Source organism: Lacinutrix himadriensis (assembly GCF_001418105.1).
In the GTDB taxonomy this organism is placed as follows: Bacteria; Bacteroidota; Bacteroidia; order Flavobacteriales; family Flavobacteriaceae; genus Oceanihabitans; species Oceanihabitans himadriense.
In genome coordinates this window covers 1-57,671 of the sequence record NZ_LIQI01000022.1, presented here as the reverse complement: position 1 = coordinate 57,671, position 57,671 = coordinate 1, and the positions used below count along the sequence as shown (strand labels likewise).

Here is a 57,671-nt window from a genome sequence, read left to right as displayed (position 1 = left end):
GTTATGACAATGACAAGATAAAATTGCCTTTTCAATGCCTTTTACGTTTTCCTTTAAATATTTGATTTTTGCGCCATATTCACTCGGTAAGCAATATCCTGTAGTATCTGGGATATTTAAAACAGTTGCTCCAGCGCTAATGGCAGCTTCGCAAACTCTTGCTAAATATTCGTTATCTGTTCTTCCTGCGTCTTCTGCGTAAAATTCTACATCTTCAACAAAGGACTTTGCATATTTTACAGCATCATAAGCACGTTCTATTATCGCTTCTTTATTCGACTTGAACTTATGTAGAATATGAGAGTCTGATGTGCCAATACCTGTATGTATTCTTGGTTTTTTAGCATATTTTAATGCCTCGGCAGCAACTTTTATGTCGTTTTCTACAGCTCTAGTTAAACCACAAACGGTAGCGTTTTTTACAATTTTCGCAATTTCTTGAACAGATTTAAAATCGCCTGGACTAGAGACGGGAAAACCTGCTTCAATGACATCTACTCCAAGTTCGTCTAGCTGTTCTGCAATTACAACTTTTTGTTCTGTGTTCAGTTTGCAACCAGGAACTTGTTCCCCATCACGCAGTGTTGTATCGAAGATTTGTATATTATTATTTGACATATATCAAAATATATTTTTAGTATTGTATTACGAATTTATATTTTGATTGGGTATTATTATTTGTTTTTGATTTACTTTTACGATGCTCAAAAGCACAAACCAAATTCAAAACACTGAAAATCAAATAGTTAAAAGAATATTCTATTGATAACTAAAGAACAAAAAGATAATTTATTTTTATTAGTTAAATCTTTAACTAAGTCTGAAAAGCGACAATTTAAGTTGTACGTGGGCAGACTTGGGGTGAATTCAGATTCTAAATTTTTAAAATTATTTAATTTATTGGATAAGGCTTCAGGATATGATGAAACGGCTATTATAAAAAGTGGTATTGTTAAAAAACAGCAGATTGCTAATGTAAAAGCACATTTGTACAAGCAAATTTTAATTAGCTTAAAACTAAATCCTTCGCACCAAAATATACGTTCTCAAATTAGAGAACAATTAGATTTTGCTTCTATTTTATATCATAAAGGATTATATAAGCAAAGTTTAAAAATACTCGATAAAGCAAAAGAATTAGCAATTATTAATGAAGAAAAGAATGCTGCTTTTGAGATTATTGAATTAGAAAAAATAATAGAATCCCAATACATAACACGAAGTATAAGTACGCGTGCAGATGAGCTTGCTATGCAAGCAAAAGAGATAAGTTCTTTAAATGTTATTGCTAGTAAGTTATCAAATTTATCCCTGCAACTGTACAGTATTATTTTAAAAACGGGTTATGTTAAAAACGAAGAAGAAAGCCTTTTAGTAACCGATTATTTCAATAAAAGACTACCTAAGTTTGATATAACTAAAGTAGGCTTTAGAGAGAAATTATGGTTTTATAAAGCACATTTATGGTATAGTTTTTTACTGCAAGATTTTTTAAATTGTTATAAATATGCTTCCAAATGGGTCGATTTATTTTATCAGAATCCAAGTATGATAAATCTAAATCCAGTATTCTTTTTAAAAGGAAATAATTACCTTTTAGAAGCCATCTTTTTTATTAGAAATAAGCCTAAGTTTATTGAAAAATTAACCGAGTTTCAAACTACAGCAAATGCAGATAATTTTCCTAAAGACGAAAATGTAGCAACCTTAGTTTTTCTTTACACTAATTTTCATAAAATAAATGCACACTTCATCGATGGTAGTTTTAATGAGGGTTTGTCGCTTATTCCACAAATTGAAAAGGAATTAATCCCATTCAAAACTAAAATTGATGCACATCATAAAATGGTTTTCTATTACAAGTTTGCAAGTATGCATTTTGGAGCAGGAAATAATAAAGAATGTATTAGATATTTAGATAAAATTATATCCAATAAAACACTTTCTATGCGAGAAGATTTACTCTGTTTTTCTAGAGTTTTAAATCTTGTAGCGCATTATGAAGCAGGTTTAGATTATCATTTAGAAACCTTGCTGAGAAGTACGTATAAGTTTTTAATTAAGATGAATGATTTGCATGAAGTGCAAAAAGAGATGATAAAATTCATTAGAGGTTTACAAGATATTTATCCGCAAGACCTTAAAAAAGAGTTCAAAAAACTGTTAGAAGTTTTAAAGCAATATGAAGATCATCCATATGAACGTCGTGCATTTTTATATTTAGATATTATTTCTTGGCTAGAAAGTAAAATTGAAAATAAGCCTGTAGGCCAGGTTATCAAAGACAAGTATCTTGAAAATTATGCATAGATATTTTACGGATTTCAAAAAAAAGAAATAAAAAAAGCTTAAAAAAATTTGGATATTAAACTTTTGTGATGCAATATTTGTGCTCACAAAGTTCAAACACTTACTGAAAAGGAAAAATTTTTAATCTCAAAGTTGCAGACACAAAATATTTTTAACACCACAGTTTACTTTTGTAAATGCGGATTTAAAAATATGGAAGTAACGAAAAAATTTGTATTAAAAAATTTCCGAAATGTTATCAAGAAAGGTGGAGAGATAGACTCGCTGAAGCCTTAGCAACCCTTAGATTTACTATGAAGGTGCTAAATTCTACTTAATGTTCGATTCATTAATCGAAATATTGGATAGATAACTCAAATCTAATTACTCATCTGTAATTAGTATTTTCTTTTTAACATTTTTCTATTAAGTACGCTTCTCACGAGGCTTATTGGCTTTTGGTTTAATTTATTTTAATTCAAAACTTAGAAAAATGAGTACACAAAAATTCGCAACCAAAGCGTTGCACGCAGGACACGACGTTAGTCAAACAGCAGGAACCAGAGCAGTCCCTATTTATCAAACATCCTCTTATGTTTTTGATGATTCGGATGATGCCGCAGGAAGATTTAATCTTTCGGTTCCAGGATTTATTTACACCCGATTAAATAATCCTACAAACGACATTTTAGAACAACGATTAGCAGCTCTTGAAGGAGGTATCGCAGCAGTAGCAACAGCCTCTGGAACTGCAGCTATTTCTACAACTTTACTAACCCTTTTAAAAGCGGGAGACCATATTGTTGCATCTAGCAGCTTGTACGGAGGAACATACAATTTGTTAAGCGTTACTTTGCCAAGACATGGTATTACGACTACTTTTGTAGATCCTTCCGACGCAGAAAATTTTAAAAAAGCAACCCAAGAAAATACAAGAGCATTTTTTGTAGAGTCTTTAGGAAACCCTAAACTAGATGTTCTGGATTTGGAAGCTATTTCTAAAGAAGCTAAAACTAGCAAAGTGCCTTTAATTGTAGATAATACCGTAGCTACACCTTCTTTATTAAATCCAATTGAATACGGTGCAAACATTGTAATTCACTCCTTAACAAAGTATATCACTGGTAACGGAACTTCCCTAGGAGGCGTAATTATTGACGCTGGAACTTTTGATTGGACCAACGGAAAATTCCCAGAATTCACAGAGCCTTCTGCTGGTTATCATGGTTTAGTCTATAGCGAAGCTATTGGTGCTGCAGCTTTTATTGCGAAAGTTAGAATTGAAGGATTAAGAGATTATGGTGCTGCATTGAGTCCTTTTAATGCATTTCAAATTATTCAAGGTTTAGAAACTTTAGAATTACGTATTAAAAAGCATAGTCAAAATGCACTAGAATTAGCAAAATGGTTACAAGAACAACCAGAAGTGAATTGGGTAAATTATCCAGGATTGGAAACTAGTAAATATAGAGATTTGGCTAGAAAATACTTGCCAAACGGACAAAGTGGTGTGGTGACTTTTGGAGTAGATGGCGGTTACGAATCTGCTAAAAAAATTGCAGATACTACCAAGCTTTTCTCTTTGCTGGCTAATATTGGAGATACAAAATCTTTAATTATTCATCCAGCAAGTACTACGCACCAACAATTAGATGAGCAGGCGCAAGCAGCTTCGGGAGTTACAAAAGATTTAATTCGTTTGTCTGTTGGAATTGAAAATATTGAAGATTTAAAAGCGGATTTAAAAGAAGCTTTTGAAGTTTTAAAGAAAACCGTTCTAGCTTAAAACAAATCAATTAGTGATCATAAATACATGCTACGCAATATCTCTTGCTTAGCATGTATTACTATTCCAAACGCAATAATGGCCGCATTAAAATATATAACAGTTTCTAGTTTTGAGCTTGCTTCTGGCGTATCTCAAAATATAGAATTATCCTATCAAATTTTTGGAAAGCCTTTGCACGAGGCACCAATTGTATTGGTAAATCATGCGCTTACCGGAAATAGTAATGTGTCTGGAAAAGACGGTTGGTGGAATGATGTTATTGGTCAGGATAAAGTCATTGATACCAATATATATACCGTTTTATCTTTTAATATTCCTGGAAATGGATACGATGGTTTTGTTATTGAAAACTACAAAGATTTTGTAGCTAGAGATATTGCAAAACTATTTTTAGTTGGTTTAGAAAAACTGGAAATAGCTTCTGTTTTTGCACTTATAGGAGGTTCTCTTGGTGGTGGAATAGCTTGGGAAATGGCTGTGCTTTCACCAAATCTAGCAGATCATTTAATTGCTGTAGCAACTGATTGGAAATCCACCGATTGGCTCATTGCCAATTGCCAGATACAAGAACAGTTTTTATTAAATTCTAGCAATCCTGTGCATGATGCAAGAATGCACGCGATGCTTTGCTATAGAACGCCAAAGTCTTTTAAAGAACGTTTTAAAAGAAGCAGAAATGCGGAGCTAGAAATTTTTAATGTGGAAAGCTGGTTGTTGCATCATGGAAAGAAATTGCAAGAGCGTTTTCAGTTGTCTGCTTATAAATTAATGAATCAATTACTACGAAGTATTGATGTCACTAAAGACAGAACAGATTACGATGCGGTTTTAAAAAATATTAAAGCAAATATTACTATTGTTGGAGTAGATTCGGATTTGTTTTTTACTGCGGAAGAAAACAGAGAAACACAAAAACAATTAGCATTATCACATCCAAATGTGACGTATAATGAGATTAATTCCGATCATGGACACGATGCTTTTTTAATAGAATTCGAACAATTAGAAAAAATAATTGAAACTATTTTCAGACCGAATTCCAAAAACAATAAAATGAAAGTACTAAAATTTGGTGGTAAATCTTTAGCAAATAACGAAGGTTTAAATAACGCTATTTCTATCATAAAAAATAAAGTCGAAAACCAAGAACGTATTACCGTTGTGGTTTCCGCTAGAGATAATGCGACTAACGAGTTAGAGGCGATTCTGAAAAAAGCATCCAAAAAAGAAGATTATAAAGATGCCTTTTTAGCATTTCAGGAATACCAAATAGCGCCTTTAAAAACCATTGATTTTTCCGAAGAATTTAAAGCATTGGAAACCATTTTTGAAGGTGTATCCTTATTAGGAGATTATAGCGAGAAAATTGAAAATCAAGTTTTGGCTTATGGCGAAATTTTATCCGCTAAATTAATCACAGCCCTACTTAAAAGACAAGATGTAAACGCGCATGCAACAGATGCCAGAACGTTAATTAAAACAGAAGGTCATTTTAATAATTCGCAACCAATTCACGCGATAACTAAAGAAAATGTTTTAGCACATTTTAAACAATATAATGGCACAACTGTAAATGTGGTCACTGGTTTTATTGGGTCTAATCTTAAAAATGAAACCACCACTTTAGGAAGAAACGGAAGTAATTATTCTGCTGCTTTATTGGCTAATTATCTAGATGCCGAAGAGCTTCAGAATTATACACACGTCAACGGAATTTATACGGCAGATCCAGTTTTAGTTCCCGATGCAAAAAAAATTAAAGAACTTTCTTTTACAGAAGCGAATGAGTTAGCCAATTTTGGCGCTACCATTTTACATGCAAAAACAATCATTCCGTTATTAGAAAAAAATATAAACCTGCGTATTTTAAACACTTTTAATTTAGAAGATGAAGGCACTTTAATAACCGCAAAAAAAGATAGTACACAAGCGACTTCATTATCGGTTTTAGATAATGTTGCTTTGATTAACCTAGAAGGTAGAGGTTTGTTGGGAAAAGTGGGTGTAGATGCTAGAGTTTTTAAAGCATTAAGTGCGCATGATATTAGTGTGAGTATTATTTCTCAAGGTTCATCCGAAAGAGGAATTGGGCTAATTATTGACGCAGATAAAGCTACCCAAGCGGTCATTGCTTTAGAGCGTGAATTCGAAAATGATTTTTATTCGCAAGACGTCAATAAAATTGATGTTGTAGATGATGTTGCTGTAATTTCTATTATTGGTATTGAACTAAGTGCTTTTCATAAACCCTTTAATGCACTTATAAAAAATCAAATTACACCATTGCTTTTTAACAATACGTTTACAGGAAAAAATGTAAGCTTAGTGGTTAAAAAAGAGCAATTATTAAAAGCGGCAAACGTTATTCATGGCGAAGTTTTTAGTAGTTCTAAAAAGGTAAATCTTGCTATTTTCGGACATGGTTTAGTTGGTGCTGCATTAATTAATCAAATTATTTCTTCGGCAAAAGAGATTGAAAAACGCAAAGGTGTAAAATTGAATATTTTTGCCATTTCTAATTCGAAGAAAGTAGCATTGTCTAAAAATGGTTTTACGCAAAATTGGCAAGAAGAAATCGAGGAACAAGGTATCCCGTATACCATGCAAGATGTCATCGCTTTCGCGGAAAAACACCATCTAGAGAATTTAATTGCGATAGATAACACAGCAAGTAAAACCTTTGTAGAGCATTATAACGATTTAGTTTCTAGCGGTTTTGATTTAGTGTCTTCTAATAAAATAGCAAATACCATAGGCTTAGATTTTTATAAGGAATTAAGAAAAAACTTAGATAAGCATCAGAAGAAATATTTATACGAAACCAATGTTGGTGCCGGTTTACCTTTAATTGATACTATAAAATTACTGCATCTTTCGGGTGAAAATATTACGCGAATTCGCGGTGTTTTTTCCGGTTCGCTAAGTTATTTGTTTAATAGTTTTTCTGTGGAAGACAAGTCGTTTTCCGAAGTCCTAAAAGACGCCATCGATAAAGGATTTACAGAGCCAGATCCAAGAGAAGATCTTTGCGGAAATGACGTTGCAAGAAAACTGCTTATTTTGGCTAGAGAGTTAGATTTAAATAATGAAATTGAAGATGTTGTTATTCAGAATTTAATTCCCGAAGCATTGCAAAGTGGTGATGTTTCTGTGTTTTTAAATTCTTTAGAACAAATGAATGAAACGTATTCAGATTTAAAAGATAATCAAGAAAAGAATTACGTATTACGATATATAGGCGATTTATCTGGAAATTTAGAAGATGAAAATGGTGCTACATTAGAAGTGAAATTAGTTTCTGTTCCGCAAAGTTCTCCATTGGGAGCTTTAAAAGGATCGGATTCTATTTTCGAAATTTACACCGAATCTTACGGAGAACAACCTTTAGTAATTCAAGGCGCTGGAGCGGGAGCACAGGTAACTGCAAGAGGTGTTTTTGGAGATATTTTAAGACTAGTAGAAAACAATAATTAAACCTTTAATAACCACTGTTATAATGAGTGAGCATTTTGAAACCGAAGCAATTAGAACCCAAATAGAACGTTCTCAATATTTAGAGCATTCTTCTCCTTTATATTTAACTTCTAGTTATGTTTTTGAAGATGCAGAAGATATGCGATCTTCTTTTGCAGAAGAAAAAGAGCGTAATATTTACAGTCGTTATTCTAATCCGAATACCTCCGAGTTTGTAGATAAGATTTGTAAAATGGAAGGAGCAGAATCTGGTTATGCATTCGCTTCCGGGATGTCTGCGATTTTCTCCACGTTTGCTGCATTGCTAAATGCTGGTGATCATATTATTTCTGCAAGAAGTATTTTTGGTTCTACCTATGGTTTGTTTTCTAATTATTTACCAAAATGGAATATCAGCACGAGCTACTTCGATATTAATAATTTAGATGCTATTGAAGATTTAATTCAGCCAAGTACTAAAATTCTATATGCCGAAAGTCCGACCAATCCAGCAGTCGATATTTTAGATTTAGAACGTTTAGGAGACATAGCAAAAAAACACAATATTTTACTAATCATAGATAATTGCTTTGCAACGCCATATTTACAAAACCCGATTAAGTTTGGAGCCGATTTAGTTATTCATTCTGCAACCAAATTAATAGATGGTCAAGGTCGCGTTTTAGGAGGAATCACTGTTGGAAGCAAAGAATTAATTAAAGAGATCTATTTATTTTCCAGAAATACAGGTCCTGCTTTATCGCCATTTAATGCATGGGTTTTATCTAAAAGTTTAGAAACACTTGCAGTTCGTGTGGATAGACATTGTGAGAATGCAGAAAAAGTAGCATTGTTTTTAGAGTCGCATACCAATGTGAATCTAGTGAAATACCCGTTTTTAAAATCGCATCCACAATATGAAATCGCCAAAAAGCAAATGAAAAAAGGTGGAAATATTGTCGCTTTTGAAGTCAAAGGAGGCATTGAAGCTGGAAGAAATTTTTTAAATAAAATTAAAATGGCATCTCTTTCTGCAAATTTAGGGGACACCAAAACCATTGTAACGCATCCCGCTTCCACAACGCACAGTAAATTAACCGAAGCAGATAGATTAGAAGTTGGTATTACCGACGGATTGGTTCGTGTTTCTGTAGGTTTAGAAAATGTAGAAGATATTATTAACGATTTAAAACAAGCGCTAAATTAGTCTGTAAAATAAGTATCTTTGTAGGATGCTTTCAAAGAAAACAAAATACGGAATTAAAGCGCTCACCTTTTTAGCTAAACAAGAAGGAAATACGCCTGTACCCATTGAAACGATTTCAAAAAGTGAAAATATTTCAAGAAAATTCCTGGAAAGTATATTACTAAGCTTACGTAAAAACGGTTTTTTAGGATCTAAAAAAGGGAAATCTGGGGGGTATTACCTGCTAAAAAAACCAAATGAAATTCAAATGGTGGATGTCATGCGAATTTTGGAAGGTCCCATCGCAATGGTTCCTTGTGTAAGTTTAAACTTCTACGAAAAATGTTCCGATTGTCCAGACGAAGCCTCTTGTGCTGTACATTTGTTAATGATTAAAGTCCGCGATAATACATTAGATATTTTCAGAAATACGTCACTTGCAGATTTAACTCGTTAACAGATTATTAAAAATCCTCCAATATTTTTATCATTTTATTAGTGCTTAAAAAATATTTAAATGATACATTTGTTTTATATTCCTAGTAAGTCGATAGGAGTTATAGATTAAAATGAAATAGAATGATAAAATTAGATATTGATACCTTAAATAAAGAGTTAAAAAATAAAACCCCAGATGAGATTATTCAATGGGCTTTAACTTTATCCAACAACAGAATAGTAACTACCAGTTTTGGTAAATATTCTGCAATATTATTAAGTACCATGTCTAAGCATGATAAAGATATTAAAGTGATTTGGTGTGATACTTTATATAATCAGCCAAGTACTTATGAGCATGCAGACAACCTTATTAAAGATTTTAATTTAAAGATTAATAAGTATCAGTCTTTAAAAACGAAAGAAGAAATAGATGCAACTATAGGTCTGCCAAATGTAGAAGATGATAATCATGCATTGTTTTCTGAAGTAGTAAAACTAGAGCCTTTCCGAAGAGCACTACAAGAGCATCAACCAGATTTATGGTTTACAAATATTAGAGTTCGTCAAACCGAATTACGTGATAAAAAAGACATTTTGAGTTATAGTAAAGATGGCATTTTAAAAATTAGCCCTTTTTATTATTGGACAGATTATGATTTAGATAATTATTTAGAAGTCCACAATTTGCCTAAAAACCATGGGTATTTTGATCCAATAAAAGCATTAGAGAATAGAGAGTGTGGAATACACTTACAATAAAGTAGAAAGAGTATGCAAAGTTTTAGAACCGAAATAGAAAACCCAGTAGTTGAGCAAGATATTATTGATTTAGCCAATAAAATTGAACTCTTTAAAGCAGGGGAAGTAGACGAAGAAAAATTTAGAAGTCTTCGTTTGGCAAGAGGAGTTTACGGCCAACGCCAACAAGGTGTGCAAATGATTCGAATTAAACTGCCTTATGGTAAAGTTTTAAGCAATCAGCTACATAGAATTGCAGATGTGTCTGATGCGTATTCTCGTGGAAGATTACACATTACTACGCGTCAAGATATTCAAATTCATTATGTAGATTTAGATCGTACACCACAACTTTGGGCAGAATTAGAAAGAGATGATGTGACCCTTCGTGAGGCCTGTGGTAACACGGTTAGAAATGTAACCGCAAGTGAGACTGCAGGAATAGATATTGACGAACCTTTTGATGTTTCCCCGTATGCGGATGCTATTTTTAAGTTCTTTTTACGTAATCCTATTTGTCAGGAAATGGGAAGGAAATTCAAGGTTTCTTTTTCTGCTTCCGATGAAGATACCGGATTATCATACATGCACGATTTAGGTTTTATTGCCAAAATACAAAATGGTGTAAGAGGTTTTAAAGTAATGCTTGGTGGCGGATTAGGTTCACAGCCAAGACATGCAGATTTGTTTTATGACTTTTTAGAATCCGATAGAATTATTCCTGTAATGGAAGGTGTTTTAAGAGTTTTTGATCGTTATGGCGAACGTAAAAGTCGTGCTAAAGCGAGAATGAAATTCTTAATAAAAGATATTGGATTAGAAGAATTTAAAAGACTTGTGGAAGAAGAGCAAGGTGCTATCGAATATAAAACGGTGGCGATAGATGCAGATGCATATCCGGTTTCTACTCCAGTAATTGTAGAAGCTCCAAAAGTAGAAATTAAGGACGAAGAAGCGTATAATCTTTGGAAGGAAACAAACGTTATTCCGCAAAAACAAGAAGGATATTTTGCTGTTGGGATTAAAGTCCTTTTAGGAGATTTTTATACAGACAAAGCAAGATTGTTAGCAGATTTAACAGCGAAGTATGCAGCAGGAGAGTTACGATTAAGCTTGCGTCAAAACATATTAATTCCATTTGTAAAAGCAGACTTATTACCATTTTTCTACCAAGAATTAGCCAAGCTAGGTTTTGTAGAAGCTGGTTATAATAAAGCGGTAGATATTACTGCATGTCCGGGTACAGATACTTGTAATTTAGGGATTGCAAGTAGTACCGGGATTGCAGATGAACTGGAGCGTGTTATAAAAGCAGAGTATCCGCAATATTTAAAAAATGAAGATTTAGTCATTAAAATTAGTGGTTGTATGAATGCTTGCGGACAACACAATGCCGCGAATATTGGTTTTCAAGGAATGTCAATTCGTACGCCAGATAAATTAGTTGCTCCAGCAGTACAAGTGCTTTTAGGTGGAGGAAATAGAGGAAACGGAAAAGGAGTTTTTGCAGATAAAGTAGTGAAAATGCCAAGTAGAAGAGGTCCAGATGCTTTACGTAGAATTTTAAACGATTTTGAAGCGAACGGAAACGGAAAACTGTTTGTCGATTATTACTTGCAACAAGGTGAAAAATATTTCTATGAAATGCTGAAAGACCTTTCGGATGCTACCAACTTAACACAAGACGATTTTATAGATTGGGGAACCAGCGAAGCGTATGTAAAAGCAATCGGAATTGGAGAATGTGCAGGAGTTGTTATCGATTTAATTGCAACGCTGTTTTTAGAAAGTGAAGAAAAAATAGAAACAGCAAAAGAAGCTTTTGGTAACAAAGTATATTCTAATGCGATCTACTTTGCATATAGTTCGATGGTGAATTCGGCGAAAGCAATTTTACTTTCCGAAAATATTTCAGTGAATACACAAGCTGGAATTATTAATACGTTTCAGGCCGAATTTGTAGAAAGCAATAAAATTAATTTAGGGGTTTCTTTTTCCGAATTAATTTATCAGATAAAAAACAATGCACCTACCGAAGCATTTGCTAAAAAATATATAGAAAATGCAACCGATTTCTTAAAAGCGGTTCGTGTGTTTAGAGAACAGGAAAAACAATTAGCAAGCTAAATTATTTGTAACATGAAAGAGAGAACAACACCAAAGTTAACCGTAGTAGGAGCAGGTCCTGGAGATCCAGATTTAATAACTTTAAAAGCAATTAAAGCCATTAAAGATGCAGATGTTATTTTATATGATGCACTTGTAAATGCAGATTTATTAGAATACGCATCGCCTAAAGCAGAACTTGTTTTTGTAGGTAAACGTCGCGGTTGTTATGCATACCAACAAGAACAAATTAATGATTTAATTGTTGCAAGAGCAAAGTCTCACGGACATGTAGTACGATTAAAAGGAGGAGATCCTTTTATATTTGGTCGTGGTGCCGAAGAGATTGATCATGTAAGACAGTTTGGTATAGAAACGTACATGGTTCCTGGTATTTCTTCTTCATTAGCAGTTCCTGCATACCAAGGAATTCCATTAACAAAAAGAGGAAGTTCTGAAAGTTTTTGGGTAATTACTGGAACCACAAAAGCACATACTATTTCTAGTGATGTAGCACTTGCAGCAAAATCTACAGCAACCGTTGTTATTTTAATGGGAATGGGGAAACTAGAAGAAATTGTATCTATTTTTTCTTCGGAAGGAAAACAGAAAACACCAATTGCAATCATTCAAAATGGTACTACAAAAGACGAAAAGTTTGGCGTAGGAACCATAGAAACTATTTGCAATGTGGTTAAAGAAAAACAACTAGCAAATCCGGCAATAATTGTAATAGGAGAAGTAGTTGAAAAACGCGTGCAATTGGATTCGATTTTTAAAGAAGTGAAGACGCAACCAGAATTAATTTCTGCATAAGATTATTTTAAGATGGAAGAGAGAAATAACTTATATCCAATATTTTTAAAAGTAGAACAACTTAACGTTCTTATTGTTGGAGGCGGAAACGTAGCATTAGAAAAATTAAGCTTTTTGCTAAAGTCTAGTCCGAATGCAAAAGTACAAATGGTCGCTCCTTTTTTTAGAGAAGAAACCATTGCGTTGGCTACAGAATTTGGCATTGAAATGATAAAAGGTATTTATAAGCATACACTTTTAAATAATAAACACATTGTTATTGCAACCACAGATAATATCGATGTAAATATTGAAGTTTACGAAGATTGTAAACAAAGAAATATTCTAGTAAATGTTGCCGATAATCCGCCGTATTGTGATTTTTATATGGGTGGTATTGTTACCAAAGGAAATGTGAAAATTGCCATTTCTACCAACGGGAAATCACCAACTACAGCAAAACGATTACGTCAGTTTTTTGAAGATGTCATTCCGGATAATATCGATGATATGGTTAAAAATTTAAACGTTTTTAGAAAAACAATAAAAGGCGATTTCGAAGAAAAAGTGGAAACGTTAAACGAGTTCACCAAAGGATTAATTAGTAAGAAAGAAGTACATCATGATTAAAACAGATATATTAATAATAGGAGCAGGTCCAACAGGTTTATTTACAGTTTTTGAGGCAGGATTGCTAAAATTAAAGTGCCATTTAATTGATGCATTGCCTCAGCCTGGCGGACAATGTTCTGAAATTTATCCTAAAAAACCTATTTATGATATTCCTGGATTTCCAGAGGTTTTAGCAGGAGATTTAACCACGAATTTATTAGAACAAGGAAAACAGTTTGAACCTGGTTTTACCATGGGAGAACGTGCCGAAACTATTGAAAAACAAGAAGACGGAAGTTTCATTGTAACGACTAATAAAGGTACGCAACACCAAGCGCCAATTGTTGCCATTGCTGGTGGTTTAGGTTCTTTTGAACCACGTAAACCGAAGATTGAAAATATTGCATATTATGAAGAGAAAGGTGTGGAGTATTTTATTAAAGATCCAGAAGTATACCGCGATAAAAAAGTGGTGATTTCTGGTGGTGGAGATTCTGCTTTAGATTGGAGTGTGTTTTTAGCAAATGTGGCTTCCGAAGTAACTTTAATTCATAGAAGAAATGAATTCCGTGGTGCTTTAGATTCCGTAGAAAAAGTGCAAGAATTAAAAAAGCTGGGTAAAATAAACTTAATCACTCCAGCCGAAGTTACGGCATTACATGGTAATAATAAACTGGAAGGAATTACAGTTACCAAAGATGGGGAGAAAATATTGTTGGAAACGGATCACTTTATTCCGCTATTCGGATTGTCTCCTAAATTAGGACCTATTGGCGATTGGGGATTAGAAATTGTTAAAAATGCCATAAAAGTAGATACATTAGATTACCAAACAAATATTCCCGGTATATTTGCAATTGGAGATGTAAACACATACGAAGGCAAACTTAAATTGATTTTGTGTGGTTTTCATGAAGCAACTTTAATGTGTCAATCGGCATATAAAATTATTAATCCTGGTAAAAAGTATGTTTTAAAATATACAACAGTTAGTGGAATTGATGGTTTTGATGGAACACGTAAAGAAGCGCCAAAAGCAGTAGTCCAATCCATTAATTAATTTGAATGATTTTTAACCTTCGTTTAAAAGAAGAAGTAGCAGTATTTACCAAAGATTTGTTTTATGCTTTATTCGAAAAAGAGGAAAAGCAAAAAGAAGAATTAAAGTACTTAAAAGCAGTTTTTTTGAATTTCTCAAAAGCACTTTCGGTGAAAGATAGTGAAGCTGTTTGGAATACTTTTTCTGATAAATTATCCTTAATTAAAAAGAATATTGAGTTAGACGCCAAAGCAGCAAAAGATAATGATCCTGCTTGTAAAAGTTTAGAGGAAGTGTATTTAGCATATCCAGGTTTTCATGCTATTGCTGTACATCGCTTAAGTCATGAGTTTTATAAATTGGATTTATATATTCTTTCTAGAATGATGTCGGAATATATTCATGGCATCACCGGAATAGATATTCATGCAGGAGCTACTATTGGGGATTCCTTTTTTATTGATCACGGAACCGGAGTGGTAATTGGAGAAACGGCAATTATTAAAAGCAAGGTTAAAATTTATCAAGGGGTAACTTTAGGTGGTATTCAGGTTAAGAAAAGCTTGGCGTCTACAAAGAGGCATCCAACCATAGAAGACAATGTTACTATTTATGCAAATGCTACTATTCTTGGTGGCGATATTGTGATTGGTGCAAATAGTATTATTGGTGCAAATGTTTGGATTACAGAATCTGTTCCAGCAAATTCGTTGGTAACGTATCAATCGGAAATTAAAATTAAGACTAGAAAATAATGATAGAAGGAAAATCGATAACAGACTTAATTGGTAATACGCCTTTAGTAGAAGCAACACATATTTTGAAAAAGGAAGGTGTGCGATTGTTTTTAAAATTAGAAGGTAAAAATCCTGGAGGAAGCGTTAAAGATAGAGCTGCTTTTAATATGATTACCGAAGCTTTAAAACGTGGAGATATTAAAAAAGGAGATACTTTAGTGGAAGCTACAAGTGGTAACACCGGAATTGCATTAGCATTTATTGCACAGCTTTTCGGATTAAATATGGTGCTTATAATGCCTGAGAATTCTACACAAGAACGTATTAAAACCATGCGTGCTTATGGCGCGGAATTAATATTAACTTCGGTGGAAGTCGGTATCGAAGGCGCAAGAGATTTAGCAATCCAACTTGAAAAAGAAAAAGGATATTTTATGCTGAATCAATTTGCAAATGATGATAATTGGAAAGCACATTATAAAACCACTGGACCAGAAATTTGGAAAGATACCAATGGTGAAATCACACATTTTGTTTCTGCAATGGGAACCACAGGAACCATTATGGGCGTTTCTACGTATTTGAAAGAGCAAAATAAAGACGTTGTAATTGTTGGAGCACAACCTAAAGATGGTGCGAAAATTCCTGGAATTCGTAAATGGCCAGAAGCATATTTGCCAAAAATATTTAATGCATCGAAAGTAGACCAAGTGGTAGATGTTAGTGAAGAAGATGCACGATTGGTTGCTAACCGACTAGCAAAAGAAGAAGGTGTTTTTGCCGGAATGAGTAGTGGTGGATCTGTTGCTTCGGCATTAGAAATTGCAGCACAAATAGAAAAAGGAATTATTGTTGCTATTATCTGTGATATTGGGGATCGCTATATTTCCTCAGATTTATACGAATAAAAATTGGTTATCCTGATTTTATTCCCTTAATTTACACTTTAATACTAGTTGTTAATTGAAATTATTACTGTAATTTCAATTGGTAAATGGTATTCGTTCTTAATCGTATTGAATGTTATCACGAAAGGCAGAGGGAATAGACCCATTGAAGCCTTGGCAACCCTTTATTAAAAAGAAGGTGCTAAATTCTACTTTTTTCTGAATGTATTTTCAGGAATTAGACAGATAACCACAAGTAATTCTCTTACTTACTTTCCTGATGACATTTATATAATTTAATATAACATGTCTGATATAAAAAACATTTTACAAAAACATATTTTAGTTCTCGATGGCGCGATGGGAACCATGCTTCAGCAATATAATTTTTCTGAAGAAGATTTTCGTGGCGAACGCTTTAAAGACTATCCTTCTTCTTTAAAAGGAAATAACGATTTGTTATCCCTCACACAACCAGAAGCAATAGCAACCATTCACGCGAAGTATTTTGAAGCTGGAGCAGATATTGTAGAAACCAATACCTTTTCTGGAACTACCATAGCTATGGCAGATTATGATATGGAAGATTTAGTGTACGAGCTAAACTATGAGTCCGCTAAAATTGCCAAAAAAGTTGCGGAAGAATTCACCAAGCAAAATCCCGATAAACCTCGATTTGTAGCTGGAAGTATTGGTCCTACCAATAAAACAGCAAGCTTATCTCCAGACGTCAATAGACCAGAATACAGAGCGATTACTTTCGATGAATTACGCGTTGCATACAAACAACAAGTAGAAGCTTTAATCGATGGCGGCGTAGATCTACTTTTAGTAGAAACTATTTTTGATACGCTAAATGCAAAAGCAGCTTTGTTTGCTATTGAAGAAGTGAAAGAAGATCGCGATATCGATATTCCAATAATGGTTTCCGGTACGATTACCGATGCTTCTGGTAGAACCTTATCTGGCCAAACGGTAGAAGCTTTTTTAGCTTCTGTTTCTCATATTCCTTTATTAAGTGTTGGGTTTAATTGTGCTTTAGGAGCAGAACAATTGAAACCTTATTTACAACGCTTATCTAATGAAACTGAATTTTATACTTCTGCGCATCCCAATGCCGGATTGCCAAATGCTTTTGGTGAGTATGAAGAATCGCCAAAACAGATGCAAGCATATATTGAAGAGTATTTACAAGACGATTTAATCAATATTATTGGTGGCTGTTGTGGCACAAGTCCGGCGCATATTAAAGCAATTGCTGCCGTTGCTAAAAAATATGCCCCAAGAAAATTACAAACACAAGCGTAATGATATTAGAAGTAGCAATTTTAAAGATAAAAGAAGGTGTTTCAGAAGAATTTGAAGAAACCTTTAAAAACGCAGAAGCAATAATTTCTTCAATGAAAGGATACATTTCTCATCAACTCAAAAAATGTATCGAAGAAGAAGATAAGTATTTGTTATTAGTGAACTGGGAAACCTTAGAAGATCATGAAATAGGATTTAGAAAGTCTGAAGAATATAAAGTGTGGAAAGACTTATTACATCATTTTTACGAACCATTTCCAACAGTAGAACATTATAGATAATGAAGAAACGAAACCTAAATATTTGACTTTATCTGGATTAGAACCTTTAGTGGTTACACCAGAAAGTAATTTTATAAATGTAGGAGAACGAACCAATGTTACTGGATCTAGAAAATTCTTACGTTTAATTAAAGAAGAAAAGTACGAGGAAGCATTAAGTGTTGCTAGAGATCAAGTAGAAGGAGGCGCACAAATTATTGATGTAAATATGGATGAAGGTATGCTGGACGGAAAGTATGCCATGGTGAAGTTTTTAAACCTGATTGCATCCGAACCAGATATTTCACGTGTTCCATTAATGATTGACAGTTCCAAATGGGAAATCATTGAAGCTGGTTTGCAAGTCGCACAAGGAAAATGTGTAGTAAATTCTATCAGTTTAAAAGAAGGCGAAGCAGAATTTATCCGACAAGCAAAACTGGTAAAACGTTATGGAGCTGCGGTAATTGTAATGGCGTTTGATGAAAATGGACAAGCAGATACCTATGAACGCAGAATTGAAATTTGCGAACGCTCTTATAAAATATTGGTGGACATTGTCCACTTTGCACCTCAAGATATTATTTTCGATCCTAATATATTTCCTGTCGCAACAGGAATGGACGAACATCGATTAAATGCTTTAGATTTCTTTAGAGCCACCAAATGGATTCGTGAAAACTTACCATACGCCAATGTTTCTGGAGGTGTGAGTAACGTGTCGTTTTCTTTTCGAGGAAATAATACCGTTCGTGAAGCTATTAACGCTGCCTTTTTATATCATGCCATTCAAAACGGAATGAATATGGGAATTGTAAATCCGACGATGTTAGAGGTTTATGATGAGATTGATAAAGATTTATTAAAGCATGTAGAAGATGTTTTATTTGATAGGAGTGACGATGCCACCGAACGTTTATTAGACTTTGCAGAAACTGTAAAAGGAAATGTAAAAGAAGATGTTACCAAGGTTTTAGAATGGCGAAGTAATCCGTTGCAAGAAAGGATTACACATGCACTTGTAAAAGGAATTGATGCTTTTATTATTGAAGATGTAGAGCAAGCACGACAAGAAGTTACCAGACCCATTGAAGTTATTGAAGGGCATTTAATGATTGGAATGAGTGTGGTTGGTGATCTCTTTGGAAGTGGGAAAATGTTCTTACCGCAAGTTGTGAAATCTGCACGTGTTATGAAGAAAGCGGTAGCCTATTTACAGCCTTTTATTGAAGCGGAGAAAGATGGTAAGCAAGAATTTGCTGGTAAAATATTAATGGCAACCGTAAAAGGAGATGTGCATGATATTGGTAAAAATATTGTGAGTGTGGTTCTAGGTTGTAATAATTACGAAATCATTGATTTGGGCGTTATGGTGCCGCCAGAAAAAATAGTAGAAACTGCCATTAAAGAGAATGTAGATATTATTGGTTTAAGCGGATTGATTACACCTTCGCTAGATGAAATGGTGTATGTTTCTAAATCTTTAGAAAAAAAGAACATTACTATCCCAATAATTATTGGTGGAGCAACAACATCTCGTGCGCATACCTCGGTTAAAATTGCGCCGAATTACAGCAATACTGTTGTGCATATTAACGATGCGTCTAGAGCAGTAACGGTTGTTGGTGAGTTATTAAACCGAAACAATAAAATTTATAAAGAGCAAATAAGAGAAGAATACGATAAGTTTAGAGAACAGTTTTTAAGCAGAACTAGAAAGAAAGAATTTCTAACTATTGAAGATGCACGAAAAAACAAGTTTGCTATCGATTGGAAGACTTCTCAAATTACAAAACCAAAGCAATTAGGAATTCAAGATTTTCAGGATTTTGATATTACTAAATTAGAAGATTTTATTGACTGGTCTCCATTTTTTAGAAGTTGGGATTTACATGGTAAATATCCGGATATTCTTACCGATGAAGTGGTAGGAGAACAAGCAACCGAATTATTTAAAGACGCACAAGAATTATTGCAACGTGTGTTTCAAGAAAAGCTTTTAAAAGCGAAGGCTGTTTTTGGGTTGTTTCCTGCAAATACAGTGAATGATGATGATATTGAAGTTGTTTTGTCACCTCGAGCGCAGTCGAGAGGTCTCAGCAATGAAGACACTTTAAACTTCTTAACGCTACGTCAGCAATCTAAAAAAGCAGTAGGGAAACCAAACCTTTCTATTTCCGATTTTATTGCTCCTAAAGAAAGTGGCATTCAAGATTATATGGGTGCATTTTGTGTGTCCACAGGATTTGGAACCGCCGAACTTGCAAAGCAATTTGAGGATGCACATGATGATTATAATTCCATTATGATAAAAGCATTAGCAGATCGATTAGCAGAAGCCTATGCCGAATATTTACATAAAGAAGTAAGAACGAAATATTGGAGTTATGCTGCAGACGAAAAACTAAGCAATCAAGATTTAATAAAAGAAAGCTATAAAGGTATTCGTCCGGCACCTGGCTATCCTGCTTGTCCAGATCATTTAGAAAAAAGAACAATATGGGAATTGTTAGATGTAGACAATAGAATAGGCGTAGCACTTACTGAAAGTTTAGCCATGTGGCCAGCAGCAAGTGTAAGTGGTTATTATTTTGCCAATCCGGAAGCGAAGTATTTTGGACTAGGGAAAATTAAAGAAGACCAATTAGCAGATTACGCAAAGCGAAGAGCTATAGGTTTAGAAGAAGCAGAGAAATGGTTGAGTCCGAATTTAGCGGATTAATAATTCCTGCGCAGGCAGGAATCTATTAGCAAATAGAAAGGATTCTTTGTTTAGAAATCAGACCGTAGCAAGTAGACGCGTTAAGGATAGAACGGTTTGTTTGAGCTCCTCGAAGAGAGCGAGTAGTGAAAGCCTGACGTTTTGCGATCCTGGCAGGTTTTAAAAACCTAGCAGGTATGCGTAAAAGGTAACGCCAAAATAAAAAATAGTTTAATTAAAGAGATTCCCATTTTCGTGGGAAGTAAGTATGAAAGTAACTGAACACATAAAAAACGCAAAAGGGGAAACGTTGTTTTCCTTTGAAATTATTCCGCCAAAAAAAGGAAAAAACATTCAGGATTTATATGATAATATTGATCCTTTAATGGAATTTAAACCTCCTTTTATAGATGTTACTACGTCTAGAGAAGAGTATATTTATATTGAGAAACAAGGACTTTTAGATCGAAAAATCACAAGAATGCGCCCTGGAACTGTTGGTATTTGTGCTGCTATTAAACATAAATATGATGTAGATACGGTGCCGCATGTGTTGTGTGGTGGTTTTAGTAAAGAGGAAACCGAGTATTTGTTGGTCGATTGTCATTATTTAGGAATCAATAATGTGATGGCTTTACGTGGCGATGCGATGAGTCATCAAAAATATTTTGAAGCACAAAAAGGCGGACATAAATATGCTACGGATTTGGTGGCTCAAATTCAGAACTTGAATTGCGGACAATATTTACACGATGTTTTGGAGGTGGATGATAAATCTGATTTTTGCATTGGTGTTGCTGGATACCCCGAGAAACATATTGAAGCACCTTCTTTACAAACCGATTTAAAACGATTGAAAGAAAAGGTAGATGCGGGAGCAGATTATGTGGTGACGCAAATGTTTTTTGATAATCAGAAATATTTTAAGTTTGTGGAAGCTGCTAAAAAAGCAGGGATTCATGTGCCTATTATTCCAGGAATAAAACCCATTGCCGTACAAAGACACTTGCAATTATTACCTCAGGTTTTTAAAATAGATTTACCACAAGATTTAATTCAAGCGGTAGAGAATTGTAAAGACAATAAGCAGGTGCGAGAAGTGGGAATTGAGTGGGCGATTAAGCAATCTAAAGAGTTGCAAGATGCTGGTGTTCCCGTGCTTCATTTTTATTCTATGGGGAAAAGTGATAATATAAAAACGATTGCTTCGGCTTTATTTTAAATTTTATACTTTTGCGCTCTAACTAAATTTAATGAAGCGTTTATTAACCTACATTCTTTGTCTTTTTTGTGCTTTTGTTTTTTCGCAAGAAAAGAAAAATACCAATGCTTATTTTGATGTAAATTATTTTACAGGAAATATAGCGTTACATAATAATGATATTTCGCATTTAATTAAAGGACATCCGGAAGGATTTATTTTAAGTTGGAATAAGAAAACCTTTGGAGAAGAAGCTTGGCAACAGCGCTACAACTATCCGGATTACGGATTTTCTCTTGCTTATCAAGATTTAAAAAATAGCGTGCTTGGTAATAATGTTTCTGTTTATGCACATTATAATTTTTACTTTTTAAAACGAAACCTCATGTTTCGAATTGGACAAGGGTTAGCCTATACTTCTAATCCGTATGATAAAGTAGATAACCATAAAAATGTCGCTTTTGGTTCTAGTCTTTTAAGTAGTACCTACGCGATGCTGAACTATAAAAAAGAACGCATTTTTGATCGGTTTGGTTTGCAGGCTGGAGTTTCGTTAATTCATTATTCTAATGCCAATGTAAAAGCGCCAAATGCGAGTGTAAATACCATTGCTTTTAATGTTGGTGTGACCTATAGTTTAGACGAAGAAGAAACGGAATACATCGATACCTTAACCAAAGAAAAATTTAAACAGCCTATAAAATATAATGTTGTTTTTAGAAGTGGTGTGAATGAAAGTGATGTTGTTGGTACTGGACAGTTTCCATTCTATATTCTTTCGGCTTATGCAGACAAACGTTTAAATCGTAAAAGTGCCATTCAATTAGGAACCGATGTTTTCTTCTCTACTTTTTTAAAGGAACACATAAAATATAGAGCAGCTGCTTTTCCGGAAGAAGGAGAAGATGGTACTGCAGACTACAAACGTGTTGGTGTTTTTGCTGGTCATGAGTTGTTTATCAACAAAATGTCTTTAGTAACACAGTTTGGTTACTATGTGTATTACCCTTATGATTTTGAAGGACAAACCTATTTAAGAATTGGTTTAAAACGTTATTTTGGCGAAAAATGGTTTGCTGCATTAACGTTGAAGTCACACGGAGCAAAAGCGGAAGCGGTAGAGCTTGGTGTTGGGATTAGATTGTAATAGGAAACATAAATATTCCATAATAGTATTAAAAATAGATGCTGCGTTGCAGGGCAGAAGGACGTTAAAAATGAAAAAATACATATACATACTTATTACATTATTGGTGTTTTCTTGTGATAGCGAGGATGCAAACGACTGTTTTCAAAAAGCAGGAAAAATAGTGCAAGAGGAAGTGATGCTTACTTCTTTTGAAAAAATATTAGTGAATAGAGATGTGGAGCTAATACTAAAACAAGGAATCGATTTTCAGGTGGTTATTGAAACTGGTGAAAATTTATTACAGGATGTGGAGGCAAAAGTGGTAGACAATGAATTACAACTTACCGATACTAATACTTGTAACTACGTTCGGGATTATGGGGTGACTAAAGTGTATGTAACGGCACCAAATATTACTGAAATTAGAAGCTCTACACAATATGATATTTCTAGTGATGGTGTTTTAAATTATACGGATTTAGAATTGTTTTCGGAAGATTTTAATGCTCCTGATAGTTTTACTGTTGGCGATTTTAAACTACAGGTAAATACGCAAAACTTACGTGTGGTAGGAAACAATATTTCTTCGTTTTATATTTCGGGTGCTACCCAAAAATTATACGTTGGTTTTTTCTCTGGAACCGGACGTTTTGAAGGTTCAGATTTAATTGCCCAAGAGGTACAGATTTACCATAGGGGAACGAATGACATTCTTGTTAATCCGCAAGCATCTATTACTGGTGAAATTAGAAGTACAGGAGATGTTATTGCTTTTAACCATCCAGCAATTGTAAGTGTAGAGGAATTTTATAACGGACGATTGATTTTTGAGTAATCGCATTCCTGCGGAGGCAGGAATCTATAATTGAAATTCGTGTAACAGGTGCTTCTTTTTTCTTTTGTTAGATAGCATTAGCCATACTGTTAATAATAGCAAGCAAACTACCATATACAATGCTACAAGGTGCATTTCATCTGTATTTACATTAATGGCAACTACAAAGGCGCCAATAGAAATAATTCCTGCAAAAATAGCGTATCCAATTTCGTCATAAAACCAAGCATAAGGAAAAAAATGCGCTCCGGTTATGATTACATAGGTCATTACAAAATACGTTGGGTTCTCTCTTAATATAAAGAACAAGAAAGGAAAGTAAAAGAGTTGTGCTAAATTAAGCCACATTCCTAAGGGTTGAAGCGGATTTGTTTTTGTTGTCCATTTCGTTTTAAGAATTTTGGATAAAAGAAGCGCCAAAGGAAGCATAGTAACTCCAACATAAAAGGTTAGAATACTTTTACTATATGGTTCTTTTGGTAAGGTCCATATATAAGCAATTGCACTCCAAACAATAGCGGCAGAAATAATAAAATCAATACCACTTTTCGCATTAATAGCTAATTCTAATTTCAAGTTTTTTAAATCTAGTGTATTCATGGTATTATTTAGTTGGTTTAGGGCTAAAATACATAGATAGAAGCTGTTTTAATAAAATAAATTCCTGAAGTGTAGATTTCCTTATCTGAGCTGTAAGATAAGGAGAGTGTTGCTTTAAGTAAGTGGCGTTTTTGAAAGGGAATTAGAGTTGGCAATGGATTAACTATAATGTTTTATATGGGTGTTACCCATAGTATTTTATTCCGTTTATAGTGCAATCGTAATTAATTCACCTTGTTCTATCATAGGATGATATTTTTCAATTGTTTCACAATCTTTTTTCACACTTGGAATTTGTTCAGGATATAAATGATAAATACCAAACATTTTTGCATCAATCTGAATTTCCATTTCCTTTGAATTACTTAAAATCCAATAAGGAACAAAAGCCCAGTCAATATTTTTAATTTTGCTTATTGTTTCTGGATTGGTTGTGTCTCCAGATAAATATATTTTTTTATTGTGCCAAGTTATTAAATATGAATAGTGTCTAAAAGGAATTCCAAAAAATGTATGTTTAGTTTTAAAAGCTTTAATGTCAAAATCTTCTATAGTTTCACCTAGTTTTTCTAAATCAGAGATATTAGAAACTCCGAATTTTTGTCCGTTCTTTTCTTTTAAAATTTTTTTTAAATGCTTTTTCGAATAATGGTCAGCGTGTTTATGGGTAAATATGAAAATAGAATTTTCTTTAATACTATCTAATTCCGTTTCATCAAATTTCATATAGTTATATGCCCCAGATTTATATGGAAAATCAATATAGAAATTTGTCGTTCCATCTGTCATATATAGTCCGCAGTTTCCCATAAATTCAATTTTGATTTCATTTGTTTGGGAAAACCCAAGAGTACCAACTAAAGATAAAGTTAGCGTAAAAAATATTTTCTTAAATGTTCTTTTCATTATCGTGGCCATACAAAGTGGGTAACGGTTTTATATTAAAAGAGTTGCGTTTTTGCGTGCGAGGATTTTCCGTAGGAAAATCAGATGTTGCAAAAGTGCACTGTTCTTTGTTTAAATACTAATCTACGCATTATTTTTATGCGATGTTGTGCAACGTTTTTTATTCATTTTCTTTAAATTCCACAGTTGTTTTAAAACGAAAAAGTTCGTTGTTTGCAATCATTTCGTGTTCAAATATAACCTCTATTTCTCCTTCTGTGTTATAAATGTTTTCACTAATTTTATTAAAAGTCAGTTTATTAATATCAAATGGATTGTGGGCACTTCCAACAGAAACAGAAGCATCATTGTCGGAATCTTTATCAGTTGTAATTACTAGCCCGTCTAGTTCGTTCGGGTTTGCTATATCCAATTTCAGAAACTCAATAACTAACCAAGTATCCAAAGGTTGTTGTTCGTAGTCAAGTCCAGAATCAAAGGGTTGTAATGGAATTATTATTCTATGGAATAATGTATTTTCTAATCCGATATGTTCATTTTCAAACCAATACTTTTCAACTGTTCCGTTTTCTGCTTGAGTTTTATTCTGAAGGTCAATGTTTACCTTTTTATAGGAAGGGATTTCAACTCCAATTTTATCAGAGATTTTTGTCTTTTTCTTCCAAAATTCAAATATTCCCATAGTTTTCTCAAATGTTGCATAACTTGTAATATAGTAACTTTTGCAAATCATATCCCGGAAATAACTCTGGATATTATAAGCTTTGTGTAACTGTTATCCTATAAAGATAATTTTTTTATGGCAATAAAAAGGTAAACAACTAACTCGTTAACTCTCTAAACAAACTCTCTAAACTCGCATTTTTCTGGTTTAATTGTAGAATCTTTAACTCATTATCATGTGCAAAATCAAATACATGAGATCGCATATCTTCGGTAGTAGCAAAAGTGATTTCGTAAATAAAGTCATGCGTGTTTTTTACACTTTTCACCTTTGGTAGTTTTAGTAAAAAAGCATCTTCCACACGGTAATCAAATTCCACAATAACCACTTGTTCTTTTTCGGTACGTAATTCTTTCAAGGTTTTATTCGCAACAATTTCCCCTTTATTAATAATAATCACACGATCACACATGGCTTCTACTTCTTGCATAATATGTGTAGAAAGGAAAACAGTCTTTTCTTTACCGATACTTTTTATCAGGTTTCTAATGTCTACTAATTGATTTGGGTCTAAACCTGTGGTAGGTTCGTCCAAAATTAAAACATCGGGATTGTGTAAAAGCGCATTTGCCAAACCAACACGTTGTCTGTATCCTTTAGAAAGCTGTCCTATTTTTTTATGTGCTTCCGGCGTTAAGCCAGTAAGCGTAATAACTTCATCGATTCTATTTTTAGTAACACCATACACTTGCGCGTTAAAAGCAAGATACTCTCTAACGTACTGTTCTAAATATAAAGGGTTGTGTTCTGGTAAATAGCCAACACTTTGCTGTACTTGCTTGGTGTTGCTTTTTACATCATGTCCGTTTACTTTTGCTTCTCCTTCTGTAGCATCTAAATAGGTGGTTAAGATTTTCATCATGGTAGATTTTCCTGCACCATTGGGACCAAGAAAACCAACTATTTCAGGTTTGCTGACTTTAAAAGATATCTGGTTTAACGCTTTTTGCGTGCCATATACTTTAGAAATGTTTGTAACTTCAATAGACATAGATAAATAGTTTCTTCAAAAATAATAGTAATTATATAATTTAATAGATTAATAACTACTAAATCTTTAAAAATTCAAGGTAAAAGACAAAAAACTATTTCAACAATTTTGTTTATTCATATAATTAATTACTTTAGCCACGTAATAATGAACATGATAACAAACTTTACATTTTATAGCTGGGTATATTTCTTTTTTAGATAAAGGAACGAGACGTTGTATATGTATTTTTAAATATAAATTAAACAAAAAGTCTCGATATATCGAGGCTTTTTTTTTTGCATCATTTTTTGTAAAAAAGGATCACAATAAATAATTATGATTAAATCGGTAGCAATTCAAGGAGTACAAGGATCTTTTCACCATATTGTAGCACAGCAATATTTTGGAAACCAGGTTGCTATACAAGAATGTTTGTCTTTTGACGAAACAGTTCAAAACCTTTTAGATAAAAAAGTGGATGCTGTAATTATGGCTTTAGAGAATTCTATCGCAGGATCTATAATCCCTAATTACGCATTAATAGATAATCATAATTTACATATCGTTGGTGAGCAGTATTTAGATATTCAGCATAATTTGATGGCGTTGCCAAATCAAAGTATTGCAGATATTACCGAAGTATATTCGCATCCTATGGCATTATTACAATGTAAGGAGTTTTTTAAAAAGCATCCACACATTAAGCTTATTGAAGATAAAGATACTGCTGAGGTTGCACAACGAATTCAGAAAAATAATTTAAAAAATGTTGGAGCAATAGCAAGTGCTTTGGCTGCAGATATTTTTGAATTAGAAGTTTTAGCCGAAAGCATTCAAACGATTAAACTGAATGAAACTCGTTTTGTAATTGTAAAACGTGAGAATCATGAATTTCCGGAAAACGAAATAAATAAAGCATCTATTAAGTTTGAGCTAGAACACAAACGAGGAAGCTTGGCAGCGATTCTTAATGTGATGAGCGACTGTAAGATGAGTCTTACCAAAATACAATCGCTACCAAAAATGAAACACCTTGGACCTATGCTTTTTTTGTAGATATCACTTTTGATGCGTATGCAGATTATAAAAAAGCAAAATCGATATTAGAGATAATGGCACAAGATTTTAAAATATTAGGCGAATTTAAAAACGCAAAGCAATGATACAAGTAGCAGACAGATTACATACCGTAGAAGAGTACTACTTCTCTAAAAAGTTGCGTGAAGTAAACTTGCTTATAGCAAACGGAAAACCAATTATTAATTTAGGTATTGGTAGTCCAGATTTACAACCTCCAACAAAAGTAATAACAGCTATAGCAAATAGTTTTCAAGATGCTACAGCGCATAAATACCAAAGCTATCAAGGCTTGCCAGAATTACGCGAAGCTATTACTGGTTTTTATAGAGACCAATTTTCGGTACATGTAAGTGCTATGACAGAAGTGTTGCCATTAATGGGAAGCAAAGAAGGTATCATGCATATTTCTATGGCTTTTTTAAATGAAGGTGACGAAGTGCTAATTCCAAATCCGGGATATCCAACCTATGCTTCGGTGACAAAATTACTTGGTGCAAAACCTGTTTTTTATGATTTGGAAGAAAGTAAAGGATGGCTTCCTAATTTAAAGGAATTAGAGAAATCAGACTTAAGTAAAGTGAAAATTATGTGGCTTAATTATCCACACATGCCAACAGGAACAAAAGCAACAGAGCAGTTATTTGAAGATGTGGTTGCCTTTGCTTTAAAGCATGATATTTTAATTGTAAATGACAATCCGTATAGTTTTATTTTAAACGATACACCAAGAAGTATTTTAAGCGTTAGAAAAGCGAAAGAGGTTTGTTTAGAGCTAAACTCACTAAGTAAAACTTTTAATATGGCTGGTTGGCGAGTAGGAATGGTTTTAGGAAGCGCGGCTCATATTCAAGCAATTATTAAAGTAAAAAGCAATATGGATTCTGGCATGTTTTATGGCATTCAGAAAGGAGCAATAGAAGCTTTGAAATGTTCTAGCATGTGGTATAAGAGTTTAAATAGTGTGTATGAGCAAAGACGTAAATTAGTTTGGAAACTGGCAGATGCATTAAACTGTACATATAATAAAGAGGCTTCCGGATTATTTGTTTGGGCAAAATTACCACCACATTTTAAATCGGAAGAATTTATAGATGTGCTACTAAAAGAAAACCACATATTTATTGCGCCAGGAACCATTTTTGGAACACAAGGAGAAGGTTATGTAAGGTTTTCACTATGTGCTTCGACCGAGGATTTAGAAGAAGCGCTAGCAAGAATTTAGTTCGTTTACAGTATAACAGAGAAATGACCTGCAAGGTTTAAAACAAAATTGTAGGTCTAAAAAAGATAAAATGCTTCCTTTTAGGAAGTGGTCTTGAAAAGACAAATGGGAATGAAAAATATATACATAGTTGGCGTAGGATTAATTGGAGGAAGCATCGCTAAAGATGTGAAGGACTTAAATCCTAGTATTAGCATATTTGGTATAGATTCTAATGCCGAACATTTAAAACAAGCATTAGAATTAAATGTAATTGATTTTGAAGCAACATTAAAAGATGTCGCACAGGCAGATTTTGTAATACTTACAGTGCCTGTAGATGTTTCGGTGAAAATATTACCAGGAATACTAGATATGGTAAGTGATGATGCCTTGGTTATGGATGCAGGTTCTACAAAAAGAGATATTTGCAAAGCGGTAGAAAACCATCCAAAACGAAGAAATTTTCTAGCAACACATCCTATTGCAGGAACAGAGTTTTCCGGACCAAAAGCAGCCATGGTAGGTTTGTTTCAAAAGAAAACAAATATCATTTGCGAAGTAGAAAAAACAGCCTTCAAATTACAAGAAAAAGCATTGGCTATTTTTCAAATAATGGGAATGCGTATTCGTTATATGAATCCGGAAGCACACGATAAACACATTGCTTACGTATCGCATTTATCACATATTAGTGCATTTATGCTAGGGAAAACAGTAATTGATAAAGAACGAAACGAACGCGATATTTTTGATATGGCAGGAAGTGGATTTGCTTCCACAGTACGATTGGCAAAAAGTTCTCCAGCAATGTGGACACCAATTTTTCAGCAGAATAAAGAAAATGTAATTGAAACTTTAGAAGAATACATCAGCAATCTTACCCATTTTAAAGATAGTATGAAAGCAGATGATTTTGAAACCATTTTTAATGAAATGGAAAACACCAATTACATTAAAGATATATTAAACGGAATACAGTAAATATAAATAACAAAATTCCTTCCTTTTTTATGGGAAGGTGGCTTTAGATGTGAATCGGAAGTCAGAAGCGTAAATAAAATAAGTTGAATTAATAAGATTCCACTTTTGTGGAAAATGAGTATGGAAAACAAGAAAGAATTAAGAACATGGTTGGATGACATGAATTTAGATCATCCTCTAGTAATAGCAGGGCCATGTAGCGCAGAAACAGAAGAGCAAGTTTTAAAAATTGCACATGAGTTAAAAGATACTGATGTAAACTATTTTAGAGCTGGAATTTGGAAACCAAGAACAAGACCAGGAAATTTTGAAGGTGTTGGTGCTTTAGGTTTAAAATGGTTACAAAAAGTAAAGGCCGAAACAGGAATGAAAACTTGTACGGAAGTTGCAAATGCAAACCACGTAAAATTAGCTTTAGAACATGATATTGATTTATTATGGATTGGCGCACGTTCTACTGTAAGTCCGTTTATCATGCAAGAAATTGCAGATGCTTTACAAGGAACAGATAAAATTGTACTTGTGAAAAATCCGGTAAATCCAGATTTAGCTTTATGGTTAGGTGGAATTGAAAGATTACATACTGCAGGAATTAAAAACTTAGGAGCAATTCATAGAGGTTTTTCAACATACGAAAAATCGAAATATAGAAACATTCCAGAATGGCAAATCGCTATTGAGTTTCAAAATAAATTTCCAGACCTTCCTTTAATTAACGATCCTTCGCATATTACAGGAAATAGAGAAATGATTTTTGATGTTTCACAAACAGCATTAGACCTTAATTTTGATGGTTTAATGGTAGAAACACATTACGATCCCGACAATGCTTGGAGTGATGCTGCACAACAAGTAACACCAAAGACTTTAGTGCAAATAATGACGGATTTACGTATTAGAAAAGAATCGGATCCAGAAGCAGAATACAATACCGAACTAAATAACCTTAGAGCACAGATTGATGTGGTAGATAATCAAATTATTGATTTATTAGGTAAAAGAATGAAAGTAGCCGATGGTATTGGATCGCTTAAAAAACAGAAAAACGTTTCTGTTTTACAAAGCAAACGATGGAACGAAATACTAGGTAAAATGGTTCTTGAAGGAGATGAAAAAGGATTAAGTGAAGAGTTTATTTTACGTATGTTTAAAGCAATTCACCAAGAATCTATTAATCACCAAGAAAAGATTCTAAAAGCATAGTTTACACTATAAATTTAATAAAAGGCTCACAATTATGTGGGCCTTTTTTATGTACAGCTATTTCACGCACTCAAAAGTACGTTTCACTCATTATCGGTTTTATAGACTACAGATTAGTTATAGGTTTGATTAACAAACCAAAAACCAATCGTTATGAAACAAATTACAATCTTCTTTTTAGTATTAAGCTTTTCGTTTACAGCCTTTTCCCAAGTGAAAATTACAGGATTAGTTTCCGACACTATAGATGTGCTTCCTGGTGCAAATATTATAATAAAAGGAACTGCAATAGGAGTAACAACCAATCCCGATGGTTATTTTGAATTAGAAGTAAACCAAAAGGACACCATTTCCATTTCCTATATTGGTTATGTTACCAAAGACGTAGTAATTAAAAATCAAAAAAGTGTAAACACCGTTTTAGAGATAGACAATGCTATAGAAGAAGTTGTGGTAATTGCAGGATGTATTGGAAGGTGTAGAAGTGAATTTACTTATTGTGGTGCCTATTGTGAAATAGTCGATATGTATTTAGATAAAACACTAGAGGGAAACCAAGTTAATCTATATCCAAATCCATCTGTAACAGGAGATTTTAATTTAAGATTTCTTAAAAAATATAAGAAAGTAACGGTTTTTGTTACTAATATTTCTGGTCAAATAATACAGTCCAATATATTTCAGAATGTGAATAATATAGAGCGTTTAGATCTCTCTAGGTTTTCTTCAGGAATTTATATTATTAATATAATTGCAGATGATGAAAGATTACCCACTAAAAAAGCAATTATAGGTTAATAAAATCAATATAAAAATCGTTATTTTGTAGCTTAATTAAATGAATGACAGGACTAGTTTATAAATCGACAGGAAGTTGGTACACAGTGAAAACAGAACTGGGTACTACATATCCTTGTAGAATAAAAGGAAAGTTTAGATTACAAGGTATTAAAAGTACCAATCCTATTGCTGTTGGTGATATTGTAGATTTTGATTTAGATACCGATAACAATGAAAATCCAACAGGTGTAATTAAATATATTCACGATAGAAAAAATTACATTGTTAGAAAATCGGTAAACCTTTCTAAACAAACCCATGTCATTGCATCTAATATCGATCAGGTATTTTTATTGATTACTATTGATAATCCACCAACATCGACTTCTTTTATCGATCGTTTTTTAGTTACCGCAGAAGCCTATTCTATAAAAACCGTTTTACTTTTTAATAAAGTGGATACTTATGATAAAGAGACTTTAGACGAAGTACGTTATCTAGCGCATATTTATAGAGAAATAGGTTATGAATGTATTGGTGTTTCAGCAACTACAGGGAAAAATGTAGATAAAGTAAAAGCCATGATGGATGATAAAGTAAGTATGTTTGCTGGTCATTCTGGAGTTGGTAAATCGACACTTGTAAACGCGATAGAACCAAATTTAGACTTAAAAACCAAAGCTATTTCTACCCAGCATAGCCAAGGACAGCACACCACCACTTTTGCCGAGATGTTTGATCTTAGTTTTAATGCTAAAATTATAGATACTCCAGGAATAAAAGGATTTGGTATTGTTGATATGGAAAAGGAAGAAATAAGTGATTATTTTCCAGAGTTTTTCGAACTAAAACAAAATTGTAAGTTCAATAACTGTTTGCATATCGAAGAACCAAAATGTGCTATAAAAGATGCCGTAGAAAAAGGTGTTATTGCAGAATCTCGTTACCGAAGCTACGTAAGTATTATTGAAGGCGAAGATGAACACTACAGAACAGATAATTATAATTAAAAATTCCCAAGAAGGCGAATTTTATACGTAAAGAGATAAGTAATATTCATGTTGTCACCTGGAGTGCAGTCGAAAGGTCTTTAAAACAATTAAAGTTTTAATATGAAAGCCGTTATACAAAGAGTCACACAAGCAAGCGTTACTATTGAAGATAAACAAGTCGCTTCCATTAAAAACGGATTGTTAATTCTTTTAGGCATTGTTCCAGAAGATAAAAAAGAAGACATCCAATGGTTATCTAACAAAATTGTAAACCTTCGTATTTTTAATGATGCAGATGGTGTGATGAATACTTCACTTTTAAATAGTAATGGTGACGCCATTGTGGTTAGTCAGTTTACATTACACGCAAATACCAAAAAAGGAAACCGACCAAGTTATATTAAAGCAGCAAAACCTGATGTTGCTATTCCTTTATATCAAGATTTTATTTCCCAAATAGAAAAAGATTTAGGTAAATCTATTCAGACAGGAGAATTTGGTGCAGATATGCAAGTCGCCCTTTTAAATGATGGTCCTGTTACTATCATTATAGATACTAAAAATAGAGAATAAAATCTCTGTTTTGTTTTGTGTATTTGTAAAAAGTAGTACTTTTAAAATCGCAAACCCAACTAGATGATTTCAAGGCAATTCCTACTTATTTTTTTCTTCATTATTTCTGTTTTTTCAATACAATCGCAGGATGAAAACCTATTAAAGTATAAAACAATTCCTTTTGCTTTAAAGGAAAATGCAAATGCTGTAATTCGGTCAGAGATAATTCATTTTGAAATAAAAGATTATGATCAAATGGTTTATACAAACAAACGTATAGTTACCATACTTAATAAAGAAGGGGATAGCAAGCAAAGCGCATTTCAACACTACGATAAGAATACAAGTATTAAAAGATTAGAAGCTAGAATTTATAACGCTCAAGGTGAAGAAATCAAAAAAATTAAAGAAAAAGATTTTTTAGATGTAAGTGCTGTAAGCGGCGGGACATTGTATTCAGATAATCGTGTTAAATATTTAAAATATACACCAACCAGTTATCCGTATACAATTAAATTTGAAACAGAAGTGGTCTATAAATCCACTGCTTTTTTATATGGTTGGAGACCTATTGAAGGTTTTTATGCGAGTACCGAAAATGCAGAATATAAAATTACAAACTTATCCGATGCAAAAGTTAGGATACAAACGTTAAATTTTGAGAGTTATAATATTAATAAGAAAAGTGAGTATCATTTTATTGCTGAAAATCTAAAGGCTATTAAAAGTGAGTCTTACAGTCCTTCTTTTAAAACCTATGCACCATATTTAAAAGCGACACTTACAGATTTCAATATGGAAGGTGTTCGAGGAGTTAATAATAACTGGCAAGATTTTGGAAAATGGATGTATGATGAATTAATCACTGGAACCGAAGCATTACCACAAACAGTAAAAGATGAAATAAGGCAAAAAACAGCATTAGCTACATCAGATAGAGAGAAAGCGAAAATAGTTTATGCGTACATGCAAAACAAAACGAGATACATAAGTGTGCAGGTAGGTATTGGTGGCTGGAAACCTATGTTAGCCAAAGATGTCGATCGACTAGGTTATGGGGATTGTAAAGCACTAACAAATTACACAAAATCCTTATTAACAGAAGTGGGAGTAGTGTCTTATTATACGGTGGTACATGGTGATTATGATATTATAGATATCGATAAGGATTTTTCTTCATTACAAGGAAATCATGTGATATTAAGCATTCCAGATGAAGAAGATTATGTATGGTTAGAATGTACTAGTCAAACAAGTCCTTTTGCATATAATGCAAACTTTACAGATGATAGAGATGTTTTAGTAGTTACTCCAGAAGGTGGAAAAATTGTACACACCAAAGTATATACTGCAGATGAAAACACAACAGAGAACAAAGCAAAAATACAACTAGAGGCAACGGGAGATATTACTGCTCAAGTAGAAATTATTTCCAAAGGCGCAAGATATTCTCATCATTATTATTTAGAAAACGAATTAGAAAAAGATCAAAAATTACATTACAAAGAAAGTTTTAATACGGTTAATAATCTGGAAATCCTTAGTGTAACTTTTAACAATAATAAAGAAGATATTGTTTTTAAAGAAAAATTAGATGTCAAAGCAAAAAAATATGCATCTAAACTCGGAGAAAGAATTTTATTGAAACCTAATGTTTTTATAATGGAAGAGTATGTACCTCCGCGTTATAAAAACAGAAAATTACCTTTTCAAATTAGTAGAGGAAAAGTAAATATAAGCACCTTTGAAATAGAACTACCAAATACACTACAAGTAGAAGCGTTGCAAGACAGTGTTACCATTTCTAATAAGTTTGGTGATTATCATTTTTCTATTATTCAAAAAGACGAAAACACACTTTTGTTTAATAGAAAGTTTAAATTAAAAAAAGGAGATTACACAAAAGAAGAATATAAAGCATTTAGAGATTTTCTGTTGTTAGTTGCAAAACATGATAAATCTAAAATAGTATTAAAATCTAACTAATAAATCTAATGAATAAAACACTAATAGTCATTGCGTTATTAATCGCACAATTCACATTTTCTCAAGATTTTAAATTTGGTAAAGTGAGTAAAGCAGAATTAGAGGAAAAGCAACACCCAATAGAGCCAAATGCAAATGCTGCAATCTTATATAAAAATCAAGACATTTCTTTTGTCTATGAACAAGGGGCTGGTTTTGAGCAAGAAAACCTTATACATGAAAGAATAAAAATTTATAATAAAGATGGATATGATTATGCAACAAAAAGAATCAAACTCTATAATGAATCTCTAACAACAAAAGATAATTTAAAAGGGTTAAAAGCATATACGTATACATTAGAAAAGGGTAAAATTGTTAAAACTAAATTGAAAAGTGATGCTATTTTTGATGAAGAAAACAATAAATACTGGAAAACAACAAAACTTACTATGCCAAACATTCAAGATGGTTGTATAGTAGAATTTAAATACATTGTAAAATCCACTTTATTAAGTATAGACGATATTCTTTTTCAAAAAGCAATACCAATTAATAAGTTTGACTTTAAAGTAGCAACTCCAGAATATTATAAGTATAAAGCCATGTCTAATCTTAAAGCTACTTATATCCCTGAATTTACTGTAGATAAAATGTATAAAAAGGTGATGTTTAAATATACAGAAGCTGCTAATTCTAATAAAGCAGTCACAAGAGGGACTTATGGTGGTGAAGCTTCAAGATCAGAAACATATACCAATGAAATCGATGTTGCATTTAATGTAATTACATCTAATCTTGAAAATATTCCTGCTTTAAAAGAGGAGATCCTTGTAGATAACCTATCTAATTATCAGGCAAGATTAAAGATGGAGTTAGAATCTATAAATTATCCAAATCAACCAGTAAAGAGGTATGCTAGCTCTTGGGATGAAGTTGCAAAAACTATTTATAAATCCGATGATTTTGGAGAACAACTAAGTAAGAATAACTATTTCAAAAAAGATTTAGATGCAATCCTTCAAGGACTAAATACTCCGGAAGAAAAGATTATTACCATTTTTAATTATGTAAAATCTAAAGTGAAATGGAATAATTTATATGGGTATTATACAGATCTTGGTGTTTCCAAAGCATATAAAGAGGGTTCTGGTAATGTTGCAGATATCAATCTAATGCTGGTTGCCATGTTACGACATAGTGGTGTTGAAGCAAACCCCGTTCTTGTTAGTACAAAAAGCAATGGTATTCCGCTTACAGCTACTAAAAAAGGATTTAATTATGTAATTGCTGCTATAGAATTACCTGAAGGAATTGTATTGTTAGATGCTTCTAGTACTTACGCGACTGCTAATATATTACCTAAGCATATACTGAATTGGCAAGGACGAATGATACGAGAAGATAATAGTTCTACTTGGGTAAGTTTACAGCCACAGCAAATTTCGAAACAAATTAGTTTTTTAAATGCTACAATTAGTGAAGACCTATCTATAACAGGTAAAGTTAGAGAGCAATTAACCAGTCATTTAGCATTGTCGCACAGACAAGAGTTTAATAATAAAAAAGACGAAGTACTAATTAGAGATATTGAAGAAGGGAAAGGAGACCTTGTAGTAAGTGGTCTTGAAGTAAAGGCAGCTAAGCAACTATTAAAGCCGATTTTAATTTCTTACGAATATAATTTACAAAACGGAATAGAAGAAATAGCAGATAAATTATACTTCTCCTCCTTGTTGTTTTTTACTCCAGAAGAAAATTTGTTTAAACAAGAAACTAGAGAATACCCCATAGATTTTTCCTATCCTGTTTCACAAAAATATGTAATCAATATTAAAATTCCTGAAGGATATGAAATAGAGTCCTTTCCAGAAAATGAAAAATTTCTCTTCAATGGTAATGATGGTGTTTTCACCTATTTATTAAATCATAAAGACAATCTATTACAGATAACAACAAACCTTGATATTAATAAAACAATCATCTTACCACAAGATTATCTCGAGTTTAAGAAGTTTTTCGATTTAGTAGTCAAAAAACAAACCGAACAAATAGTGCTTAAAAAAATGTAATGGCATCCATTTTTGCACACGGATTAGTAGCATACACTACCACAAAAGTAATCGATTCTAAAACCAACAAGTTGCTACTTTGGCTGGCAATAGGTTCTGCAATGCTTCCAGATTTAGATGTGATTGCTTTTAATTTTGGGATTCCTTATGTGCATCCTTTAGGACATAGAGGACTTACGCATTCTATAGTCTTTGCAGTACTTTGGAGTATGTTACTCGCTTTTCTCTTCGGAAAATCTAGAAAATACATCTTCTTTATCGTTCTGTTTTTATCCACAGTATCTCACGGACTTTTAGACGCCATGACAACAGGAGGAAAAGGAGTTGGCTTTTTTATTCCTTTAGATAATTCCAGATACTTCCTTCCTTGGCAAGTCATAAAAGTTTCCCCAATTGGTATAGAGAAGTTTTTTTCAGAATGGGGAATACGAGTAATTATTAGCGAATTACAGTATATCGCTATTCCATGCTGTATTATTTTAATAACTTTACATTTCCTAAAAAAGAAAAAAGCATGAGCATAAAAAACGCACAACTAGAAGTAGATAATTGGATAAAAAACCATGGTGTTCGTTATTTTAATGAGCTTACCAATATGGCACAACTCACCGAAGAAGTTGGTGAAGTTGCACGTATTATTGCAAGACGTTATGGAGAGCAAAGCGAAAAAGAAAGCGATAAAAATAAAGACCTTGGTGAAGAACTAGCAGATGTTATGTTTGTGGTATTATGTTTAGCAAACCAAACCGGAATCGATCTACAAGAAGCATTCGATAAAAAGCTAGACATTAAAACCAAACGCGATCACGATCGTCACCATAACAACGAGAAATTAAAATAACAATTATTTTGTCATATCGAGCACCGTCGAGATATCTCATAAAGTTTAAGTACCTATGAACGTACACCTTCAACAATCATCCATTGCAAAGCAATCTACAATACAAGTAACAGGTTCTAAAAGTGAATCTAACCGACTATTGCTATTGCAAGCTTTGTATCCAAATTTAGAAATTGATAATGTTTCTAATTCCGACGATTCTAAAGTCATGCAAAAAGCATTACTTTCTGTAGAAAATCACATAGACATTCATCACGCAGGAACCGCAATGCGTTTTTTAACCGCATATTTTTCTATTCAAAATAATAGAGAAGTGATTCTTACAGGTTCTAAAAGAATGCAAGAAAGACCCATTGCTATTTTGGTAGATGCATTAAGCCAATTGGGTGTCGCTATTCGTTATGAAAAAAACGATGGCTATCCTCCAATAAAAATCCAAGGAAAACAAATAACACAAAATAAAGTAACCTTAAAAGCAAACGTAAGTAGCCAATATATTTCGGCATTATTACTAATAGCGCCAAAACTAGAAAATGGTTTAGAACTTACTTTAGATGGTGAAATTACTTCTATTCCTTACATAAACATGACATTATCGTTACTTAACGATATTGGGGTGGCAACAAGCTTTGAAAATAATGTAATTAAAGTAAATCCGAAATCTGAAATTAAGAAGCAAAAATTAACCATCGAATCCGATTGGTCTTCCGCTTCTTACTATTACAGTATTGCTGCAATGGCTCCGGTTGGTACCCAAATTACATTAGCATCGTATAAAGAAAACTCCTTGCAAGGCGATGCATCCTTAGCTAAAATTTATACGCAGTTTGGTGTAGAAACCACTTTTAAAGATCATAAAATAACGCTTCAAAAAGTGGCAACGGTTGCTCCGGAAACGGTAATAACTTTAGATCTTAAAAATGCACCAGATATTGCGCAAACTATTGCTGTCACTTGTTTTGGACTAGGAATTGCATGCGATTTAAAAGGACTGCATACTTTAAAAATTAAAGAAACAGACCGACTTGTAGCTCTAAAAACCGAAATTGAAAAACTAGGAGGTAACGTAACTATTACAGATAAAACCTTACAACTAGAAACTTCTAGTGCTATAAATAAAGATATAAAAATAGCAACGTACCAAGATCATAGAATGGCGATGGCATTTGCTCCTTTAGCTTTAAAAACGTCCATAATTATTGAAGAAGCTTTCGTAGTTTCTAAATCGTATCCTACATTTTGGTCGGACTTAAAAAGTATCGGATTTAAAATTTCTGAATAATAATTGGCTATTTACTTGACAACGCCTACTTTGAGATTGTATATTTGTAACCTTGTAAAATACATTACAATACCTAATACTACTACATGCAGAACTTTAAAATGAAGTTGTCTCACTATCAATTTGAGCTTCCAGAAGAATTATTGGCAGAACATCCAGCAGAAAATAGAGATGAGTCTCGTTTAATGGTTTTAAACAGAGAAAAACAAACTATTGAGCATAAAATGTTCAAAGATATTATAGACTATTTTGAAGAAGATGATGTATTAATACTTAACAATACCAAAGTATTTCCGGCACGTTTATACGGTAATAAAGAAAAAACTGGAGCGCGTATCGAAGTGTTTTTATTAAGAGAACTTAATGAAGAACAACGCCTTTGGGACGTACTTGTAGATCCAGCACGTAAAATTCGTATTGGTAATAAATTATACTTTGGGGATGATGAAACCTTAGTAGCAGAAGTTATTGATAACACAACCTCTAGAGGTAGAACATTGCGTTTTCTGTATGATGGTTCTTACCAAGAATTTAGAAGAAAACTTACCGAATTAGGAGAAACACCTTTACCTAAATATATCAAGCGTGACGTAACTCCAGAAGATGAAGAACGTTACCAAACTATTTTTGCAAAAAATGAAGGAGCAGTAGCAGCACCAACTGCAGGTATGCACTTTTCTAAGCACCTTTTAAAGCGTTTAGAAATTAAAGGAGTAGAATTTGCCGAAGTAACACTTCACGTAGGTTTAGGTACTTTCAATGCCGTTGAGGTAGAAGATTTGTCTAAGCATAAAATGGATAGCGAAGAAATAATTATTGATGCAAAAGCAGCAAATATTATTAACACCGCGCAAAAGAATAAAAGACGTATTTGTGCAGTAGGTACCACAGCAATGCGTGCCGTAGAAAGTTCGGTTTCGTCAAGCGGTACATTAAACGAGTATGATGGTTGGACTAACAAATTCATCTTTCCACCGTACGATTTTAGTATTGCAAACTGTATGATTACAAACTTTCATACGCCAAAATCCACACTTTTAATGATGGCTTCCGCCTTTGCAGGTCATGAGTTTATTTTAAAAGCGTACGAAGAAGCAATAAAAGAGAAATATAATTTCTATAGTTATGGGGATGCGATGCTAATCATCTAACAAATAAATTATCAAATATATAAAGCCTCTTTTTTTAGAGGCTTTTTTTATGGCATTACCTTTTGCTCATACCTAGCAGGATCGCAAAACGTCGGGCTTTTGCAAGTCGCTTTTTTATGTTGCATATACGCAACAACATAAAAAGAGCTCCAACAATTGCGCAATCCCTAATGCACCTACCAATGGCATTTACACAAATTCAATAACAGTAATTCGTAAATCGTAATTCCTTTCACTACTTTTGCAAAGCAATGGCAACAACAAAAAAAGACATAAGAGCATTAAGCAAAGAACAACTTAGAGAATTCTTTGTAAAACAAGACGATAAAGCATTTCGTGGTAATCAGGTTTACGAATGGTTATGGAGCAAGTCTGCACATACTTTTGAAGACATGACAAACCTCTCTATAGAAACCAGACAAATGCTAGAAGATAACTTTGTTATCAATCATATTCATGTAGATACCATGCAAAAAAGTAGCGATGGTACTATAAAAAATGCAGTGCGTTTACATGATGGTTTAATTGTAGAGTCTGTTTTAATTCCTACAAAAACAAGAACCACAGCTTGTGTGTCTAGTCAGGTAGGTTGTAGTTTAGATTGTAGATTTTGTGCTACATCTAGACTAAAACGCATGCGAAATCTAAATCCAGATGAGATTTATGATCAAGTCGTTGCTATCGATAAAGAAAGTAGATTATACCACAACAAACCTTTAAGTAATATTGTGTTCATGGGAATGGGAGAACCGCTCATGAACTATAACAATGTACTAAAAGCAATAGACAAGATTACTTCGCCAGAAGGCTTAGGAATGTCGCCAAGACGAATTGTAGTTTCTACTTCGGGAGTGCCAAAAATGATTCGAAAAATGGCAGATGATGAAGTGAAGTTTAAACTGGCAGTTTCTCTGCATTCTGCAATAGATGAGGTTCGGACTTCTATCATGCCATTTAATGCCACTTTTCCTTTAAAAGATTTACGAGAAGCTTTAGTGTATTGGTTCGAAAAAACCAAAAACAGAATTACTTACGAGTATGTGGTTTGGAAAGGCATTAACGATAAAAGAGAAGACGCCGAAGCATTGGTACAGTTCTGTAAATTTGCACCTAGTAAAGTGAATTTAATTGAATACAATCCAATAGACGATGGCGAGTTTCAGCAGGCAGATAGTGCAGCCACAGATATGTACGTCTCTATTTTAGAGCGTAATAATATTACAGTAACCGTAAGGCGTTCTAGAGGTAAAGATATTGATGCTGCTTGCGGACAATTAGCAAATAAGCAATAATAAAAAAGCTTCCTGAAATTTAGGAAGCTTTTTTATTATAATAAGATTGTACAAAAGATATTTATAAAACAATTTTCTTGCGTATAACCGATTTAGTATAAGTATCTGTTAATTCTACAACGTAAATTCCATTAGAAATCCCATTAGCTTCAATCACATACGTTTGGTCATTTATAGATCCATTTAATACCGATTTTCCAGATATATCAAAAAGAGTATAGTCTGTGTTTTGTGGTAAATTATAAAGCGCTATGGATTTATTTAAACTCACAATTTTAACTTTATTTATTGCAAACTCATCAATACTTAATTCCGTTTGCCCAGCTATAATGGATTCATCAGGAACGGAGTTATAAGCGTATTCTTTAACTGTAAAGCTATCTCCAGAAAGACTAACATCTAATTTTGCCCATCCATAATGTGTATTACCAGCAATTTGAAAACGTAATCCTAAAAACTTATCAGTTACACCACACCAGTTACTGCCACCAATTCCATTATAACAACTAGTATAATTTAAGGTTCCTACATTAGATGTGCCACCATACCAAATACTTTGAGCAGAACTTATAACAGCGCCACTATCTAGTGCAAAAGGATATTTGAAAGATGGATTAGAACCTACCCAAGAATTAGAAGGCAGTGCGCCATAAAATCCAATGGCAGGAGCAGTAGAACCAATAATACCAAAGTCAAAAACGCTATCATTATCCATGTCAAGTGCATAACTTGTACCATTCCCTCCAGCAAAATCCGGATTAACATCGGTAAAAACTATCTGTCCATTAGCATCTGCAATACCAGCAATGGCAGCAGAAAGAGCACCATATTTTGCTAGTCGTTTTGTTAAGTTGCTAGAATTTTTTAAAGTAGTTTTTTTCATATCTCTATTAGGTTTTAATTAATATGTTTTGTTGTTTTACAATTCATCACTTATAAGAAATCGCAATTACAATTTATTAATTAATACTTTCTATAGCAAATAACGATAGTGAAAATGACGAAAATCAATAAAAAATTATCAAATACTCAGAATTATAGTGTTACTGTTGATGGATCCTTAGGTTTGTTGGCTTATGGAGATATTGGCTTAAGGGCTTGGAGAGAGGTAAAACAAAAAAATAAAGAAGAAAATAATACAAATGAAGCAAAATAAAGTTCTTTTAATAGGTTGGGATGCTGCAGATTGGAAAATTATATGGCCTTTAATTACTAAAGGTGAAATGCCTGCATTAAAAAAACTAATGGACAAAGGGGTTTATGGCAACATGAGTACTATGAATCCACCTTATTCGCCAATGCTTTGGTCTTCTGTAGCCACAGGAAAGACGCCAGATAAACATGGTGTTTTGGGTTTTATAGAGCTTATGCCAAATAATAAAGGGGTTCGTCCGGTTACTACCAACTCCAGAAAAGCTAAAGCAATATGGAATATTTTGCACTACAAAGGGTATAAAAGTAATTTAGTAGGTTGGTGGCCAAGTTTTCCTGCAGAGCCTATAAATGGTGTTGTAGTTTCCGATAAGTTTCAAAAAGTAAATAAAGACCCAAATAAAAAGAGCCCAATTGTAAAAGGTACCATTCATCCAGAATCGCTTACCAAAGAATTACAAGATTTGCGTATGTTTCCGCATGAAATTACAGAAGCACATATTTTACCATGCATCCCTAATGCTGCTAAAATTAATCAAGAAAAAGATAGAGGCTTAGATAACTTTGCCAAAATGTTAGCCGAAAGTACATCTGTACATGCTGCTGCAACAAATGTTATGCGAACAACAGAATGGGATTTCATGGCGGTTTATTATGATTTAATTGATCATTTTTGCCACGCATTCATGAAGTTTTATCCTCCAAAATTAAAAGCAGTTCCGCAAGATGCATTCGATATTTATAATGAGGCAGTAATAAGTGCTTATAAAATACAAGATATGATGCTAGCACGAAAAATGGAATTAGTAGATGCAGATACTACCATTATTGTGATGTCTGATCATGGTTTCGAATCTGGACATAGACGTATTTTAAAAATGCCAAAGTATCCAGCAGCACCAGCTTTAGAGCATCGCCAATTTGGTATGTTTGTAGCTGCAGGACCAAATATTAAACAAAATGAAAAAGTATTTGGTTTAGGACTTATAGATATTGCCCCTACCATTTTACATATGTTTAATTTACCTGTAGGTAAAGATATGGATGGTAAAGTAGCTTTAGATCTTTTTAAAGAAACTACACAGCCAAAATATATTGATAGTTGGGAAAACGTAAAAGGTGATTTTGCGCAACTGGAAGGTGTAAGTGATTCCGATTCTTTAAGTGATCAAGAAACGATGCAGCAATTGGTTGATTTAGGTTATATCGATAAACCAGATGAAAAAATTGAAATAGCCATTTTAAAAACCAAATGCGATTTAAAACATAATTTGGCCCGAGTGTTTTTAGGAAAAAAAGATTATGAATCGTCTAATGAAATTCTATTGGAATTAATAAATGATGACTATCCTAAGTATAAGAAAAGTGATCTTGAAGGAAAAACAGAAGAGCAATTAAAAAAGCAAGATATAAAAGAAGGAGATTCTGTAATAGATGTTATTCCTTATTATATGGATTTGTTATCCATTGCTTTAGCATATAAACAATTTGAAAAGGCCGAAGGTTACCTACAGCAATTAAGAACTTTAGATAAGAACTTTGAAATAAATACGTATTTTTCTGAAGCCAGAATTTTAGTAGGAAAAGGAAAAGTTAATGAAGCTTTAAGAGTACTGGAATTAGCAAAAAGTAAAAAGCCTAATGCAGAAATTTGGTACCAAATAGGTAAAATTCATATGCAAATAAATCAATTTCAAGAAGCTAGAGAAGCCTTTGAAAATGCTTTAAAAATCGAAATAGATAGATCGCAGTACCATCAGGCTTTAGCAGCAGTATTAATTCGTTTAAAAGATTATGAAGAAGCTGCAGAGCATGCTTTAACAGCAATTGAATTAGTTAAATATTACCCAGAAGCACATTATACTTTAGGGGAAGCACTAGAAAAATTAGGAGACTTAGAAAATGCTAAAATTGCTTATGAAACCGCTTCTAGGTTAAAACCTGTAGAACACAAAAGAGCAAAAAAAGCTATCGAAAATGTAGAAGAAAAGCTTAGTGAACCCACCACCTTAAATGACAAAGCAGCATATAAATACAGAAAAGACCAAATAATAATTGTTTCTGGTTTACCACGTTCTGGTACTTCTGTCATGATGCAAATGTTACATAGAGGAGGAGTAGAGGTGCTAACAGATGGTAATAGAAAATCTGATGATTCTAACCCAAAAGGCTATTTTGAATATGATCCAGTGATGGCATTGCATAAAGATAATTCCTGGTTAGATATAGCACAGAACAAAAGCGTTAAAATAGTTGCTCCTTTGCTTAAATTCCTAGATCCTAAATATCGTTATAAAGTAATTTTTATGAACAGGGATTTAACAGAAGTGGTGAAGTCGCAACAAAAAATGATTGGTAAAGATCCAGATGTTTTACCGGTGAAACTTTTTGAGGCCTATAAAAAACACTTAAACCAAGTAGCGGTTTGGAAGGATAAAGAACCAAGTGTTGAACTTATTTATGTAAACTATAAAGATGTTTTAAATGATACAGATAAAGTTATAGAAAAAGTGACCTCTTTTGTAGGTGTAGATTTAGATAAAAAAGAAATGATAAAATGTGTAGATACTTCATTGTATAGAAACAAAGTCTGATTTGTATCTTCTATAATAGTATTTTACATGCTTTTTTAGTACGTTTGTTAGCACATTTTAGACGCTTTTTCTTTTGAAAATTGTAGAACAAATAAAACAACCAATAGCCTATGAGATGGAACTTTTTGAACAAAAGTTTCAACTCTCTATGTCTTCTAAAGTTGCGCTTTTAAACAGAATAACGCATTATATCGTAAACCGAAAAGGAAAGCAAATGCGACCAATGTTCGTGTTTCTAGTTTCTAAAATGGTGTCAAATGGTGAAGTAAGTGAGCGTACTTACAGAGGCGCTTCGGTGATTGAACTTATTCATACTGCAACTTTGGTACATGATGATGTGGTAGACGAAAGTAATCGTCGTCGTGGTTTCTTTTCTATCAATGCACTCTGGAAAAACAAAATTGCAGTGCTGGTTGGTGATTATTTACTTTCTAAAGGATTACTACTTTCTATAGATAATAATGATTTCGATTTGCTTAAAATCATTTCTATTGCTGTTCGCGAAATGAGCGAAGGGGAATTACTTCAAATAGAAAAAGCTCGAAAACTAGACATTACCGAAGATATATACTACGAGATTATCAGACAAAAAACAGCAACCTTAATTGCTGCTTGTTGTAGTCTTGGTGCAGCTTCTGTAAAACCAGAATCCGAACATGTAGAAACCATGCGAAAGTTTGGAGAACTTATTGGTATGGCTTTTCAAATAAAGATGATTTGTTCGATTATGGTAAAGAGCAAATTGGTAAGCCAACCGGAATCGATATTAAAGAGCAAAAAATGACCTTGCCTCTAATTCATGTTTTAAATCACGCGAGTAAAAAAGATAAAAAGTGGTTAATCAATTCTATTAAAAACCATAACAAAGACCAAAAGCGAGTAAAACAAGTGATTGCTTTTGTAAAAGATAATGGCGGATTAGATTATGCAGTTGCTAAAATGAAAGAATTTCAAGCCGAAGCACTACAAATACTACAAAAATATCCAGAAAATCAATACAGAAATTCCCTAGCACTTATGGTGAATTATGTGATTGATAGAAAAAAATAATCTTCAGGCAACCTTTTGTATCTTTTTTGCGTCTTTATAAATAGAAAGCAAAACATACTTATTTTTTGAAAATAATACAACTGTATAAAAACGAACCTTTGCTTATTAAAAAGGCAATCAAAAACAATCGTGAAGCACAACACGTATTGTTTCAAATGCATGCACCCAAAATGCTAAGCGTTTGTCGTTATTATATAAAAGACACGCAGTTTGCTGAAGAAGCAATGCTGAATGGCTTTTTTAAAGTATTTCAGAACCTAAAAAGTTTTAAAAACGAAGGTAGTTTTGAAGGTTGGATTAGACGCATCATGGTTCGAGAATCGATTTCCTTTTTAAGGCAAAAAAAGCAAATCCAATTTTCTTCTGAAGATCTAAGTGATGCTATAAATCATTCTAATCCTATGGAAACAAATTTGGAAGTTGCCGAAATCCAGCAACTCATAGATAATTTACCAGAAGGTTATAAAATAGTATTTGTAATGTATGCTATTGAAGGCTATAAACACCAGGAAATAGCAGAGCTATTAGGTATTTCGGAAAGCACTTCCAAGTCCCAATTATTCAAAGCACGAAAAGCACTTCAGCAAAAAATTAAAGCATTAAACAAAGCAGATTATGGCACCAATTAAATTCGAAGAAAATATAAAAGAGAAGCTGGAAAAGCGAACGCTTCCGCCATCTGAAAATGCTTGGCATCGTTTGGAGGGACAATTAAATGCCGACGCTAAAAAACAAACTAAAAATAAGTTTTGGTGGTTTGGTGTTGCAGCAGGTTTTATCGGTTTATTATTTGTAGTACAGCAATTTGTAACTCAGGATAATAGTAATACCGTTGTTTCTCCTGTAGTAGTAGAAACTGAAAATGAAGTAAATACGAATTCCGTTATAACGCCTGCAATAATAAAAGAATCGCAAGAAATTGTACAAGAAGCTTCAAAAGAAAACACAAAAGAAAATATTAGAGAAGCGAATAAAAATAGCCTTGCTACTACAAACACAAGAATAAAAACAACAGAAACAAATAATAGAAAAGAAAAATCGGAAGGTTTAGTTACTGTAGCGCAAACCAAAGACGAAAAAGCGTCAAAAGAATTAATTGCGAACCTAAAAGTGAAAGATGCGGGGATTACTTCGGTTGTTAAAACAGAAGGTGTTTTAGGAAACAACCAAAATCAGGTGGTAAGCAGAAGCTTAGAAACACCAGAATCTGAAATAGAAGCACTATTAGCTGTTGCTAAGAAGAATATGCGATTAAAAGGTAATAAGGCTATAAACATCGTTTCTGTAGATGCAAACGCATTGCTAGAAGATGTAGAAACAGAAATGCCTCCATCTTTAAGAGGACAAATATTTAAAGTGATAGAAAAGAATTTAAAGACTGCAACAACAGCAGTTACCACTAGAAACGAGTAATATAAATCATCATTAAAAAACGAACAAAATGAAAACAGTAACCCAATACGTAATCGGTATTATTTTAGTGTGTGCTACACAATTTTTAACCGCACAAGAAAATCCAAATAGTTTAAAAATTGAATTTTTAGAAAACAAAAAAGAACAAGTTCAAAATCAGGAAAAGGAATTTTTAAAAGAAAGTGTAGCAAGTATTAATGCCAAGTTAGATGCTGGTGAAATTACTAGTGAAGAAGCTGATGCATTAAAGCAAACGGAAGCAGAAAAACATGCATTAAATATTGAAAATAGAATTGCTATTCTAGACAATAAAATTGCTTTATTGGAAAGAAACGAAGAGGTAACTTCCGATGTTGGTGCGAATTTAGATGGTCTTGTAATTTCTATTGGGAAAGGAGAAGATTCGGATGAGTTTGATAAAGGTGGCATTTATATTGGTCCGAAAGACAAAGCTATTCCGAAAATATACGATAGACGTACCACTAGCGATATGGTTTTTGCTATCGGATTTAATAATGCCATTATTGAAGGACAATCGTTAAGCGATTCGCCATATAAATTAGGCGGTTCCGGATTTGTAGAATTAGGATGGGCTTGGAAAACGCGTCTGTTTAAAAATACAAATGCAGTACGTTTAAAATATGGTCTATCGGTTCAATGGAATAAATTAGATGTAAAAGACGATCAATTCCTTACCGAAAATAATGATGTTGTCTCTTTAGAAACAAGTGCTTTTAAATTAAACAAATCGAAGTTTAGAACTACCAATTTAGTAGTGCCAATACATTTTGAATTTGGACCATCTAAAAAAATAGAACGCGATACCTATTTTAGGTATTCGACATATAATAAATTTAAAATCGGAGTTGGTGGTTATGCAGGAGTGAATTTAAGTTCTATGCATAAAATAAAATACAAACAAGATGGAAGCAGAGAAAAGGATAAAGAAACCGATTTAAACACGAATCCTTTTGTTTACGGACTAAGTAGTTATGTTTCTTTTGGTAATGTTGCCGTATATGCGAAGTATGATTTATCACCTTTATTTAAAGACCAAGCCATAGATCAAAACAATATCTCTTTAGGATTACGTTTTGATTTGGATTAATTTATAGAGTTAGTTAATTGAAAAAAAGCACCATTTTGGTGCTTTTTTTTGTTTAATATGTTTGTTAAATGTTCGTTGCGTGATTTGTTTTAGAAGTAGAATAGTTGCTTCTGTGTTATCTAGCTTTGCAGCATTTGATGTATTTTTTGGCCTTCTTTTACTATTATTTTAATGGACTCTTCTATATCTTTTTTTGTAGTTCTAAAGTTTACAATACAGGTTCTTAAACAATATTGATCGGCTATAATTGCGTTAGATAAAAACAGTTCGCCTCCTTTTTGTAGTTCGTTTAGTAGTTTTTCATTCAAGGTGTTTAGATAAGCCGCATTATTCTCATTGTCTCCTTTTATATCTGTTGGAATGTATCTAAGTGTTGTAATACTTAAATTTTGAGATATTGGTTTTAATGCTTCGTGATGGTCTGCTAATGTATAGAAATACTTCGCTAATTCAATATCCTCTCTTATCAGTTTTGTATAGCCATTACTCCCAATTTGTTGTAATGCAAGCCATACTTTTAAAGCTCTAAAACCACGAGAATTTTGTAGTCCGTATTCAAAGTAATTTAAAGATTCTCCTTCTTCTGATAAACTAAAATTATAATATTCTGGATGCGAACTGTACGTGTCTATAAGATGTTTTGGATTTTTCACCAAGGTACAACCAGCTTCCAACGGACTATACAGCCACTTATGTGGATCTAGCGCAATAGAGTCGGCTTCCTGTATACCATGGAACATTGCTTTTAATTCTGGAATAATTGCCGCAGGAATACCATAAGCACCATCGATATGAAACCATAAATCAAAGGTTTTGCAAGTAGCAGCAATGGCTTCCAGGTTATCTACAATTCCTGTACTAACATCTCCTGCGGTACCAACAACCATAAAAGGTTGATGTCCTTGTTGTATATCCTCTTTTATGCTTTGTTCTAAAAGTGTAATATTCATTTTGTTCGATGCATCGGTTGGTATCCAACGTACCGATTTAGAACCATGTCCAAATAAAATAGCAGCTTTATCAATCCAAGTATGCGTGGATTTAGAACAGTAGGTAACTAATTGTTTCGATGAATTACTAAGTCCGTTTTCTTTAATGTCTTTTGGAGCCTTGGCTGTTCTTGCAGCTAAAAAAGCGGTAAAATTAGCCATGTTTCCTCCACTAACTAAAACACCTCCGTAATTTGGGGATACACCAATAAATTCGGACAACCATTTAATGGTTTGTTTTTCGATTTCTGTGGCTATCGGACTCAATATTTGTGCGCCAACATTTTGGTTTACAGAAGCAGCTAACAAATCTGCTAAAGCGCCAATGGGTGCAGCAGAGGATGTTATATAACCAAAAAATTTAGGATGCCCATTAAATAAAGAGTTATCCAATAATAATTTTGTAGTTGAAGCAAGCAGCTCTTCAGCAGGTAAACCATTTTCTGGCAAAGACGAAGCACCTAATATTTGTTGCAGTTCTAATGGTGTCTTGGTCGTTGTTACTGGTTTATTAGGAATCTCATCAAAAAAATCTGAAAGGGTGTCAATAAGTTGGTAGCCAATTTTTCGAAATTCGGCATTACTCATTTCAATAGCATTTTCTCTAGTTTTCATGCTTCGGTTTGTTTTGTGTATTCATTAATGTGCTTGTATTAGAAATAATTTCTACTATGGCATCATTAGGTATTATGTCTATGGTTAAATTAATACGATCTGTGGTTCCGTTATTAATAACACGATGTTTATCTGTTAAACGTAAATACCAGCATTCTCCTATTTTCATTGGCACTATAGTGTCATTCAGAAAAAAGGAAACATCTTTATTGTTATCTATTGGAATGGTTAATCTAATCATCGATTTTTCTTCTTCTAAATCTAAAGTAGGATCGGTATGTTCTTTTACCACAGAATTAGGCGCCAAAAATAATAACCGAACCAAATTAACAGAGGTGTACTGACTAAAGGTATCGATAACGCTTTTTAAATATGGTGATTTTTCTAGGTTAGGTGTGTCCATCCACTCGGTCCAAGAACCATCTGCGTAATCGCTTGCAGGCGGAGGAAAAGGTAAAGAGGTATCTACCAAATGCGCAGGAGAACGCAATGTGATGACTTTATAATATTCGTAATGTTCTTTTTTTAATGCGTTTGCTTCTGCAGCCATTTTTTCTACATCAAACGTAAAAGGTAATTGTATTCTGTCCTTAAATTGCTTCTTTGTTTCCATGTGGTATTTTCCCATTTGTTTGAAATGAAAAGTCTTAAGTGCTGATTTTCAATTTTGTGAATTGTAATTTTCGTTAACTAAGTTAACTATTTTTCTTCTAATGGAAGATACTTATAGTTGCTGAAAACTAAAATGAAATGGTTTTTGTTTTATGAAAGTATGCGTAATAGTAAGGGGAGATTTGGGTTTTATTTATTTTATACGGGTGTTGGCAGTAGTTATTTAATTATTTGGTAAAACTCTCAATACTTTTAAATTTCCAATTAAAGGTTCTTGTTCTGAATTCTGCAAAGCTTTTATTCTATCTTCAATTTCTTGAATAGTTTGTTCATCAATAAATTTGAATTTTTTATTTAAAAACTTCGTTAATCCTGATGCCAATGTATTTCCAAATCCTAATGACTTTGCATAGTAATCTGCGTAAAATTCTTTTTTATCTTGATTGTTAATATCATTGAAAATATGACCAAACTCATGAAGAATCATTGAGCTAGCTTCTTCTAAAGTAAAATCGCAGTTTTCTAATACATTCTTTTCAATAATTATTATATGTCCAAAAGTCGGTTCTGTAAATGGAAACATAAAATTACTTATAACATTACCAGGTGAGACATTGAGTAGTAGTGTGATATTATTATTCCTAAAATTCTCTATAAGATTTGGTGTAAGTTTATAAGCGAGATAATTTGTGTATTTTTCAAGATAGGCTTTGGTAATTCCGTCTTTAAAAAGAAAGTCTAAATCTTCCATATTGTATTTTTATTAATAATTATTATAGAACTTTTAGTTATTTTATTAATTCAGAAGCATCAGTTTTATATTTTTCCAATGTGCTTTTTAATGTTTCTGATATTTGTTTTAAATCATCTTTATGATTGTCGTTTTGTAATTTAATTTCTCTAAAAAGAACTGAAGTATCTCTGAATTTAGGTAAATGTCCAAGTATAATTTGATTATCGGTATATTTTATTAGGACGTTTTCAAGTACTTTTCTAAGATACTCATAGAAATAGTTCAAATCTGTCTCATCTGTAATATTTTCATAGAATTCTTTGATGTAAGAGTTTAGTTTATCAATATCATCAGCTGTCAATAGCTCAGGTTGTTTAGTAATCCAAGCAGTTAAATTCATTAATTCACTTACTTGAAGTTTAAATCTTTTTTTTCTTTCAAAGTCAAAATTTTGAGATTTTTCAACCATAGACCAAAGCTGGTCGATTTGCATATTAAAATAGTCCACTTTGGACGATATATTATTGAATGTATCAATTTTACTTTCGCCAAATTTATTTATGTAAGAAAGAAAATAATTTTCGTTTTTTAAGAGTTTTTCTAATCTATTGAAACTTTTGTTTGGTGAAAATTTTAATAATTGAAAATCAAGATTATTTTTTTCGTATTCAGAAACCATTTCATCTAAATTAGCAGAAATTGTTTCCACATGACCGTTAGAAGATTTAACTAAATTTGAGAAATTCCGAACTCGATTATCATTTTCTTCTTGACTTTTTTTCTTCTCTTTTTTTCTGTCTGATAAGATTGTTAAATAAAATATTAATAGAGCTGTTCCTGTTCCAATTAAAGCACTTATAATATCTTTTAAAAATTCTTGGTCAAAAAAATTACTTACTGTTTCTATTATGCACATTTGTTTTTTTTAATTACTGCCAACGGTTACGTATAAGAATAGTGCGGTTTTGTGTGCGAGGATTTTCCGCAGGAAAATCAGAAGTAACAAAAAAGCACTAGACTTTGATTAAGCACTAATCTACGCATTATTTTTATGCGATGTTGTGTGTAGTTTTTATTCAATTTTTAAGTTGACTCTTATTTGTCCGTCCTCATCTTTGAATTCCTGATTATAGACCTTTTTTCCAATTATTTCTTGACCATTTTTTATGTCTTTTAATTCTCCCGCTAATTCAAGTTTAAAGTCATTTGGTTCTGTATTGTTTTCAGTTTCCAAAAAGTCAGAAACATACAGACAGTACTTGTCCAAAATATCTTCCAAAGGATATTGATTATTAGTGTCATTGTCAGATTCTAATTCATAAGAAATTGTCATTCTATATTTCGTGTCATCATCATCTTTTAAATCTTGATAAATTCCGTTTTCAACTAATTTGAATTGTTCAGAGTTCTCATATTTCTGACATTTTTCTAATGAGATATTTTTCATAACATTATATTCCAATCTAATTTTTTGTTTAGTTGTAAAGTCAGAATTTTTTTGTTTTTTACTTCCAAATAGTTTGTCAAATATTCCCATTTAATCCGTTTTCAGTTCGGTAGCTTAAATTACACACAACGGTTACGTATAAGAATAGTGCGTTTTTGTGTGCGAGGATTTTCCGCAGGAAAATCAGAAGTAACAAAAGTGCACTGTTCATTGTTTAAGCACTAATCTACGCATTATTTTTATGCGATGTTAGCCACTGGGCTTTTATTCGTTCAGTTCAAAATATGTTTCTAAAGTATTGAATGTATATATCGATTTAATGAATATTTCTTCCAAAACCTTAGTGTAATTATCGTTTTCAATTCCGAAATATTTAAGAGCCTTTTTACAATCCTTATTTGATTCACTGAATGTATGAGCAATTAAACCAGACCTTAAATTTTGAAGGTTTCTTAAAAATTCAAACATTTTAGGTATATTTATTTCTTTAGATTCCAAAAATTTTTCAAATTTTCCAATTCCTCGAATTTTTGATTCTAAACTTAACCCTTTTGCTAATTCTTTTTCATTTAGTCTGTCAATAGTTAGTTTTACAATAGTCAAAGTTTGTTCGCAAAAGGCTTTGACATTATTGGAAGTAATTTTATGTAATGCCGTAAATAGATGTTCATCTGTTTTGGATAATGGTTTATATAATTTCCATCCAAATTTTTTTTCCCACTTCTTATTAAAACTTTTGTATTTTGATTTAAATAATAAGTCCACTGTTTCAGGCTGTTCTGCCCATTGACCTTCAATCATTGTTTTATAATAAGTTCGACTAATATTCATTCCTTCTTTAGGTGGAATATTGTATTGTTTCCAATGAAGTTGTTCCATTTCTGGAAGCATTCTCAAATTGGTAAGAAAAACAGGAATATATTCATCTACATTATTATCTATTTTTAATCTAAAAAATTTTGATCCAACGCTAAAACCGTCAACTTGATATTTATTAGGCTCATTATAATATTTGTTTAAAACCTCTTTTTTAAAATACGTTACTTTAAAATGATTTCCCTCAGTTTCTCCGCAATCTTCATAAATCAATTCTCCTTCATCATCAATTTCAATTATGTAGCTTTCATTTTTTGAGACCTCAATGTCGAAATGTGATTTTTTTGTTTTATTTGGTTTAATGAAAACTTTACCCATTAACCAACTTTGAGTTTTTTCGGATACGTTTCTAATTAAATGATTATAAATAAAATCGTTTTCTTTGGTAAGCTCATCTTGGTGCTTAATATTCCAATCTGAAGGGATGTTTTTGAGTAATCTCATAAAATCATAGCAAACAACAAAGTTCATATCACGCATTGTAATATATTCTCTTAAATATTTTATTTTAACCTTAATTAATTTTGGCTCGATAACTAAAACTTCGTCTAATTCCCCATAATCACTTACGTAGTAAAAGGTTCTATTTTGTTTGTCATTTCCTTTTTCGTATAGTCTAAAGTAGAGAACAAATTCTTCGGCAACATCTAAATATTTTATTGATGTCTCTTGCAATGAAAAACTTTTATAGAATAAAAAAGGCTCTAATCCTTCTTCGTCATTCGTTTTATATGTATTATCTCCATAAACACAAGGTTTTCCTTCACTTCCAAAAGAAAGTGGCCAATTGTAATCCTCATTGTATTTTTCGATTTTGTCATTTGCTATTAAACAACAGTAAACTCCAGCAGTATCATCAAAATCTTTTGAGTCGTTTTCATATATTTTTAACCAACCGTTTTTGATTAAAAATTTGGATTCAATCTCCTTTTTTTTGTCTTCTAAAAGAAAGTAGTTTTTTTCCATTTTGTTTATTCGTTCAGATTGGTTTTTGCCTTGTGGCTAACGTTGTTGTATATGGTTTGTTGCGTGTTTCAAGCAACTAATTTAGTAAATAATTACCGACCAAGAAAGTCCGCGAGGACTTTCGTAAGTAGGCAAGAAGCCAGCAATAAATTATATACGTTGTTAGCATACGTTTTCTTTAATCAGAATAAATAATCCTGTCATAATAAAAATCGGTAAAATCATAACACTGAAAGTGTACATATCGTAATAATTCTTATGTTTTAAATCTCCTTTGTTTTCAATCCAAATTCCGTCAGACAATTTTCCACGATGTGTTTGATAAGGGACTTTCTTAAAGATTTTCTCAAAAAGTAGCATTGTACTTTTCACAATATTCAAAGTTAGAAAAGGCGAAAAAGTTATAAGTATACAATTAAATCGGCAGAAATAATTCCAATTCAATAATTCCATTATAATTCCGAGTAATCCAATTAGAAAAGTGAATTTCAGATGTTTTTTAAAACGCTTTTCTTCTTTTAAATCTTCAGTAAATACTATAATCGTTAGGCTTAAAACCAGATAGATTATTATTATCATATAAAAATATACTTGGGAAAGAGTCATTTCAAATGTATGCTAACGGAATTGTGTATGGTTAGTTGCGTGGTTAAGCAACTAAATTAGTAAACAAATACGAACCAGAGAAAATTCCGAAGGAATTTTCCAAATAAGCACTTGCCAAAGCAATTAATTATACACGGTGTTGTGAGCTGGCTTTTCTTTTCACGATAATATAATTCCATATAACCATAGAAGTCCGTAAATATTGGCAATTCCGAAAATTATTCCGAATATCAGCTCTTTATTAATTCGGTATTTTTTTAATTCCGAACTTAATGTTTTTAAATTTTGTTCTGTTTCAATTCCGATTTTAGTTTCCGCGATTCGGTCACCAATTCTGCGTGATGGACTTACAAATGTAAACATCAAATCGATTGGGATAATTGGTAAAAAATTCCGCAAAGAGCTTTTCCATTCAGACGCTTTTTCGTTATTCAGATTTTGAACTTGAATTCCGAAAAGTCTTTTTCCTATACTTTTTCCATTTAGAAAGTCCTTATTCATTGCCATTGGATAGACAATCATCATCGCTAGGAATAGATTATCAGTCAGAGCAACAATCAGAAATCCGATTATTCCCATAATCAGATAATCAACTACAAATGCTTTGATTCTATTTTCTAATATTGATTTCAGACGATGGTTTTTTAGCTTGCTCACAACGTGATTGTGTATGGTTAGTTGCGTGATTTAAGCAACTAAGTTAGCAAATAAATCACAGATAGAATATTCCGCAGGAATGTTCGTAAGTAGGCTTAAAACAAGCAATTAATTATACACGGCTTAAGTTTACATTTTAAATAAAACATTAAATTAAGATATATAAATCAGAAAGAACAAAAGAGAGAAATAAGATTAGTATACACGGTGAAGCATTAGACTTCGACAACATTGATAATCCTCTCTCTTTTTCTACTAATATTTCGTTCAGTTCTGTGAGACTTTAGATCTCGATTTCAAGTTGTTGAAACATCAGTAGCTCGTTCTTTCCAAAATTCAATTCTTATGAATAAATATAGTGAAATTTTTGGATTAGACATTAGCAAAGATGTCTTTGATGTTTATGGTTCAGAGACAGGACATGACCAATTTAAAAATGATGAGAAAGGCTTTGTGAAATTCATAAAAGGCTTACCAGAAAGTGTTTTGGTGGTTATGGAGGCTACAGGTTATTATCATTACAGGTTGGCACAGTTTTTATATAAATCTGGAGTATGTGTGTCTGTTGTAAACCCTTTATCTGTAAAGCGATTTATCCAGATGAAATTAGCCAAAGTAAAGACCGATAAGAGTGATTCTAAAGCCATTTGTGAATATGGACAAATGAATGATGTTCCTCTTTACACAGCTTTAAATGAAGTTCAGAGTGAGTGCTTGCAACTCTTTAGATTGCTGGATAGTTACAT

The 57,671-nt window shown here is 32.7% G+C and carries 50 protein-coding genes, 2 pseudogenes and 2 riboswitches (1 of these 54 running past the window's edge); of the genes and pseudogenes, 39 read left to right on the top strand and 13 right to left on the bottom strand.

The features are described from left to right. Positions 1 to 618 carry the 5' portion of a 2-isopropylmalate synthase gene (locus tag AMD28_RS08005; protein ID WP_083478267.1) on the bottom strand. The gene continues 558 nt to the left of window position 1, outside the view, so only the first 618 of its 1,176 coding nucleotides appear in the window; the start codon lies at positions 616 to 618; the stop codon falls past the left edge of the window. Positions 619 to 765: 147 nt separating this feature from the next. Here AMD28_RS08005 and AMD28_RS08000 point away from each other — a divergent pair, with 147 nt between their 5' ends. From AMD28_RS08000 to AMD28_RS07915, 18 genes are all read left to right on the top strand, one after another. Beyond that, the gene (locus AMD28_RS08000; RefSeq protein ID WP_055444336.1) at positions 766 to 2,310 is read left to right on the top strand and encodes a hypothetical protein; all 1,545 of its coding nucleotides are present in this window, start codon (positions 766 to 768) and stop codon (positions 2,308 to 2,310) included. Between the two features lie 232 nt (positions 2,311 to 2,542). After that, positions 2,543 to 2,665, top strand: a riboswitch (SAM riboswitch). A 117-nt stretch (positions 2,666 to 2,782) separates the two neighbouring features. Further along, complete coding sequence (locus AMD28_RS07995; protein ID WP_055444335.1) at positions 2,783 to 4,075, top strand: O-acetylhomoserine aminocarboxypropyltransferase/cysteine synthase family protein; 1,293 nt, start codon at positions 2,783 to 2,785, stop codon at positions 4,073 to 4,075. 27 nt (positions 4,076 to 4,102) lie between these two features. Continuing rightward, complete coding sequence (thrA, locus tag AMD28_RS07990; RefSeq protein ID WP_241492471.1) at positions 4,103 to 7,552, top strand: bifunctional aspartate kinase/homoserine dehydrogenase I; 3,450 nt, start codon at positions 4,103 to 4,105, stop codon at positions 7,550 to 7,552. Positions 7,553 to 7,574: 22 nt separating this feature from the next. Further along, positions 7,575 to 8,738 (top strand): trans-sulfuration enzyme family protein, encoded by a 1,164-nt coding sequence (locus AMD28_RS07985; protein WP_055443628.1) that lies wholly within the window; start codon positions 7,575 to 7,577, stop codon positions 8,736 to 8,738. Positions 8,739 to 8,763: 25 nt separating this feature from the next. Further along, a complete protein-coding gene (locus tag AMD28_RS07980) occupies positions 8,764 to 9,174 on the top strand; it encodes an RrF2 family transcriptional regulator (protein WP_055443627.1) in 411 nt (136 codons plus the stop codon). A 122-nt stretch (positions 9,175 to 9,296) separates the two neighbouring features. Then, entirely contained in the window at positions 9,297 to 9,917 is a 621-nt protein-coding gene (locus AMD28_RS07975) for a phosphoadenosine phosphosulfate reductase domain-containing protein (RefSeq protein WP_055443626.1), read from the top strand. 12 nt (positions 9,918 to 9,929) lie between these two features. Next, complete coding sequence (locus tag AMD28_RS07970; protein WP_055443625.1) at positions 9,930 to 12,023, top strand: HEPN domain-containing protein; 2,094 nt, start codon at positions 9,930 to 9,932, stop codon at positions 12,021 to 12,023. Between the two features lie 12 nt (positions 12,024 to 12,035). Next, positions 12,036 to 12,818, top strand: coding sequence for a uroporphyrinogen-III C-methyltransferase (gene cobA / locus AMD28_RS07965; protein ID WP_055443624.1), 783 nt, complete (start codon positions 12,036 to 12,038; stop codon positions 12,816 to 12,818). 12 nt (positions 12,819 to 12,830) lie between these two features. Next, positions 12,831 to 13,427 (top strand): precorrin-2 dehydrogenase/sirohydrochlorin ferrochelatase family protein, encoded by a 597-nt coding sequence (locus tag AMD28_RS07960; protein WP_055443623.1) that lies wholly within the window; start codon positions 12,831 to 12,833, stop codon positions 13,425 to 13,427. Then, positions 13,420 to 14,469, top strand: coding sequence for an NAD(P)/FAD-dependent oxidoreductase (locus tag AMD28_RS07955; protein ID WP_055443622.1), 1,050 nt, complete (start codon positions 13,420 to 13,422; stop codon positions 14,467 to 14,469). The genes AMD28_RS07960 and AMD28_RS07955 overlap by 8 nt, the downstream gene beginning before the upstream one ends. Before the next feature lie 5 nt (positions 14,470 to 14,474). After that, positions 14,475 to 15,203: a serine O-acetyltransferase EpsC gene (gene epsC, locus AMD28_RS07950; RefSeq protein ID WP_055443621.1), complete on the top strand. Its 729-nt coding sequence runs from the start codon at positions 14,475 to 14,477 to the stop codon at positions 15,201 to 15,203. Then, positions 15,203 to 16,093, top strand: a complete 891-nt coding sequence (cysM, locus tag AMD28_RS07945; RefSeq protein WP_055443620.1) for a cysteine synthase CysM — start codon at positions 15,203 to 15,205, stop codon at positions 16,091 to 16,093. The genes epsC and cysM overlap by 1 nt, the downstream gene beginning before the upstream one ends. 112 nt (positions 16,094 to 16,205) lie before the next feature. After that, positions 16,206 to 16,325, top strand: a riboswitch (SAM riboswitch). 53 nt (positions 16,326 to 16,378) lie between these two features. Then, positions 16,379 to 17,380, top strand: a complete 1,002-nt coding sequence (locus AMD28_RS07940) for a homocysteine S-methyltransferase family protein (protein WP_055443619.1) — start codon at positions 16,379 to 16,381, stop codon at positions 17,378 to 17,380. Continuing rightward, positions 17,380 to 17,661 (top strand): antibiotic biosynthesis monooxygenase family protein, encoded by a 282-nt coding sequence (locus AMD28_RS07935; protein WP_055443618.1) that lies wholly within the window; start codon positions 17,380 to 17,382, stop codon positions 17,659 to 17,661. The genes AMD28_RS07940 and AMD28_RS07935 overlap by 1 nt, the downstream gene beginning before the upstream one ends. A 22-nt stretch (positions 17,662 to 17,683) precedes the next feature. Beyond that, positions 17,684 to 20,362, top strand: coding sequence for a methionine synthase (gene metH / locus AMD28_RS07930; RefSeq protein WP_055443617.1), 2,679 nt, complete (start codon positions 17,684 to 17,686; stop codon positions 20,360 to 20,362). A gap of 247 nt (positions 20,363 to 20,609) precedes the next feature. Continuing rightward, a complete protein-coding gene (gene metF, locus AMD28_RS07925; protein ID WP_055443616.1) occupies positions 20,610 to 21,563 on the top strand; it encodes a methylenetetrahydrofolate reductase [NAD(P)H] in 954 nt (317 codons plus the stop codon). A gap of 31 nt (positions 21,564 to 21,594) precedes the next feature. Then, on the top strand, positions 21,595 to 22,689 hold the full coding sequence (locus AMD28_RS07920; RefSeq protein WP_055443615.1) for an acyloxyacyl hydrolase: 1,095 nt from the start codon (positions 21,595 to 21,597) through the stop codon (positions 22,687 to 22,689). A 70-nt stretch (positions 22,690 to 22,759) separates the two neighbouring features. After that, positions 22,760 to 23,506, top strand: a complete 747-nt coding sequence (locus AMD28_RS07915; protein ID WP_055443614.1) for a head GIN domain-containing protein — start codon at positions 22,760 to 22,762, stop codon at positions 23,504 to 23,506. Positions 23,507 to 23,530: 24 nt separating this feature from the next. Here AMD28_RS07915 and AMD28_RS07910 read toward each other — a convergent pair whose 3' ends face one another. From AMD28_RS07910 to gldA, 4 genes are all read right to left on the bottom strand, one after another. Beyond that, positions 23,531 to 24,106: a DUF7010 family protein gene (locus AMD28_RS07910; protein ID WP_055443613.1), complete on the bottom strand. Its 576-nt coding sequence runs from the start codon at positions 24,104 to 24,106 to the stop codon at positions 23,531 to 23,533. 207 nt (positions 24,107 to 24,313) lie between these two features. Continuing rightward, positions 24,314 to 25,012: an MBL fold metallo-hydrolase gene (locus tag AMD28_RS07905; protein ID WP_055443612.1), complete on the bottom strand. Its 699-nt coding sequence runs from the start codon at positions 25,010 to 25,012 to the stop codon at positions 24,314 to 24,316. Positions 25,013 to 25,172: 160 nt separating this feature from the next. Beyond that, positions 25,173 to 25,694, bottom strand: a complete 522-nt coding sequence (locus AMD28_RS07900) for a hypothetical protein (protein WP_206542233.1) — start codon at positions 25,692 to 25,694, stop codon at positions 25,173 to 25,175. Between the two features lie 139 nt (positions 25,695 to 25,833). Continuing rightward, positions 25,834 to 26,727, bottom strand: a complete 894-nt coding sequence (gldA, locus tag AMD28_RS07895) for a gliding motility-associated ABC transporter ATP-binding subunit GldA (RefSeq protein ID WP_055443611.1) — start codon at positions 26,725 to 26,727, stop codon at positions 25,834 to 25,836. A 318-nt stretch (positions 26,728 to 27,045) separates the two neighbouring features. Here gldA and AMD28_RS07890 point away from each other — a divergent pair. From AMD28_RS07890 to rlmN, 14 genes and pseudogenes are all read left to right on the top strand, one after another. After that, positions 27,046 to 27,872, top strand: a pseudogene (locus AMD28_RS07890) (prephenate dehydratase). Further along, positions 27,869 to 29,011 (top strand): pyridoxal phosphate-dependent aminotransferase, encoded by a 1,143-nt coding sequence (locus tag AMD28_RS07885; protein ID WP_055443610.1) that lies wholly within the window; start codon positions 27,869 to 27,871, stop codon positions 29,009 to 29,011. Before AMD28_RS07890 ends, AMD28_RS07885 begins: the two are co-directional and overlap by 4 nt. Before the next feature lie 111 nt (positions 29,012 to 29,122). Further along, positions 29,123 to 29,974: a prephenate dehydrogenase gene (locus AMD28_RS07880; RefSeq protein ID WP_055444333.1), complete on the top strand. Its 852-nt coding sequence runs from the start codon at positions 29,123 to 29,125 to the stop codon at positions 29,972 to 29,974. Positions 29,975 to 30,094: 120 nt separating this feature from the next. Further along, entirely contained in the window at positions 30,095 to 31,177 is a 1,083-nt protein-coding gene (locus AMD28_RS07875) for a bifunctional 3-deoxy-7-phosphoheptulonate synthase/chorismate mutase type II (protein WP_055443609.1), read from the top strand. Between the two features lie 153 nt (positions 31,178 to 31,330). Continuing rightward, positions 31,331 to 31,975, top strand: a complete 645-nt coding sequence (locus AMD28_RS07870) for a carboxypeptidase-like regulatory domain-containing protein (RefSeq protein ID WP_055443608.1) — start codon at positions 31,331 to 31,333, stop codon at positions 31,973 to 31,975. A gap of 44 nt (positions 31,976 to 32,019) precedes the next feature. Next, entirely contained in the window at positions 32,020 to 32,967 is a 948-nt protein-coding gene (gene rsgA, locus AMD28_RS07865) for a ribosome small subunit-dependent GTPase A (RefSeq protein ID WP_055443607.1), read from the top strand. Positions 32,968 to 33,069: 102 nt separating this feature from the next. Then, on the top strand, positions 33,070 to 33,522 hold the full coding sequence (gene dtd / locus AMD28_RS07860) for a D-aminoacyl-tRNA deacylase (protein ID WP_055443606.1): 453 nt from the start codon (positions 33,070 to 33,072) through the stop codon (positions 33,520 to 33,522). Positions 33,523 to 33,585: 63 nt separating this feature from the next. Continuing rightward, positions 33,586 to 35,490 carry a DUF3857 domain-containing protein gene (locus AMD28_RS07855; protein WP_241492465.1) on the top strand — a complete coding sequence of 635 codons (1,905 nt, stop codon included), beginning with the start codon at positions 33,586 to 33,588 and terminating at the stop codon, positions 35,488 to 35,490. Between the two features lie 8 nt (positions 35,491 to 35,498). Beyond that, positions 35,499 to 37,541, top strand: a complete 2,043-nt coding sequence (locus AMD28_RS07850) for a transglutaminase family protein (protein WP_055443605.1) — start codon at positions 35,499 to 35,501, stop codon at positions 37,539 to 37,541. Continuing rightward, positions 37,541 to 38,059: a metal-dependent hydrolase gene (locus AMD28_RS07845; RefSeq protein ID WP_055443604.1), complete on the top strand. Its 519-nt coding sequence runs from the start codon at positions 37,541 to 37,543 to the stop codon at positions 38,057 to 38,059. Before AMD28_RS07850 ends, AMD28_RS07845 begins: the two co-directional genes overlap by 1 nt. After that, positions 38,056 to 38,382, top strand: coding sequence for a nucleotide pyrophosphohydrolase (locus tag AMD28_RS07840; protein ID WP_055443603.1), 327 nt, complete (start codon positions 38,056 to 38,058; stop codon positions 38,380 to 38,382). The genes AMD28_RS07845 and AMD28_RS07840 overlap by 4 nt, the downstream gene beginning before the upstream one ends. A 55-nt stretch (positions 38,383 to 38,437) precedes the next feature. Then, entirely contained in the window at positions 38,438 to 39,664 is a 1,227-nt protein-coding gene (locus AMD28_RS07835) for a 3-phosphoshikimate 1-carboxyvinyltransferase (RefSeq protein ID WP_055443602.1), read from the top strand. A 101-nt stretch (positions 39,665 to 39,765) separates the two neighbouring features. Then, complete coding sequence (gene queA / locus AMD28_RS07830) at positions 39,766 to 40,815, top strand: tRNA preQ1(34) S-adenosylmethionine ribosyltransferase-isomerase QueA (protein ID WP_055444331.1); 1,050 nt, start codon at positions 39,766 to 39,768, stop codon at positions 40,813 to 40,815. A 251-nt stretch (positions 40,816 to 41,066) separates the two neighbouring features. Then, positions 41,067 to 42,107, top strand: a complete 1,041-nt coding sequence (gene rlmN / locus AMD28_RS07825; protein ID WP_055443601.1) for a dual-specificity RNA methyltransferase RlmN — start codon at positions 41,067 to 41,069, stop codon at positions 42,105 to 42,107. Positions 42,108 to 42,168: 61 nt separating this feature from the next. Here rlmN and AMD28_RS07820 read toward each other — a convergent pair whose 3' ends face one another. Then, entirely contained in the window at positions 42,169 to 42,990 is an 822-nt protein-coding gene (locus tag AMD28_RS07820) for a T9SS type A sorting domain-containing protein (protein ID WP_055443600.1), read from the bottom strand. Between the two features lie 114 nt (positions 42,991 to 43,104). Here AMD28_RS07820 and AMD28_RS18620 point away from each other — a divergent pair, with 114 nt between their 5' ends. From AMD28_RS18620 to AMD28_RS07795, 6 genes and pseudogenes are all read left to right on the top strand, one after another. Beyond that, positions 43,105 to 43,263: a hypothetical protein gene (locus tag AMD28_RS18620; protein WP_161804627.1), complete on the top strand. Its 159-nt coding sequence runs from the start codon at positions 43,105 to 43,107 to the stop codon at positions 43,261 to 43,263. Further along, on the top strand, positions 43,250 to 45,853 hold the full coding sequence (locus AMD28_RS18365; RefSeq protein WP_083478264.1) for an alkaline phosphatase family protein: 2,604 nt from the start codon (positions 43,250 to 43,252) through the stop codon (positions 45,851 to 45,853). Before AMD28_RS18620 ends, AMD28_RS18365 begins: the two co-directional genes overlap by 14 nt. A gap of 73 nt (positions 45,854 to 45,926) precedes the next feature. Continuing rightward, positions 45,927 to 46,903 (top strand): annotated as a pseudogene (locus tag AMD28_RS07810) (polyprenyl synthetase family protein). Positions 46,904 to 46,968: 65 nt separating this feature from the next. Continuing rightward, the gene (locus tag AMD28_RS07805; RefSeq protein ID WP_055443599.1) at positions 46,969 to 47,532 is read left to right on the top strand and encodes an RNA polymerase sigma factor; all 564 of its coding nucleotides are present in this window, start codon (positions 46,969 to 46,971) and stop codon (positions 47,530 to 47,532) included. Further along, positions 47,519 to 48,316, top strand: a complete 798-nt coding sequence (locus AMD28_RS07800) for a hypothetical protein (RefSeq protein ID WP_055443598.1) — start codon at positions 47,519 to 47,521, stop codon at positions 48,314 to 48,316. The genes AMD28_RS07805 and AMD28_RS07800 overlap by 14 nt, the downstream gene beginning before the upstream one ends. Before the next feature lie 28 nt (positions 48,317 to 48,344). Further along, positions 48,345 to 49,424, top strand: coding sequence for a hypothetical protein (locus tag AMD28_RS07795; RefSeq protein WP_055443597.1), 1,080 nt, complete (start codon positions 48,345 to 48,347; stop codon positions 49,422 to 49,424). 119 nt (positions 49,425 to 49,543) lie between these two features. Here AMD28_RS07795 and AMD28_RS07790 read toward each other — a convergent pair whose 3' ends face one another. The 7 genes from AMD28_RS07790 to AMD28_RS07755 all read right to left on the bottom strand — a co-directional run bounded on the left by AMD28_RS07790 (position 49,544) and on the right by AMD28_RS07755 (position 56,925). After that, a complete protein-coding gene (locus AMD28_RS07790; protein WP_055443596.1) occupies positions 49,544 to 51,028 on the bottom strand; it encodes a pyridoxal phosphate-dependent decarboxylase family protein in 1,485 nt (494 codons plus the stop codon). Continuing rightward, positions 51,018 to 51,656, bottom strand: a complete 639-nt coding sequence (locus tag AMD28_RS07785; RefSeq protein WP_241492463.1) for an aspartyl/asparaginyl beta-hydroxylase domain-containing protein — start codon at positions 51,654 to 51,656, stop codon at positions 51,018 to 51,020. Before AMD28_RS07785 ends, AMD28_RS07790 begins: the two co-directional genes overlap by 11 nt. A gap of 207 nt (positions 51,657 to 51,863) precedes the next feature. Then, positions 51,864 to 52,391, bottom strand: coding sequence for a M48 family metalloprotease (locus AMD28_RS07780; RefSeq protein ID WP_055443595.1), 528 nt, complete (start codon positions 52,389 to 52,391; stop codon positions 51,864 to 51,866). 37 nt (positions 52,392 to 52,428) lie between these two features. After that, the gene (locus tag AMD28_RS07775; protein WP_055443594.1) at positions 52,429 to 53,289 is read right to left on the bottom strand and encodes a hypothetical protein; all 861 of its coding nucleotides are present in this window, start codon (positions 53,287 to 53,289) and stop codon (positions 52,429 to 52,431) included. A gap of 156 nt (positions 53,290 to 53,445) precedes the next feature. Continuing rightward, positions 53,446 to 53,910 carry a hypothetical protein gene (locus AMD28_RS07770; RefSeq protein ID WP_241492462.1) on the bottom strand — a complete coding sequence of 155 codons (465 nt, stop codon included), beginning with the start codon at positions 53,908 to 53,910 and terminating at the stop codon, positions 53,446 to 53,448. 174 nt (positions 53,911 to 54,084) lie between these two features. Then, entirely contained in the window at positions 54,085 to 55,662 is a 1,578-nt protein-coding gene (locus tag AMD28_RS07765) for a hypothetical protein (protein ID WP_055443593.1), read from the bottom strand. Between the two features lie 765 nt (positions 55,663 to 56,427). Next, positions 56,428 to 56,925: an RDD family protein gene (locus tag AMD28_RS07755; RefSeq protein WP_152975566.1), complete on the bottom strand. Its 498-nt coding sequence runs from the start codon at positions 56,923 to 56,925 to the stop codon at positions 56,428 to 56,430. Positions 56,926 to 57,270: 345 nt separating this feature from the next. On the opposite strand from AMD28_RS07755, the gene AMD28_RS07750 reads away from it, so the two are divergent. Then, the coding region (locus tag AMD28_RS07750; RefSeq protein ID WP_152975565.1) for an IS110 family transposase at positions 57,271 to 57,671 on the top strand (401 nt) is incomplete at its 3' end.

Excerpts from the sequence above, each read along its gene's own strand:
- AMD28_RS07880 (WP_055444333.1), top strand. The coding sequence starts at position 29,123 with ATGAAAAATATATACATAGTTGGCGTAGGATTAATTGGAGGAAGCATC.
- AMD28_RS18620 (WP_161804627.1), top strand. The coding sequence starts at position 43,105 with ATGACGAAAATCAATAAAAAATTATCAAATACTCAGAATTATAGTGTT.
- AMD28_RS07970 (WP_055443625.1), top strand. The coding sequence starts at position 9,930 with ATGCAAAGTTTTAGAACCGAAATAGAAAACCCAGTAGTTGAGCAAGAT.
- cysM (WP_055443620.1), top strand. The coding sequence starts at position 15,203 with ATGATAGAAGGAAAATCGATAACAGACTTAATTGGTAATACGCCTTTA.
- queA (WP_055444331.1), top strand. The coding sequence starts at position 39,766 with ATGAAGTTGTCTCACTATCAATTTGAGCTTCCAGAAGAATTATTGGCA.
- epsC (WP_055443621.1), top strand. The coding sequence starts at position 14,475 with ATGATTTTTAACCTTCGTTTAAAAGAAGAAGTAGCAGTATTTACCAAA.
- AMD28_RS07935 (WP_055443618.1), top strand. The coding sequence starts at position 17,380 with ATGATATTAGAAGTAGCAATTTTAAAGATAAAAGAAGGTGTTTCAGAA.
- AMD28_RS07915 (WP_055443614.1), top strand. The coding sequence starts at position 22,760 with ATGAAAAAATACATATACATACTTATTACATTATTGGTGTTTTCTTGT.
- AMD28_RS07900 (WP_206542233.1), bottom strand. The coding sequence starts at position 25,694 with ATGGGAATATTTGAATTTTGGAAGAAAAAGACAAAAATCTCTGATAAA.
- rsgA (WP_055443607.1), top strand. The coding sequence starts at position 32,020 with ATGACAGGACTAGTTTATAAATCGACAGGAAGTTGGTACACAGTGAAA.
- rlmN (WP_055443601.1), top strand. The coding sequence starts at position 41,067 with ATGGCAACAACAAAAAAAGACATAAGAGCATTAAGCAAAGAACAACTT.
- AMD28_RS07980 (WP_055443627.1), top strand. The coding sequence starts at position 8,764 with ATGCTTTCAAAGAAAACAAAATACGGAATTAAAGCGCTCACCTTTTTA.
- AMD28_RS07920 (WP_055443615.1), top strand. The coding sequence starts at position 21,595 with ATGAAGCGTTTATTAACCTACATTCTTTGTCTTTTTTGTGCTTTTGTT.
- cobA (WP_055443624.1), top strand. The coding sequence starts at position 12,036 with ATGAAAGAGAGAACAACACCAAAGTTAACCGTAGTAGGAGCAGGTCCT.
- AMD28_RS07765 (WP_055443593.1), bottom strand. The coding sequence starts at position 55,662 with ATGGAAAAAAACTACTTTCTTTTAGAAGACAAAAAAAAGGAGATTGAA.
- AMD28_RS18365 (WP_083478264.1), top strand. The coding sequence starts at position 43,250 with ATGAAGCAAAATAAAGTTCTTTTAATAGGTTGGGATGCTGCAGATTGG.
- AMD28_RS07985 (WP_055443628.1), top strand. The coding sequence starts at position 7,575 with ATGAGTGAGCATTTTGAAACCGAAGCAATTAGAACCCAAATAGAACGT.
- AMD28_RS07910 (WP_055443613.1), bottom strand. The coding sequence starts at position 24,106 with ATGAATACACTAGATTTAAAAAACTTGAAATTAGAATTAGCTATTAAT.
- AMD28_RS07840 (WP_055443603.1), top strand. The coding sequence starts at position 38,056 with ATGAGCATAAAAAACGCACAACTAGAAGTAGATAATTGGATAAAAAAC.
- AMD28_RS07870 (WP_055443608.1), top strand. The coding sequence starts at position 31,331 with ATGAAACAAATTACAATCTTCTTTTTAGTATTAAGCTTTTCGTTTACA.
- AMD28_RS07995 (WP_055444335.1), top strand. The coding sequence starts at position 2,783 with ATGAGTACACAAAAATTCGCAACCAAAGCGTTGCACGCAGGACACGAC.
- AMD28_RS07795 (WP_055443597.1), top strand. The coding sequence starts at position 48,345 with ATGAAAACAGTAACCCAATACGTAATCGGTATTATTTTAGTGTGTGCT.
- gldA (WP_055443611.1), bottom strand. The coding sequence starts at position 26,727 with ATGTCTATTGAAGTTACAAACATTTCTAAAGTATATGGCACGCAAAAA.
- AMD28_RS07885 (WP_055443610.1), top strand. The coding sequence starts at position 27,869 with ATGATACAAGTAGCAGACAGATTACATACCGTAGAAGAGTACTACTTC.
- metF (WP_055443616.1), top strand. The coding sequence starts at position 20,610 with ATGAAAGTAACTGAACACATAAAAAACGCAAAAGGGGAAACGTTGTTT.
- AMD28_RS07780 (WP_055443595.1), bottom strand. The coding sequence starts at position 52,391 with ATGGAAGATTTAGACTTTCTTTTTAAAGACGGAATTACCAAAGCCTAT.
- AMD28_RS07820 (WP_055443600.1), bottom strand. The coding sequence starts at position 42,990 with ATGAAAAAAACTACTTTAAAAAATTCTAGCAACTTAACAAAACGACTA.
- AMD28_RS07875 (WP_055443609.1), top strand. The coding sequence starts at position 30,095 with ATGGAAAACAAGAAAGAATTAAGAACATGGTTGGATGACATGAATTTA.
- AMD28_RS07960 (WP_055443623.1), top strand. The coding sequence starts at position 12,831 with ATGGAAGAGAGAAATAACTTATATCCAATATTTTTAAAAGTAGAACAA.
- dtd (WP_055443606.1), top strand. The coding sequence starts at position 33,070 with ATGAAAGCCGTTATACAAAGAGTCACACAAGCAAGCGTTACTATTGAA.
- AMD28_RS07845 (WP_055443604.1), top strand. The coding sequence starts at position 37,541 with ATGGCATCCATTTTTGCACACGGATTAGTAGCATACACTACCACAAAA.
- AMD28_RS07770 (WP_241492462.1), bottom strand. The coding sequence starts at position 53,910 with ATGGGAATATTTGACAAACTATTTGGAAGTAAAAAACAAAAAAATTCT.
- AMD28_RS07975 (WP_055443626.1), top strand. The coding sequence starts at position 9,297 with ATGATAAAATTAGATATTGATACCTTAAATAAAGAGTTAAAAAATAAA.
- AMD28_RS07775 (WP_055443594.1), bottom strand. The coding sequence starts at position 53,289 with ATGTGCATAATAGAAACAGTAAGTAATTTTTTTGACCAAGAATTTTTA.
- AMD28_RS07955 (WP_055443622.1), top strand. The coding sequence starts at position 13,420 with ATGATTAAAACAGATATATTAATAATAGGAGCAGGTCCAACAGGTTTA.
- thrA (WP_241492471.1), top strand. The coding sequence starts at position 4,103 with ATGCTACGCAATATCTCTTGCTTAGCATGTATTACTATTCCAAACGCA.
- AMD28_RS07905 (WP_055443612.1), bottom strand. The coding sequence starts at position 25,012 with ATGAAAAGAACATTTAAGAAAATATTTTTTACGCTAACTTTATCTTTA.
- AMD28_RS07855 (WP_241492465.1), top strand. The coding sequence starts at position 33,586 with ATGATTTCAAGGCAATTCCTACTTATTTTTTTCTTCATTATTTCTGTT.
- AMD28_RS07850 (WP_055443605.1), top strand. The coding sequence starts at position 35,499 with ATGAATAAAACACTAATAGTCATTGCGTTATTAATCGCACAATTCACA.
- AMD28_RS07835 (WP_055443602.1), top strand. The coding sequence starts at position 38,438 with ATGAACGTACACCTTCAACAATCATCCATTGCAAAGCAATCTACAATA.
- AMD28_RS07800 (WP_055443598.1), top strand. The coding sequence starts at position 47,519 with ATGGCACCAATTAAATTCGAAGAAAATATAAAAGAGAAGCTGGAAAAG.
- AMD28_RS07940 (WP_055443619.1), top strand. The coding sequence starts at position 16,379 with ATGTCTGATATAAAAAACATTTTACAAAAACATATTTTAGTTCTCGAT.
- AMD28_RS07790 (WP_055443596.1), bottom strand. The coding sequence starts at position 51,028 with ATGAAAACTAGAGAAAATGCTATTGAAATGAGTAATGCCGAATTTCGA.
- AMD28_RS07785 (WP_241492463.1), bottom strand. The coding sequence starts at position 51,656 with ATGGGAAAATACCACATGGAAACAAAGAAGCAATTTAAGGACAGAATA.